Source organism: Allomuricauda sp. ANG21, assembly GCF_040705235.1.
Taxonomy (GTDB): Bacteria; Bacteroidota; Bacteroidia; order Flavobacteriales; family Flavobacteriaceae; genus Flagellimonas; species Flagellimonas marina.
On sequence record NZ_JBFCVT010000018.1, the window covers coordinates 1 to 48,728 of the forward strand.

General features: G+C 42.2%; 41 protein-coding genes, 1 other RNA gene and 1 pseudogene. 21 read left to right on the top strand and 22 right to left on the bottom strand.

Annotated elements, in window-relative coordinates; translation table 11 throughout:
• On the bottom strand, positions 1–326 hold a 326-nt coding region (locus AB1A65_RS16910; RefSeq protein ID WP_366591114.1), incomplete at its 3' end, for an Arm DNA-binding domain-containing protein.
• Between the two features lie 234 nt (positions 327–560).
• Positions 561–960: a transfer-messenger RNA gene (gene ssrA, locus AB1A65_RS16915) on the bottom strand.
• A gap of 332 nt (positions 961–1,292) precedes the next feature.
• On the opposite strand from ssrA, the gene AB1A65_RS16920 reads away from it, so the two are divergent.
• The 5 genes from AB1A65_RS16920 (at position 1,293) to AB1A65_RS16940 (ending at position 4,754) form a co-directional block, all read left to right on the top strand.
• Positions 1,293–2,498 (top strand): NAD(P)-dependent oxidoreductase, encoded by a 1,206-nt coding sequence (locus AB1A65_RS16920; RefSeq protein WP_366591115.1) that lies wholly within the window; start codon positions 1,293–1,295, stop codon positions 2,496–2,498.
• Between the two features lie 79 nt (positions 2,499–2,577).
• The gene (locus AB1A65_RS16925; protein ID WP_366591116.1) at positions 2,578–2,856 is read left to right on the top strand and encodes a hypothetical protein; all 279 of its coding nucleotides are present in this window, start codon (positions 2,578–2,580) and stop codon (positions 2,854–2,856) included.
• 93 nt (positions 2,857–2,949) lie between these two features.
• A complete protein-coding gene (locus AB1A65_RS16930; protein ID WP_366591117.1) occupies positions 2,950–3,405 on the top strand; it encodes a small multi-drug export protein in 456 nt (151 codons plus the stop codon).
• Between the two features lie 94 nt (positions 3,406–3,499).
• Positions 3,500–4,369: a DUF808 family protein gene (locus AB1A65_RS16935; protein ID WP_366591118.1), complete on the top strand. Its 870-nt coding sequence runs from the start codon at positions 3,500–3,502 to the stop codon at positions 4,367–4,369.
• Between the two features lie 16 nt (positions 4,370–4,385).
• On the top strand, positions 4,386–4,754 hold the full coding sequence (locus AB1A65_RS16940) for a DUF1801 domain-containing protein (protein ID WP_366591119.1): 369 nt from the start codon (positions 4,386–4,388) through the stop codon (positions 4,752–4,754).
• Here AB1A65_RS16940 and AB1A65_RS16945 read toward each other — a convergent pair.
• From AB1A65_RS16945 to kdsA, 6 genes are all read right to left on the bottom strand, one after another.
• Positions 4,751–6,319 (bottom strand): PepSY-associated TM helix domain-containing protein, encoded by a 1,569-nt coding sequence (locus tag AB1A65_RS16945; protein WP_366591120.1) that lies wholly within the window; start codon positions 6,317–6,319, stop codon positions 4,751–4,753. The two genes, AB1A65_RS16940 and AB1A65_RS16945, sit on opposite strands and share 4 nt — an antisense overlap.
• Positions 6,320–6,323: 4 nt before the next feature.
• Positions 6,324–6,623: a hypothetical protein gene (locus tag AB1A65_RS16950; RefSeq protein ID WP_366591121.1), complete on the bottom strand. Its 300-nt coding sequence runs from the start codon at positions 6,621–6,623 to the stop codon at positions 6,324–6,326.
• A 4-nt stretch (positions 6,624–6,627) separates the two neighbouring features.
• Positions 6,628–6,960 carry a hypothetical protein gene (locus AB1A65_RS16955; protein ID WP_366591122.1) on the bottom strand — a complete coding sequence of 111 codons (333 nt, stop codon included), beginning with the start codon at positions 6,958–6,960 and terminating at the stop codon, positions 6,628–6,630.
• Positions 6,961–6,971: 11 nt separating this feature from the next.
• Positions 6,972–7,688: a DUF4198 domain-containing protein gene (locus tag AB1A65_RS16960; protein WP_366591123.1), complete on the bottom strand. Its 717-nt coding sequence runs from the start codon at positions 7,686–7,688 to the stop codon at positions 6,972–6,974.
• 53 nt (positions 7,689–7,741) lie between these two features.
• Entirely contained in the window at positions 7,742–10,081 is a 2,340-nt protein-coding gene (locus tag AB1A65_RS16965) for a TonB-dependent receptor (RefSeq protein WP_366591124.1), read from the bottom strand.
• A 163-nt stretch (positions 10,082–10,244) separates the two neighbouring features.
• Entirely contained in the window at positions 10,245–11,063 is an 819-nt protein-coding gene (gene kdsA / locus AB1A65_RS16970; protein ID WP_366591125.1) for a 3-deoxy-8-phosphooctulonate synthase, read from the bottom strand.
• 73 nt (positions 11,064–11,136) lie between these two features.
• Here kdsA and AB1A65_RS16975 point away from each other — a divergent pair, with 73 nt between their 5' ends.
• From AB1A65_RS16975 to typA, 3 genes are all read left to right on the top strand, one after another.
• Entirely contained in the window at positions 11,137–11,718 is a 582-nt protein-coding gene (locus AB1A65_RS16975) for a hypothetical protein (RefSeq protein WP_366591126.1), read from the top strand.
• A 65-nt stretch (positions 11,719–11,783) separates the two neighbouring features.
• Positions 11,784–12,341 (top strand): hypothetical protein, encoded by a 558-nt coding sequence (locus AB1A65_RS16980; protein ID WP_366591127.1) that lies wholly within the window; start codon positions 11,784–11,786, stop codon positions 12,339–12,341.
• Between the two features lie 97 nt (positions 12,342–12,438).
• Positions 12,439–14,238 (top strand): translational GTPase TypA, encoded by a 1,800-nt coding sequence (typA, locus tag AB1A65_RS16985; RefSeq protein ID WP_366591128.1) that lies wholly within the window; start codon positions 12,439–12,441, stop codon positions 14,236–14,238.
• A 364-nt stretch (positions 14,239–14,602) separates the two neighbouring features.
• Here the strand turns inward: typA and ppgK are convergent, their stop codons facing one another.
• Complete coding sequence (gene ppgK, locus AB1A65_RS16990; RefSeq protein WP_366591129.1) at positions 14,603–15,364, bottom strand: polyphosphate--glucose phosphotransferase; 762 nt, start codon at positions 15,362–15,364, stop codon at positions 14,603–14,605.
• 249 nt (positions 15,365–15,613) lie between these two features.
• On the bottom strand, positions 15,614–16,297 hold the full coding sequence (locus AB1A65_RS16995; RefSeq protein WP_366591130.1) for an ATP-binding cassette domain-containing protein: 684 nt from the start codon (positions 16,295–16,297) through the stop codon (positions 15,614–15,616).
• Between the two features lie 146 nt (positions 16,298–16,443).
• Here AB1A65_RS16995 and AB1A65_RS17000 point away from each other — a divergent pair, with 146 nt between their 5' ends.
• The 3 genes from AB1A65_RS17000 to AB1A65_RS17010 all read left to right on the top strand — a co-directional run bounded on the left by AB1A65_RS17000 (position 16,444) and on the right by AB1A65_RS17010 (position 22,432).
• Entirely contained in the window at positions 16,444–19,467 is a 3,024-nt protein-coding gene (locus AB1A65_RS17000) for a tetratricopeptide repeat protein (RefSeq protein ID WP_366591131.1), read from the top strand.
• A gap of 13 nt (positions 19,468–19,480) precedes the next feature.
• Positions 19,481–21,232 (top strand): TonB-dependent receptor, encoded by a 1,752-nt coding sequence (locus tag AB1A65_RS17005; protein ID WP_366591132.1) that lies wholly within the window; start codon positions 19,481–19,483, stop codon positions 21,230–21,232.
• 105 nt (positions 21,233–21,337) lie between these two features.
• A complete protein-coding gene (locus tag AB1A65_RS17010) occupies positions 21,338–22,432 on the top strand; it encodes an OmpA family protein (RefSeq protein WP_366591133.1) in 1,095 nt (364 codons plus the stop codon).
• Positions 22,433–22,451: 19 nt separating this feature from the next.
• Here AB1A65_RS17010 and AB1A65_RS17015 read toward each other — a convergent pair whose 3' ends face one another.
• Positions 22,452–22,775, bottom strand: coding sequence for a carboxypeptidase-like regulatory domain-containing protein (locus AB1A65_RS17015; protein ID WP_366591134.1), 324 nt, complete (start codon positions 22,773–22,775; stop codon positions 22,452–22,454).
• A 165-nt stretch (positions 22,776–22,940) separates the two neighbouring features.
• Between AB1A65_RS17015 and AB1A65_RS17020 the strand changes: the two genes are divergently transcribed.
• Genes AB1A65_RS17020 through AB1A65_RS17030 form a run of 3 tightly spaced genes read left to right on the top strand, consistent with a single transcriptional unit; the run spans position 22,941 to position 26,141 of the window.
• Positions 22,941–24,023 carry an OmpA family protein gene (locus AB1A65_RS17020; RefSeq protein WP_366591135.1) on the top strand — a complete coding sequence of 361 codons (1,083 nt, stop codon included), beginning with the start codon at positions 22,941–22,943 and terminating at the stop codon, positions 24,021–24,023.
• A 47-nt stretch (positions 24,024–24,070) separates the two neighbouring features.
• The gene (locus AB1A65_RS17025) at positions 24,071–25,690 is read left to right on the top strand and encodes an amidohydrolase (RefSeq protein WP_366591136.1); all 1,620 of its coding nucleotides are present in this window, start codon (positions 24,071–24,073) and stop codon (positions 25,688–25,690) included.
• A gap of 22 nt (positions 25,691–25,712) precedes the next feature.
• Positions 25,713–26,141: a hypothetical protein gene (locus tag AB1A65_RS17030; RefSeq protein ID WP_366591137.1), complete on the top strand. Its 429-nt coding sequence runs from the start codon at positions 25,713–25,715 to the stop codon at positions 26,139–26,141.
• A gap of 44 nt (positions 26,142–26,185) precedes the next feature.
• On the opposite strand, the gene AB1A65_RS17035 is transcribed toward AB1A65_RS17030, so the two are convergent.
• On the bottom strand, positions 26,186–26,716 hold the full coding sequence (locus AB1A65_RS17035; RefSeq protein ID WP_366591138.1) for a DUF2911 domain-containing protein: 531 nt from the start codon (positions 26,714–26,716) through the stop codon (positions 26,186–26,188).
• A gap of 243 nt (positions 26,717–26,959) precedes the next feature.
• Here AB1A65_RS17035 and asnB point away from each other — a divergent pair, with 243 nt between their 5' ends.
• From asnB to AB1A65_RS17050, 3 genes are all read left to right on the top strand, one after another.
• The gene (asnB, locus tag AB1A65_RS17040; RefSeq protein WP_366591139.1) at positions 26,960–28,630 is read left to right on the top strand and encodes an asparagine synthase B; all 1,671 of its coding nucleotides are present in this window, start codon (positions 26,960–26,962) and stop codon (positions 28,628–28,630) included.
• A gap of 254 nt (positions 28,631–28,884) precedes the next feature.
• Positions 28,885–30,825, top strand: a complete 1,941-nt coding sequence (gene gyrB / locus AB1A65_RS17045) for a DNA topoisomerase (ATP-hydrolyzing) subunit B (RefSeq protein WP_366591140.1) — start codon at positions 28,885–28,887, stop codon at positions 30,823–30,825.
• A gap of 71 nt (positions 30,826–30,896) precedes the next feature.
• On the top strand, positions 30,897–31,907 hold the full coding sequence (locus AB1A65_RS17050) for a DUF6588 family protein (RefSeq protein WP_366591141.1): 1,011 nt from the start codon (positions 30,897–30,899) through the stop codon (positions 31,905–31,907).
• 83 nt (positions 31,908–31,990) lie between these two features.
• On the opposite strand, the gene AB1A65_RS17055 is transcribed toward AB1A65_RS17050, so the two are convergent.
• On the bottom strand, positions 31,991–32,362 hold the full coding sequence (locus tag AB1A65_RS17055; protein WP_366591142.1) for a hypothetical protein: 372 nt from the start codon (positions 32,360–32,362) through the stop codon (positions 31,991–31,993).
• Positions 32,363–32,603: 241 nt separating this feature from the next.
• Between AB1A65_RS17055 and mdh the strand changes: the two genes are divergently transcribed.
• Together mdh and secDF are read left to right on the top strand one after the other, a co-directional pair.
• On the top strand, positions 32,604–33,530 hold the full coding sequence (gene mdh / locus AB1A65_RS17060) for a malate dehydrogenase (protein ID WP_366591143.1): 927 nt from the start codon (positions 32,604–32,606) through the stop codon (positions 33,528–33,530).
• 515 nt (positions 33,531–34,045) lie between these two features.
• Positions 34,046–37,015 carry a protein translocase subunit SecDF gene (secDF, locus tag AB1A65_RS17065; protein ID WP_366591144.1) on the top strand — a complete coding sequence of 990 codons (2,970 nt, stop codon included), beginning with the start codon at positions 34,046–34,048 and terminating at the stop codon, positions 37,013–37,015.
• A gap of 13 nt (positions 37,016–37,028) precedes the next feature.
• Here secDF and AB1A65_RS17070 read toward each other — a convergent pair whose 3' ends face one another.
• The 7 genes from AB1A65_RS17070 to folE all read right to left on the bottom strand — a co-directional run bounded on the left by AB1A65_RS17070 (position 37,029) and on the right by folE (position 42,916).
• Positions 37,029–38,324 carry an ATP-binding cassette domain-containing protein gene (locus tag AB1A65_RS17070; protein ID WP_366591145.1) on the bottom strand — a complete coding sequence of 432 codons (1,296 nt, stop codon included), beginning with the start codon at positions 38,322–38,324 and terminating at the stop codon, positions 37,029–37,031.
• 28 nt (positions 38,325–38,352) lie between these two features.
• Positions 38,353–38,877, bottom strand: coding sequence for a GNAT family N-acetyltransferase (locus AB1A65_RS17075; protein WP_366591146.1), 525 nt, complete (start codon positions 38,875–38,877; stop codon positions 38,353–38,355).
• Complete coding sequence (locus AB1A65_RS17080) at positions 38,878–39,360, bottom strand: DUF192 domain-containing protein (protein ID WP_366591147.1); 483 nt, start codon at positions 39,358–39,360, stop codon at positions 38,878–38,880.
• Positions 39,361–39,364: 4 nt separating this feature from the next.
• Positions 39,365–40,327: a prolipoprotein diacylglyceryl transferase gene (gene lgt, locus AB1A65_RS17085; RefSeq protein WP_366591148.1), complete on the bottom strand. Its 963-nt coding sequence runs from the start codon at positions 40,325–40,327 to the stop codon at positions 39,365–39,367.
• A gap of 165 nt (positions 40,328–40,492) precedes the next feature.
• A complete protein-coding gene (gene yidD, locus AB1A65_RS17090) occupies positions 40,493–40,720 on the bottom strand; it encodes a membrane protein insertion efficiency factor YidD (RefSeq protein WP_366591149.1) in 228 nt (75 codons plus the stop codon).
• A gap of 19 nt (positions 40,721–40,739) precedes the next feature.
• Positions 40,740–42,221, bottom strand: a complete 1,482-nt coding sequence (gene cysS, locus AB1A65_RS17095; RefSeq protein WP_366591150.1) for a cysteine--tRNA ligase — start codon at positions 42,219–42,221, stop codon at positions 40,740–40,742.
• A 14-nt stretch (positions 42,222–42,235) separates the two neighbouring features.
• Positions 42,236–42,916, bottom strand: coding sequence for a GTP cyclohydrolase I FolE (folE, locus tag AB1A65_RS17100; protein ID WP_366591151.1), 681 nt, complete (start codon positions 42,914–42,916; stop codon positions 42,236–42,238).
• 132 nt (positions 42,917–43,048) lie between these two features.
• On the opposite strand from folE, the gene AB1A65_RS17105 reads away from it, so the two are divergent.
• Complete coding sequence (locus tag AB1A65_RS17105; RefSeq protein ID WP_366591152.1) at positions 43,049–44,860, top strand: T9SS type B sorting domain-containing protein; 1,812 nt, start codon at positions 43,049–43,051, stop codon at positions 44,858–44,860.
• A gap of 116 nt (positions 44,861–44,976) precedes the next feature.
• Positions 44,977–46,416 carry a T9SS type B sorting domain-containing protein gene (locus AB1A65_RS17110; RefSeq protein ID WP_366591153.1) on the top strand — a complete coding sequence of 480 codons (1,440 nt, stop codon included), beginning with the start codon at positions 44,977–44,979 and terminating at the stop codon, positions 46,414–46,416.
• 55 nt (positions 46,417–46,471) lie between these two features.
• Here the strand turns inward: AB1A65_RS17110 and AB1A65_RS17115 are convergent, their stop codons facing one another.
• Both AB1A65_RS17115 and AB1A65_RS17120 read right to left on the bottom strand, forming a co-directional pair.
• Positions 46,472–47,971 carry an aromatic hydrocarbon degradation protein gene (locus AB1A65_RS17115; RefSeq protein ID WP_366591154.1) on the bottom strand — a complete coding sequence of 500 codons (1,500 nt, stop codon included), beginning with the start codon at positions 47,969–47,971 and terminating at the stop codon, positions 46,472–46,474.
• A gap of 38 nt (positions 47,972–48,009) precedes the next feature.
• Positions 48,010–48,728: pseudogene (locus AB1A65_RS17120) on the bottom strand (hypothetical protein); the annotation flags it as partial.

The following is a 48,728-nucleotide window of genomic DNA, read 5'->3' on the forward strand; positions in this document are numbered from 1 at the left end:
TACCTTAACCGCCCTATCCAATTACCCAAGAATTTGTCTTTTATGTCATTGGCCGTAAAGAAGTTCCCTTCTTCAACAAGTTGGTGATGTATTTTATTCACCTTATGTCTAACTGTGGCCATGAATTGATTTAATTCATAAGCTTCAGCACCTTTTCCCTTCATCTTGTTCATTCTAGAATCCCATTTTTCAGGGTCAATTTTGCGGTGCATACTAATAGCTGACCGTTTACCATTTACTGTTATTCTCAAGTATAATGCGGCTTTTCCGTGTTTATCCCTTCGTTCATCTTTAAGATAGAAAAGTGTGGAGAAAAAATTATCCATTTTTGGGTGTCTTTTTGTGCTTTTAAAGGTACAAAAAACAATTTAATGGATTTTTGTAAAATATTAAAAAAGAGATAATTACAAGGATATCGACACCACTTTTGATTTTTTAAAATAGGTGTCGATTTGGTGACTTTTTTATTGCTATTATTTGGGGTTAAATGAAACTAAATAAAATAAAAAAACCTGTAAATCAGTAATTTACAGGTTTTATGTTTTGAATTGGGTGTGTTTCAGTGGAGCCGGAGGGATTCGAACCCTCGTCCAAACAAGCAACAACCATGCTTTCTACATGCTTAGTATCTGCTTAATTTTCGATGCATACCTGACCAGATACGGCCCAATATACACTTAGCTTCTTAAGATTTTAGAGGTACCGCCAAAGCAAGCGGACACCCTTGTGTTGACTTTTTTGGTGCCCCTAAAAAGGTCGCCGTCAACAAGGGCTACCAAGGGACATCTCGCTTCCCTACCTTGTAGGGACGAGGCTAATCTTACTATAATTCAGATTATGCGGCAAGAGCGTAATTATTATCGCCAATTAAAAGTGTGAAACATGAGATTAACGAGCTGTATCCCAGCGCTCGGCATGCTTACATCGCCATTGGTCTTGCTGTCAAAACCGGTCGGCCCCGTAATGAGATAGCAAATTTCTAATTTGCGTAATCGAATTACGTCCCGAACCTGTCTGCCGATAGGCAGGCTTGTTTCGGAACCTCATCCTATTCACTTTTTTATCAAAGAACGCTTTCTAGGGCGTTACCAAAATATTGCTTTGCAACGTTTTGGTCGGGCTATCGGCTGTATCTTTTTCTGTTTCTCGACTCCGGTCGAAATGACAAAAAAGGATGTCGCCTCTATCCCTAACGCGGTCGGCAAAGGTAACCATATCCATCAAAAGATAAAAAGTTTGCGCCATCTGCCCAATACCCGTATTTTGGTCAACAATTATACCAAATCGGTTTTATGAAATTCGGAATCATCAGGGAGCGTAAAAATCCGCCAGACCGTAGAGTGGTCCTGTCCCCAGCAGAATGTCAAAATGTCCTTTCCACATTTCCAAAGGCTGAAATTTTAGTAGAAACTTCACCCATTCGCGTGTTTTCAGATAAAGAATACGCCCAAAAAGACATTCCAGTGTTGGAAAATGTTGAAAATTGTGATGTACTTCTTGGCGTAAAAGAAGTGCCCATCAATGCACTCATTCCCAATAAAAAGTATTTCTTTTTCTCACATACCATCAAAAAACAGCCCTACAACCGCGATTTACTTCGAGCTATTTTGGCCAAGAACATTGAGTTGTACGACCATGAAGTCATTACTGCCCCAAACGGACAGCGCTTGGTGGCCTTCGGCCGTTATGCCGGAATCGTGGGGGCGTACAACGGAATTAGAACCTATGGGCTAAAATATGACCTGTTCCAACTGCCCAAAGCTGAAACACTCAAAGACCAACAAGCCTTAATTACCGAACTCCGAAAGATAAAACTGCCCAACATTCAAATTCTGCTTACCGGAAAGGGCAGGGTGGGCAACGGGGCCAAAGAAATGTTGGATGCCATGGGACTTAAAAAAGTCAATGTGGCGGATTATTTAAAAGAGGAATTCTCCGAACCGGTCTATTGCCAGATTGATGCCTCCGAATACAACAAACGTAAAGATGGGGTACGGGGGAACAAAGCAGATTTTTTTAAGAATCCCCACGAATACAAGTCCAACTTTTTCCGTTTTGCCGAAGTGACGGACTTTTATATTGCCGGGCACTTTTATGGAGATGGTGCACCTTATCTGTACACCCGAGAGGATGCCAAACATCCTAGTTTTAAAATTAAAGTAGTGGCAGATATAAGCTGTGATATTGATGGACCGGTGGCCTCCACCATAAGGCCCTCAACCATAGCAGACCCAATATATGGCTATGACCCAGCTACTGAAAAGGAAATAGACTATAAAAAAGACAACGCTATTGCCGTTATGGCTGTGGATAACCTACCCTGCGAATTGCCCAGGGACGCTAGTGTTGGATTCGGTGAAGCCTTTACAAAATATGTGATTCCTGCCTTTTTTAACAACGATGCCGATGGTATTTTGGAACGGGCCCGAATGACACAAAATGGCAAGTTGACCCAACGTTTTGCCTATTTACAGGCCTATGCAAATGACGATGAATAACATGTTTGATCGATGTGGATAACTTAAATGTTACCAATAGGTTATTTTTAGTATATTGACCATCCTATTCTTGTTGTGCGTGAAATTCAATTGGGTGATTTCTGGAGAAACCGATCAGGCTGTAAAAAAGGCCTGTATTGATATGGAATACAGATTACGACCCAAGATCACGAAGTTTCTTTTAAAAAAATTGGATGGTGATTTTTCAGGTGATTTTTCTATTTTTCATTTTGATGTTGATGTGCAAAACCGTTGGGTCTGGATTTCAAACAAGACTCCACAACGATTCATCGAAAAAATAAAATCTGATTTTGACCGCGAGATCAACGGAGGGTCAACGCTTTTCTCTGTTGCCTAACTTTCTCCTTCATAATTAATAAATATTTAAGGATTTTAAGCGTGTGCATGTACAAATTCCTGACTAGGTTTGTCGGTTCAAAAAAAGGAGTTTTTGCACAAAGATTTAATCATAGCAATGCTTTGGAGCCTTTCACCGTTCGGAGAGGCCAAAGTTGGTATTCCCTACGGTATGTACCAAGGGCTGAACGAGTATATGGTATTCATCGTATGCTTTTTGGCCAACGTACTCGTGTTCCCGATTATGATGCTCTTTTTGGAAAACATCAATAGACATTTGACCAAATGGCGTTTCTATAAAAAATCTGCGGTCTATGTAGGGCAAAGAGCCAAAAAAGGGTCAGGTGAAAAGATTAGGAAATATGGCTTTTTGGGCATTGTGCTATTTGTGATGATACCCTTACCTGGCACTGGGGTGTATGCTGGTAGCATTGCTGCTTATCTTTTTAAAATGAAGAAAAGTCAGGCCTTTGCCGCAAATACCATTGGCATTTTCTTCTCATCACTTATTGTTTGGCTTACCACATGGATGTCCTTGGAAGGGATTTAGTTACAAAATGTCTTTGTTTTTTATTTTTTTGAGCATTGGTATGGCCAGACTTATTTATTTTGTGGCCAACAACGATTCTAAACCTTAAAAAGATATGGCTTCAGGATTTTTTGCAGTATTGGATGATATTTCAGCACTTATGGATGATGTAGCTTCCATGAGCAAGATAGCAACCAAGAAAACCGCCGGTATTTTAGGGGACGACTTGGCCGTAAATGCTGAGAAAGCAACAGGATTTTTGGCCAGTAGGGAAATTCCGGTGCTTTGGGCCATTACCAAGGGTTCTTTCCTGAACAAAGTGATTATTCTGCCCATTGCTTTTTTGCTGAGTGCCTATTTGCCCACTGCCATTACCATAATTCTCATTCTTGGAGGAATATATCTGGCGTATGAAGGTGCAGAAAAAATATACGAGTACTTATTCAATCGAAATCATGAAGAGCACTATGATGACCCTACCGAAGTCCCGGAAGAAGAACTGCCCGAACTGGAAAAGAAAAAAATCAAACAGGCTATCGTCACAGATTTTATCCTCTCCGTGGAAATTGTCATTATTGCTTTGAGTACAGTGGTGAATGAATCCCTAACGATACAAATTGCAACTGTTTCTGTGGTGGCACTTTTGGCCACTGTAGGGGTTTATGGTATTGTGGCATTGATTGTGCGTATGGATGATTATGGGTATAAACTCATCAACCTAAATGAGCAAACGGATAGTTTTTCAGATAAGGTTGGGTTGGTATTGGTGAATGCGCTTCCCAAAATCATCAAGGGATTGTCTGTTGTAGGTACCCTTGCCCTGCTATTGGTTTCCGGAGGGATATTCAATCACAACATAGACTATCTACATCACCTGTTTCCCGCTTTTCCCTCATTGTTGAAGGATTTTCTGGTGGGATTGGTCGTGGGTTTTGTGGCTGTGCTTGTAATGAAAATGATAAAACGTATTTTTAAAAGCAAATAATGGGTACTTTCAAATTATGAACCCGGCCGAAGAGTATATTTTAAATCAAAAAGAACCTTTTAGGAGCATTTTGTTGCATCTAAAAGCGGTGATTGAATCGGTTGTTCCCAATGTGGACATGAAGTTCAAATGGGGAATTCCCTGTTTTTATGAGGGAAAACAACCTCTCTGCTATTTAAATGTATCCCAAAAGAAGAAATATGTGGATATCGCCTTTTGGAGTTCGGCCCATTTGACCCTTCATTTGGACAAAATGACCACAGAGAATAGAAAAGTGGTTAAATCACTACGCTACCGCACTTTGGAAGAAATTGATGATGCTGTTCTTGTTGAGGTTTTGAAGGAAGCCTATTCCCTTCGCGATAAAGGGTTCTATAAGCATTAGTCTTTCGCTGGTGCCAGCTCACTCCTAGATGCATTTAGTTTGAAGAAAGCTATCCAGAGTGAGACAATGCCCAAAATCAACCAGAGTACATCCACCAAGAAAATCTGTTGTTGTCCATTGGCATAAGTTGCCCACATCCAATTTCCGGAGGCAATACCATTGGCAACTGGAACCAAAAGACCTAGAATCCCACCGGAAATAAGTGTCCATTTGTTGGTAAAACCAATATTCTTTTTAATGATGAAAAAGAGCGAGACCACTAACCAAATAGGAAAATAGGTGCGGTACAGAAATGGCCTGTTCACCTCTTCCGCAAATTGAACGATGATAAACGCCGAGGCAGTAACGGGGAGTAAGCTAAGGCAAATGGCCATATACCAATTGGCCACTTGATAATTGAATATGCGCCGTTTTTCTGGAATGTTCTTCTTGTCCCGTGCCACCAGCCAAATCATAATCCCTGATAGTATCACAAAACAAGAGACCAATCCAAGGACAAAGGAAATAACCCGAAGGCCATATCCGGCATAATCGCCAAAATGTAGACGGAACATCATGTTCTTCACCCCATCCAAATAGGAATTGTTGGTCATGGGTACTTTTTCTTCAATAATGGAACCATCCGCTACTTTGTAGATGCGGTGCCCCAATCCGTTCAGTTTGGAGGTATATCCCAAATAACCACTAATGGCCACATGCATATTGGTATCACCATAATTGAAAATATGGGCTTCCTTGAGCCTGAAATCCGGCCAATCTTCCTTGGTTTTGGCAATCAAGTGGTCAATGGCAATGTTCTTGTCCAATTTTTCATGGTGATAGGCATAAACAGGATGATTGTATTCCAAATCCTCGTATAGTTTGTTCTGGTCGCCGTCATACAGTCCCAACACCAAAGGAGCCACCAGAATGCCCTTCAGCAAAAAGAAGGCCCCGGTAACGGCATATACAAATTGGAAGGGAAACCCAATAACGCCCAAAGCCGTGTGGGCATCGGTCCAAAGAGTTTTGATCTTGGCCCAAGGGCGAAAGACATAAAAATTGGATATAATCTTGTTCCAATGCACCAAGATTCCGGTAATGATGGCAAAAAGGAAAAAGAAGGCCACGAATCCAGATAAATAGCGTCCGTAAGGGTAGGGGATTTGGTCCAAAAAATGCAATCGGTACAAGAATTCCCCCAAATGATAGGATTCTACGTAGGTACCTGTTGATTTATCCTCAGTATCCAAATAAAAAAAAGTTCTGGCTTTGTCCTCATCAGCGGCCAAGGAATCCTTAGAAGCCCCAAGGCTCACATTGACCCTCCGTTCATTGAAATAATGACTGATTTCAACATCCCTGCCAAACAAGTTATGGTCTTTAGCGATATCTTTAAGATATTCATCCATGCTTCCCACTATGGCATCTTGTTCTGAGGTTTGGTGACCTCGTTGCCAATTGGCAATTTCATCCCGAAAAAAGGAGAATGAACCAGTAAAGAATATCACATATAGGGCTACGCTGATGACGATGCCACTAACGGTGTGGGTATGGAACAGAATGTTGTAGATACGATTTCCCATAGCACTAGACGATTGGATGGGTTTGGTTACCGAAATAGAAGATTGCCCCAAATACTATTGATGCCAATAGATAAAACCCCCAAATTTTCCATCCGTTTTTGTCCAAATAGGCAAGCACCATCAGAATTGCCCAAAGAATAAAGGCAGAAAATGTACTCGTGATGATTACAGCCACATGGTCGAACCAACTTGCCAAGGCCATATGAAACAATACGGAAACAATCAATCCCCCCAAAATAGCGGCGCTTATTTTGGCAAAACGTTGCCATGGAGACGAGGTCAAATATTTTTTATTGGCTGGCATGGCACTAAAACAGAATAAGTTCACAAAAGAGAAAAAAGACAAGTGTTATCGCAATGGACGTGTAGGATACCAACCGCAAAGGGGTTAGTAAGACTACCAAGCTGGCCAAGGTCATTAGGAGGATACAAAAAGTAAATACCCCAGAACCCAATCCCCAGAACCAAATGCTTAGCCCTAATGTTATGATCAAAAGGGCCAAGCTGAAATATTGAAAGGTGGAGCGATGGTCAACCACCCATTTTTCAACACCCAAGACCCCAACGCCAGCCATCTTTTTTGAAGTGCTGTACAAGAGGTAAAAAGCGATGAAAACCAAAAGTGAGATAAGAGTGACCATAGTTTTTCGTATTATTTAATGCAATAGGTGGCGCAATGCCAGATAAATTCATAGGCCTCCCCGTTGTAAGTACCGGGAACCTCTTCCTTGATGGTAGTCTCCACAATATATTTGGTCTTCCAGGGCAACGCAAAGGAGACCTCACCATTATCATTGGTGTGCAGGGTTTTGGACCAAAGATCGGCCACATACACCTGTAGCTCGTTTTTGGCCAATGGCTTGCCTTTGTAAAGGACTTGGAGTTTTATTTCGTCGCTATTATGGGCTAACTGTTTTACCACAATACCTTCAGGGTTAATGGCTTGGGTATCGGCATCCATGTCGCCTACTTGTATCTTGGCTGTGGAATGGTAATGGGTCTTGAAGATGCCAAAATCATACTGGGTGTAATCAATTACATCAATATCATTGTTGTTTAGGGCGATGGTATACACGCCATTTTGCGAAGGGGTGAAGCTGGCTAGGTAATGGTCTTCCTTGGCAGTGGTTTTTAATTCGGTCTTTGTGCCATCAGGGGAAATGACCCACAGTGTGAATTTGGCCACCGCCGGAAAAGCCTCACCGTCTACCTTTTCAATAACACCGTAGGTGTATTCTCCATAGTGCACACGAACTTCGTGTTCTTGTCCGGATTTACCGGAACCGTTAGTTTCCAACCACAGGTAATGGGCATTGGCGGAAATCATTCCAAAAAAGAAAAGCAATACAGGTAAAAATATGTTTTTCATAGGTCAAAGTTTTAAGGCCCATGGAAAACACGGGCCTTGTTAAATTTTTCAGATTAAAAAGTATATGCTACGGTAAGCCTACCATTGATTCCCGGCTCAGACTGCCAATACAGATACGATCCGTAGTTGGCACCGGAATACAGGTATTCGTCCAGAATGTTGTTGATGTTGAATTGAACCCTAAAGTTGCTATTCCTCCACGATAGGGCACCATCCAATCTAAAATAATCCGGCAGGTCTGATTGATTGTCAGCAGCCCAGGCCCAAGTAGAGCGATCTACCTGATATTGATACCCCAGTGATACGCCAAATCCCTTCAAACTGGAAAATTCGGAAAAGTTGTAGTTGAACCAGCCGTTGGTCACGTGCTTGGCATGACCCGCCACCCGTGTACCCACTCTATCTGGGTTGGGGTCTTCGGTCACTTCCACTTTGGTGTTGGCATAGTTGAGAACCACATTGAATTCGGGTGTGATCTGTCCTTGAAGGTCAAACTCTATACCTTTTGATTGTACTTCGCCCAAATAGATGGAGTAGTTTGGATTTTCTGGATCGGAGGTCAAAATGTTCTCTTTGGTGATTTGGAAAGCGCCCAAAGAAGTCCGAAGACGGCCGTCAAAAAATGTTTTCTTAATTCCACCTTCAATGTCATTGGCATCCACCGGGTCGTTCAATGGCTCAAGATCGGCACTGATGCCCGCTTGTGGTAAAAAGGATTGGTCATAAAGTCCATAAACGGCCAAATCGGGCAATATATCAATGCTAAGACCTATTCTAGGGGTAACTACATCGTCATTTTCTTCTTTGCCTTGGGTATAGAGATTTGTATATCTTCCGGCCAAGGTCAGACGGATTTTGTCTTCCAAGAAGCCAATCTCATCCTGAAAATAATAGCCTCTAAGGGTATTGGCACTATACGGTTGTCCACCTCTTCTATATTGCACTTTTGTGGAACGGTCAAAATTGGGCATGGCCACTTCACCATATACTGGGCTGTAAATGTTGAAAGGTACTTGTGTATCAACAATAAAGGTGTTGTAGAAATCTGCCCAATAGTTTTTTTCGCTGAAGTCCAATCCCGCAAGAATTTTATGGGAGATACCTCCTGTATCAAAAGCTCCGTTAATGTACAATTGGGCATATTTCCCGGCGGAAAGTGCATCCCATTGAGTGATGGTCCTTACGGCGTCACCAGTATCAGAATCCAATTGGCCCAACCAAGCAGAATTTCCCTCTTGATCGTATCGGAGATAGGCCAATTGACCTTCCACACTCCAACGGTCTGAAAACTGATGTTGGGCATTCAGGAAAAAGGTAACCTCTTGGATATCGGTTTTGGGATAGTTGCTGTCCACAAAATTGAAATCGCGGGGCAAACTTGCATATCCATCCGCTACTGGGGCAAAGATATAGGCCGACCCCAAAAAGGATTCTGCGTCCTGAAGGTTCATTTCTGCCGTTACCGATGTTCTATCTGAAAACTTGTAGGTAAGGGCAGGGGCTATACCAAATCGGTCTGTCTGCTCATTGCCACGGTGTGTGTCCGTAGTTTGGTACATGGCGTTGAAGCGATACAGCAATCTTCCATTATTTGAGGCTTTTCCTCCAACATCCACTGTTCCACGATAAAAATCAAAACTACCTGCTGTAAAAGAGGCATTGGCAATGAATTGTTCCGTAGGTTTTTTGGTCACCACATTGTAGAATCCACCGGGTTCTCCGGCAGACATCATAAATCCTGCGGGACCTTTAACGAATTCAACACGTTCCACAGTATTCATGTCCTCGGCCAGAGGGCCCCAGCTATCTTGTACATTCACACCATTCCGGAACGCGGGCAAACGAAAACCACGCATGTTAATACGGGCAAATTGACCCCAGTGCTCCAACATGGTCACACCACTAACGTTACGGGACAATCCATCCATAATAGTGTTTACTTGCTGGTCTTGCAGGAGTTCACTGCTGATGACCTGCACGTTTTGGGGCAATTTCACCAACTCGGTCTTCAAACGTAATGAGGTTGAAGGTTGGTTCTCCACATATTTATTTTGATGTCCTTCCACAACTACTTCCCTCAATTGTTCTTGATGTTCAACAAGAACAACAGTAGTAACTGTTGAGGTCTGGTTGGCCGAAACATTGGCTGAAACCGTTTGGGTCTCGTAGCCGATCATGGAAAATGTGAGGGTATAGGTGCCAGGGGCTAAATCTTGAATTGTAAAATTTCCCGAATCGTTTGTAGATGTACCGAGGCTGGTATTGGAAATGGCAATATTGACATTATTTAACGGGTTGTTCCATTGGTCGATCACTTTTCCCTTTACGTTTCCGGTTTGAGCTTGAGAAGTGAAAAAAGCGGTCAAGCTGAGGATGAGTAGTATGATTTTCATTTGTTATTTGTAATTGGTCTAAATAAATTTTGAATGCAAATGTATATTCCAACACTTGTTCTTCCAAATAATATTTAGACTAATTAAAAATAAAAGTTTGAAATATTTTTTAATCTACTGTAATTGAATTTATTACAGAATTAAGGATTTTGAAAATATGGACTTACAGAGAATTTACGGTCTTTCGGATGGCTGTTAAATCGGTCAACAATTTCTCCAACAAACTTAAATCCAACATGTTGGCACCATCACTTTTGGCATTGGCCGGGTCAAAATGGGTTTCCATAAAAAGCCCGTCAACACCAGCAGCGATTCCGGCCCGTGCCATGGTTCCAATTAATGCAGGTCGGCCACCGGTAACCCCAGAAGATTGATTGGGCTGTTGCAGGGAGTGGGTAACATCCAGAACTACAGGGGCATATTGTTTCATGGTGGGGATACCTCTAAAGTCCACAATCATATCTTGGTAACCAAACATGGTTCCACGATCAGTGATGATGGCTTGCTCGTTTCCGGTTTCGGTCACTTTCGTGACTGCATGTTTCATGCTTTCCGGACTCATGAACTGTCCTTTTTTTAAGTTAACGACCTTGCCTGTTTCGGCGGCTGCTACGACTAAATCGGTTTGTCTTACCAAAAATGCAGGAATTTGAAGCACATCTACATATTCAGCGGCCATATTTGCATCAGAAATCTCATGGATATCCGTAATGGTCGGAACTTTGAAGGTTTCGGAAACCTTTCGCAATATTTTCAGTGCTTTTTCATCACCAATCCCCGTAAAGGAGTCGATACGACTACGGTTTGCTTTTTTAAAACTTCCTTTAAACACATAAGGAATCTGGAGTTTATCCGTAATAGACACCACTTTTTCGGCAATTCGCAGAGCCATTTCCTCGCCTTCAATGGCACAGGGTCCTGCCAGTAGAAAAAAGTTGTCAACTTCGGAATATTTTATCTGAGGAATTTTGGTGATGTCCATTTCTTAAAGTTTGCACAAATATAGGATTAAACCATGGTATACTTTTTAGATTTATCAAGATATACCGATAACCATGATGCATAGATTTATTTTACTCGTTCTTAGTTTATTACCAATAATCTCCAATGCCCAATGGCAAGAAAGAGGTGGGACTTTTGATTTGGCGCATTTGGAGCGTCATCAATTTAAATTGAATTTGTTGAGCCCTGGTTTTACCTATGAGTTAGGGTTATTTAAAAACCAAAGTGTCTCTACAAATCTGGGCTTGGCGACCGCTACTTATCAAGAGGGTTACGTGTTTGGATTGGCGTTGAACAACCGGTACCGATATTACCATAATTTTACTAGGAGGGAAAGGCTGGATAAAAATACATCTGGGAATTCAGGGAACTATATTGCTGCTGCCCAGGCTATTTTCTTTTCGCAGCTCCGCATAGCCACCAATGTTGAGGCACCGAAGAATTTTAACCTTGGATTTTTTGGGATGGTATATGGAGTTCAGCGTACCTATGATAAAGGCTTTAATTTTAACCTAGAGCTAGGTGCGGGATATTATCGAGGAGATGGTGCTCCCAGTGGATATGGACCTTTGATTAGTTTTACATTCGGATGGGTGGCAACGAAACGCAAGAAAAAGGATCCGTATCTGGATTGAATAATACCATTAAAACATACTATTTTGGCCAAGTTTAGGTTATACCTATACCTAATTAGCCTACAATGCATCGTTCACTTTTCATCGGCATGTTGCTGTTTTATCTTGGCAGTTATGCCCAGTACGGCAAAAATTGTGAAATTCGGCAAATGAAGCTCAACCTATTCAACCCAGGATTAGAGTATGAAATGGGGGTGGGTGTGAACAGTACTTTGGATGTTCGGGTAGCATGGCAAGCCGCTCTGGAACCCGCCAGTTCAGAACCCTATGATAATTTAGATTTCTTTCCGGCTATTACCGCCCAATATCGCTATTACCACAATTTTAATGGTCGATACCATCGTAGACGTTCCATATATGGCAATTCGGGGAACTACATTGCTCCAGCTGTAGCCTTATTTTCGCCTGGAGATCGTGTTGTCGACGGAAATTTGGTGGAGGGCGTTCACGGCTATGGCGGTCTGGTCTATGGTATTCAGCGGAGCTATAATTCGGGATTGAGCTTTTCCATTGATGCGGGTGCTGGATACTACGTAGGACCCTTCAAAGGGGCCATACTTCCTGTAGTGAACATCAGTTTGGGCTGGATCATCAGCGAAAAACGATGGTGTGTGGGTCTGTAAGTTTTGAAACCCCTCAAAATCAATAAGATAAAAATAACATTTCCTTGTGTGTGCGAGAAGAAAATAGCAGTATCTTTGCGGGCTTAAAAATCAGGTTATGTCCAAGATTAAAAACATTGCTATCATTGCCCACGTTGACCACGGGAAGACCACCTTGGTTGATAAAATTATGTACCACTGCCAGTTGTTCCGCGATAACGAGAACAAAGGCGATTTAATTTTGGACAACAACGACCTGGAACGGGAGCGCGGAATCACTATTGTTTCCAAGAACGTTTCCGTGGTGTACAAAGACACCAAAATCAACATCATTGACACCCCTGGGCACGCCGATTTCGGTGGGGAGGTAGAGCGCGTGCTAAACATGGCCGATGGCGTTTTGTTGTTGGTGGACGCTTTTGAAGGTCCTATGCCGCAGACCCGTTTTGTATTGCAAAAAGCCATCGATTTAGGATTAAAACCCTGCGTAGTTATCAATAAAGTGGATAAGGAAAACTGTACCCCAGAGGAAGTACACGAAAAAGTATTCGATTTAATGTTTGAGTTGGGTGCGGAAGAATGGCAATTGGATTTCCCAACCGTTTACGGTTCTGCCAAGCAGAATTGGATGAGCGAGGATTGGCAAAAACCTACCAGCAATATTGAGCCTCTTTTGGATATGGTTTTGGAGCATGTTCCGGAATTTAAACCTGAGCAAGGTTCTACCCAAATGTTGATCACCTCCTTGGATTTTTCGTCTTTTACAGGTCGAATTGCCATTGGACGTTTGCAACGCGGAACGTTGAAGGAAGGTCAACAGATTTCTTTGGTAAAAAGAGATGGTAGAGTGGTGAAATCCCGAATTAAGGAGCTGTATACTTTTGAAGGATTGGGCCGTATCAAAGTTCAGGAAGTTAGAACCGGAGATATTTGCGCCATTGTAGGTGTTGAAGGTTTTGAAATTGGAGATACTGTTGCCGATTTCGAAAATCCTGAAAAACTGAAGACCATCGCCATAGATGAGCCAACCATGAGCATGTTGTTTACGATTAACGACAGTCCATTTTTTGGAAAAGATGGAAAATTTGTCACCTCAAGGCACATCAAAGAGCGTTTGGAGAAGGAATTGGAAAAGAACTTGGCACTTCGGGTACAACCCACAGACAGTGCTGATAAATTCATGGTTTTTGGCCGTGGAGTTTTGCACCTTTCTGTATTGATTGAGACCATGCGCCGTGAAGGTTACGAACTCCAGATTGGTCAGCCCCAGGTAATCATTAAAGAGATTGATGGGGTTAAGTGTGAGCCAGTGGAACACCTTACCATAGATTTGCCCGAGGAAGTTTCTGGGAAAGCCGTGGAAATGGTGTCTATCCGAAAAGGGGAGATGACCAGTATGGAGGCCAAAGGCTCTCGCATGATTTGCGAATTCATCATTCCATCCCGGGGAATCATCGGATTGCGAAACCAATTATTGACCGCAACTGCTGGTGAGGCGATTATGTCACACCGATTTAAGGAATACCAACCCTTAAAAGGCGAAATCGCACAACGGCAAAACGGTTCTTTGGTTTCCATGGAAAATGGAACTGCAATTCCCTATTCCATTGATAAATTACAGGAACGTGGCAAGTTTTTTATTGATCCGGGAGAGGATATTTACGAAGGACAGGTGATCGGTGAAAACTCGAGAGGAGATGATATGGCGGTGAATGTGACCAAAACCAAAAAGCTTTCGAACGTTCGCTCTTCTGGTGCTGATGAAAAAGCTAAAATTGTGCCAGCTATCAAGTTTTCGTTGGAAGAAGCCCTGGAATACATCCAAAAGGATGAGTATGTTGAGGTAACACCCAACCACATACGACTTCGTAAAATTTATTTGAAGGAAGTGGATCGTAAGCGAAACAAGATAGATTAGGCTTGTTGTCATTTCGAACGGATGTGAGAAATCCTATTTAAGGAGAGATTTCTCAATCGCTACGCACATGTCGAAATGACTGGTGTTGTTTCTTGTCTCCTGACTCTTGAACTTGCTCTTGATACTTGAAGTTGACATCAATTCAACGAATGTCCCCAAATTTTGATAGAAGCGAATTTTGTACTTCGCCCCTCAAACTTTGAACTTGGATATGAGGTTTGAACTTGAACTTGAAAAAGATTTCTCAATCGCTACGCTCATGTCGAAATGACCGGTCTTGTTTCTTGTCTCCTAACTCCTGATTCCTGACCTTTGAACTTGATACTTGATACTTGAGCTTGGACTTGCCCTTGCTTTTTATGGCCTAAGAACTCAAGTGACCGTGGTGTTGTTCACGAAGACAGGCCACGGCTGCACCGATGATTCCCGCATGATTCATCAATTCTGCTTTGATCACATGGGTTTCAATATCGATGTGATGGCTAAACTCTTCCCAATTCTTGGAAGTACCCCCACCAACGATAATTAAATCTGGGGAAACGATGAGCTCAACAAGAGCTAAAAACTTATTGAAGCGTTTGCCCCACTTTTTAAAGCTAAGATTTTCCCGTTCCTTGGCCGAGGCGGCCGCCCATTTCTCAATTTTTTTATACTTCTTGTAGGGTATTTGACCCAACTCAAAATTAGGAATGAGTTTTCCGTTGAAAAAAGCACCACTTCCCAATCCAGTACCAATAGTGATCATGATTACAAGACCATCCTTACCCTTTCCAGCGCCATAATTCATGGAGGCATAGCCAGCGGCATCCGCATCATTTAGCACAGTGAACTCTTGACCTGTTATTTCGGTAAATAGTTCATCAACATTAACACCAACCCAACTGGGGTGAAGGTTTCCGGGAGAAAGACAAACTCCGTTTTTTACAATGGAAGGAAAACCACAGCCAACAGGGCCTTTGTAATTAAAGTGATCAACAATTTGAGCCACAACTTGGGCCATTTCATCAGGCTTTCTGGATTTTGGGGTAGGGATTCGATAGCGTTCTGTCAACATTTCGCCAGTCTCAGCGTTGACCAAGGCACCTTTAATGCCCGATCCGCCAATGTCAATTCCAAGAATATCCATATAGGAAAGAAAATTTATTTAGGCAAAGAAACAAAAAGTTTTGCGGATCACAGAGTTACGAAGCAAATCATTCAAATTGATGGGTATAGGACAGAGGTTGCATGGGTAATCTGGCCATGGGAGTGCTCTTGGTTCTTGAACTTGAACTTGGGTTTGATTTTGAACTTGCCCTTGGAAAGAGATTTCTCAATCACGCTGCCCATTTCGAAATGACGATTGTATATTGAAATTGCCAGTTACCCTCTGGTATCACATTGCCTTTTGAATGACCTCAAACATTTTACTGTCATCACATTTTAGCGTCTTGTGCGGATATTTTAAAATGAGAGCGTAGTCGTGGGTGGCCATTACAATGGTTCGCCCATTTTGGTTAATGTCTTGAAGTACTTTCATCACCTCCACACTGGTCTGGGGATCTAAGTTTCCTGTGGGCTCATCGGCGAGAATGAGTTCCGGGTCGTTTAAAAGTGCCCTTGCAATGGCAATACGTTGTTGTTCCCCTCCTGAAAGTTCGTGGGGAAATTTAAACCCCTTGGTTTTCATACCTACTTTGGTCAATACTTCCTCAATTTTAGAATCCATTTTGGAATCATCCGTCCATCCGGTGGCTTTGAGTACAAAACGAAGGTTGTTATTTACGTTTCGGTCAGGTAGCAACTTAAAATCCTGAAAGACAATGCCCAGTTTTCGTCGTAAAAAGGGAATGTCTTTTTCTTGGAGTTTCTTTAGGTCGAAATCAACAACACTGGCTTCACCTTGTTTTAATGGGATGTCCGCATAAAGCGTTTTCATAAAACTACTCTTCCCGCTACCGGTCTTTCCAATAACATAGACGAACTCTCCTTTCTTTACTTCCAGATTTACATCCTTTAAAACAAGGTTCTCATTTTGAAATACGGCAACATCCTGTAATTTTACAATGGTCTCGGACATAATATCACTTTGAGTGAATAAAAGTACTAAGTTCTGAAATTATGTATGATTTTGTAAGCATAATTATAAGATCTTAGTTTTAAAATATACTTTGGCCTTAATTTTGACGTTATGGTAAAAGTCAGTCGAGAACAGCGTAGAACACTATGAATCGAAAAAACCTCCTATTGTTTCCCATTGTTTTGGGAACTTTTTTTGTGCTTTCCGCACAGGAAACCAAAATATATACCCACAAAAATAAAGCGTATCAAGATGCATTGGCCCTGTACAACAATGAGCAGTACCAAGCGGCCCAGACCATTTTTGAAAAGGTTAAATCGTCCACTACGGATTATGAGACCGAGGCCAATAGTGCTTATTATGCCGCCAATGCCGCCATTCGGTTGAACCAACGCGGTGCCGACAAAATGATGGAGAATTTTGTAGATCGCTATCCCACCTCCACCAAACGCAATTCCGCTTTTTTGGATGTGGCCGATTACTATTTTGAGACGGGAAAATATCCGTATGCCCTAAAATGGTACAAAAAGGTGGATGAGTCCGCCATGTCGTACTCCGATCAGCAGCGTTTTAATTTTAACAATGGATATGCGCTCTATGCATCCAAACAGCCCAAGGAGGCGGAGCGATACCTGAACAAGGTCAGCACATCCCAAAAATATGGCTCTCAGGCAAAATATTATTTGGGGTACATCGCTTATGAACAGGATGATTACAATCAGGCGAGTGCTCGGTTCGACCAAATTACGGATCCCAACTTGCTCAATGAAAAGCTTTCCTATTATCAAGCAGATTTAAATTTTAAACTGGGCAATTTTGAGGAAGCCATCGCCATGGCGGAAAAACAAATGGCAAAATCGGATCGCAATGAACAATCCGAACTCAACAAAATTATTGGCGAGAGTTATTTCAACCTAGAAGAATATGACAAGGCCATTCCCTATCTAGAAAAATACCGGGGCAAACGTGGCCGGATGAACAACACGGATTACTACCTGTTGGGATACAGCCATTACAAGCAAGGGGATTACCAAGCGGCCATTCAGCAATTCAATAAAATTATTGGGGAAACCAACAGTGTCGCTCAAAACGCTTATTATCATTTGGCGGAGTGCTATTTAAAATTGGATAAAAAATCAGAGGCGCTGAATGCCTTCCGAAATGCTTCGCAGATGGATTTCAGTCCCGAAATCCAAAAAGATGCTTGGTTGAACTATGCCCGACTGAGCTATGAAATTGGAAATGCCTATGAACCCGTTCCTCAGGTATTGACTTCCTATCTTGAAAAATATCCAAAAGATCAGCACCAACTGGAAATCCAGGAACTTTTGGTGGATTCCTACATCACCTCGAAAAATTTTGAGGGCGCCATGAAGCTTTTGGAGGAGAATAAAAACTATGCCAGCAAGGAAACCTATCAAAAAGTGGCATACTACCGAGGCATTGAATTGTTCATTGATGGCGATTACGAAGCTGCGGTGGAGCGTTTTTCCAAATCGTTGAAAAGTGCGGAAAACAAGGCTTTTGAAGCGCGGACGCTCTATTGGAAAGGGGAGGCAGAGTATCGGTTGAACCGATTTGAAGAAGCCTTGGTGGATTTCGTGAAATTTCAACAGCTCCCCGCGGCCCGTGCAATGACTGAATATGAAGAACTGGATTACAATTTGGGCTATTGCTATTTTAAGCTGAAGGATTACAATAGCGCTATCGCCTATTTCAAAAATGTGGTCAATTCCAGTACTTTGGATGATCAACGGAAGAACGATGGTTATTTGCGATTGGGCGACAGCTATTTTGTGACCAGCAAGTACCAATTGGCCATGCGAGCCTATGACGAGTCATCAAAAATGAACGGTCCGGAACGCGATTATGCCGCTTTTCAAAAAACATTGTGTAATGGATTTTTAGGAAACAGTTCTGCTAAAATTGATGGTTTGAACGAATTTTTGACCATGTATCCTACCTCATCACTACGTGATGACGCCCTATTTGAACTGGGAAATTCATACATAACGGCTAACCAAGAAGCTCGCGGACTGCAAACCTATGATCGTTTGATTGAGGAATACTCCACCAGTAAATTTGCTCCGCGGGGGATGTTGCGCCAAGGATTGGTGCATTACAACGCAAGCAGAAATAGCCAAGCATTGGATAAATTAAAGCTGGTAGTACAAAAATATCCCAACACGCCAGAGGCCAAACAAGCAGTGGCAACGGCCAAACTGGTCTATGTGGATGAAGGTAGGGTAAGCGAGTATGCCGCTTGGGCCCGCAATTTGGATTTTGTTGAGGTCACAGATACCGAACTGGACAATGCCAGTTTTGAATCTGCAGACCGGAAATATGTAGAAGGAAAAACGGATGCGGCCATCAAGGGGTATGAGGATTACCTAAAACAATTCCCGAACGGATTGCATGCGCAAAAGGCCAATTTCTCATTGGCGCAGCTTTATTTTTCAAAAGGACAGAAAGACAATGCTTTGCCCAAGTACCAAGCAGTGGCTAATGGCAGTGCTGGAGAATACACCGAACAGGCGTTGACCCGAGTCTGCGAAATCTATGTGGAAAAACAGGATTACCAGAGTGCCATTCCCTATTTGAAGAAATTAGAAAGCACGGCAGATATTTCCGAGAACCGGACGTTTGCGCAATCCAACCTTATGAAAGGTTATTATGGTCAAAAAGAGTATAGCCAAACCATTGCCTATGCTGAAAAAGTCTTGAAGGCTACCAAAATTGATGACCGCATCAAGAGTGACGCACAGATTATGATTGCGCGTTCGGCCATTGCCACGGACAATGAAGCTTTGGCAAAAACCGCCTATCAGGATGTAAAGCAGATTGCTACGGGTGAATTGGCCGCCGAAGCTTGGTATTATGATGCCTACTTTAAAAATCAGGACGGCAATTATGAAGCCTCCAACGAAACTGTTCAAAAATTGGCGAAGGATTATTCAGCCTACAAGAAATGGGGAGGAAAAGGCTTGGTGATAATGGCCAAGAACTTCTACAATTTGGGGGATGCCTTCCAAGCTACCTACATTTTGGAGAGTGTAATTTCCAACTTTTCCGAGTTTGATGAGATTGTTACGGAGGCAAAAGAAGAACTGGCACGGATAAAAGCTAAGGAAGCGGAAAGCAATTCATCGGTCAACCCTGATGGAAACTAAATCAAGACACAGCATGCAAAAGAGAACCTATATATTTTCCACACTATTTTTGAGCCTTTTCGGAGCCCTTGTGGCACAGGAAACCGACAACATTGGTACTGAAACGGTAACGGTGGTGAAACCGTATTCCCCTACCGTTTCGGATGCCTTTAAGATAAAATCCGCCCCCAACCTCAATGATTCCATTGTGCTTCAAAAAAAGGATATCAATTACAGCATATTTTCCGTTCCAGTGGCGTCCACTTTCACCCCAGCCAAAGGAAAAGCTTCTGGAGTGGAAAAGACACCACCGCCTACCTTGTACAATTCCTATGCTTCGGTGGGATTGGGCAACTACAACAATGCGTTGGTTGATTTTTATACCAGTCGCGAATTTAACAGGGGAGAGGATTTGTTGGATTTTGGGTTGACTCATCATTCATCTAGAGGTGATATGGATTCCACACCATTGGATACCGAATTTTATAACACCAAACTCGATGCTTCCTATGCCAAAAAGGATCGTTACATGGATTGGGGAGCAAGTCTTGGGCTGCAACACCAACTCTACAATTGGTATGGGATTGAAAATGGCGAATTTGCCGAAACAACCGTCGCCGATATGGATGAACAGCAGAATTATTTCAACGCTGAAGCGAAGGCCCATTTAAACATGGAGGATTCCTTCTTTAAAAAAGGCAATATTTTGTTACGTCGTTTTTGGGATGCTACGGAATCCGCAGAGAATAGGGTAGTGGTGAACCCTACCATAGAACTGCCCATCACTGAGGAATTAATTACCATCGGTTTAAAACTGGATTATTTGGGTGGAAACTTTAAAAATGCTTCGCTTAACAATACAGTTAATAATGGGGAAATCAATTACAGTCTTTTTCAAGCGGGTGTGAATCCCAGTTTGTTGATTCTTCGGGATGACCTCACCATTAATCTTGGTGCCAATTTTGTTTTTGGCATGGACACTGAAAACAGCGACAACAACTTTTATATCTACCCGGCCGTAACAGCATCTTATCGATTGTTGGATGAAAATGTCATTGCCTACGGCGGAATTGAAGGAGATTTGAAGCAAAATTCCTATCACGATTTTGTGGATGAAAACCCATATGTCTCACCAACCTTAACAATTTTGCCAACTGACCAACAATATATTGGTTATGTGGGGTTGAAGGGACAATTGCTATCCAATGTGGGATATAACATTAAAGGTTCCTATACAGCAGAGAACAGAAAGCCTTTGTTTCTGTTGAATCCTGAAAATCTCTTTCGAGATGATGAAAACAGCTATTATTACGGAAATTCCTTTCAGGTTTTTTATGATGATGTAAAAACATTGGGCATTTTTGGCGAACTCAATGTGGATATCAATCGATATTTTACGTTGGGCGTAAACGCCGAATTCTATGACTATGATACCGAAACCGATAATCCAGCTTGGAATTTGCCTTCTATTAAGGGTTCCGTATTTATGGATTATCAGATAAATGACCAATGGTATATGGGTGCCAACCTGTTTTACGTGGGCGAACGCGATGATTTGTTGGCTGTGGCCGAGGAAAATGCCACACCATCAGAATTTCCTGCCTCCATTGTTACTTTAGACGGATTTTTTGATGCCAATGCCCACGTAGGATATCATTTTAATGAACAACTTTCCATTTTTGTAAAAGCAAGCAACATCGCCAACAGCGATTATCAGCGATGGGCCAATTTTAGAGTGCAAGGCTTTCAGGCGCTGGCCGGGGTTTCTTATAAGTTTGACTTCTAAATCTTGTAGGAGTTTACGCAATAAAATGTTAAAAAGGGCGTTTTAAACCCCCTGCCGTATGTTTCTATTTGATTCATTCTGGCGGTTCCAAATCAATTGGAAATCATGTTGTTGCGATTCTTTTACATACTGCCCAATCTCGTGGTTGCATTGTTGTGTACGGACCTTCAATCCCAAAATATGGTAAAAAATGGAGGGTTCGAAGATTACTTGGATTGTCCCATTAAAATGAGCAATCTAAACAAAGATGCGAAGCACTGGAGTGCCCCAAGTTTAGGAACTACGGACTATTTTAATGAATGTAGCAAAACCAAGTTGGGAATCCCCATGAACTTTAAGGGGAAACAAGAACCATTTGAAGGAGCCGCCTATGCCGGACTGTATCTATTCGCCCCAGATAACTATAGGGAATATATCCAAATACCGTTGACAGAGACTTTGGAAAGGGGACACAGGTATCGATTGGGGTTGTCCATTAGCCTTGCTGAAAAATCGGACGGTGCAGTAATGGATTTGGGAAGTGTTTTTGCAGAAAAACCATTATCAATCCAAACCAAAAGACAATTGTCACACGCCGCATTAACCTCGCAAAGCATACAGACCACCCCTTTGAAACAATTTTCCGCGGAAGGTTTTTATGACGACAAGGAAAAGTGGATGCAGTTGAATTTGGATATTGTGGCCAAGGGCTTTGAAAACTATTTGATTCTCGGCAACTTTATGAGCAACGCCGCAACACATTACATTGATTTTAAAGATTCTTCACCTAGGGCAGAAGGCTATTCCTATTATTATATTGATGACATTTCCCTAACGTATTTAGGGCCAGAGTACAAACCCAATGAGGTGTATGTCTTAGATCATGTGAATTTTAATTTTGACCGATTCGATTTACAGCCCAAGGCCAAACAAAGTCTAAAGGATGTTTTTGATTACCTCAAGAAAAATCCAAATTTAAAAGTATCCATAAGTGGGCATACGGACGATTTGGGTTCAGATGAGTACAATGATGTGCTATCTAGAGAAAGGGCCAGTTCCGTGGCCAAGTATCTCATGGGATTGGGGCTGGATAAAAACCGTATCACTTCAAAAGGATATGGGGACAAAGTGCCTTTAGACAGTGCTCAAACCGACCAAGCCCGAAGAAAAAATCGAAGGGTGGAGTTTGTGATGACCGAGTTTGAAGATGATAATGAGTAAGTAGTGCGCTTAGTCGTAATTACTGTCCTTCCAAAAGCTTTTTTAGTTCCTCATCATACCGCAGTACAATTTCTCCTGCACTGCCACCACTTAAAACAAAGAAAGATTCAGTTTTATAACCTTTGGAGCTGATATTTATCTTCCAGTGAAAATCTTTTTCATTCTCAATGGAAAAGTTGCCATCAAAATCTGTGTAAGCGACTGTATTGGTTTCATTGATTTCCACAGCGGCGAAATAAATGGGGAGGCCCAATTCATCGATAATTTTTCCGGTAACCACATTTTGACCCATTCCAAGACAAGGGAATGAGAATAGTACCAGCATAAAGATTACTATTCGCATTACAGTAAGATTTGGACTATAGTAACGTTTTCTATTCACTTTTAGTATGGAAAAGCTTGTATGAAGTGCCCAAAGAAAGGGTCGTAAAAATCAGAGGAACAGCAATATAAATTATAAATGCACGTTTTTATGCATGAACGGGAACCTATCTAAACAAAGATTAACATGGGGTACCGTACATTATTTTTATTCAGCGTCAGTTTGTTTGTGTCCATGACACTTTCTTCGCAAAACTTGATTTTAAATCCAGGATTTGAAAATTATAGTAGCTGTCCGTACAGCATAACAAGCATGGATGTGCTTCTTGAGGAAATTTCATTACCAACATCCAGCTCTGGGGACTATTTTCATGAATGTGGCTCAGAGGATTTTAGTGTTCCCTCCAATTTTAAGGGCACTCAAAAAGCATCAGAAGGTTCCGGTTACATAGGATTGTATTTCTATGCCCTTAACAACTACCGGGAATACGTTCAGTTGAATACGTCCAAAAAGCTTCGCGAAAAGCATCCGTATAAAATATCGTTGCAGGTGAGTTTGGCCGAGACTTCTACGCTGGCCATGAAAAATATGTCGATTCTATTGATGAACAAAAAAATAAAGGTTCCCAATAGCACGGTTCTCACACATCCTAGATTGGATCTAGAGGAAAATGTTGAATTTCATGAGGTGAAATTGAGGGCAGATAACTCCATCTCAGAAAAGGAAGGTTGGGTTACGCTGTCGGCAGAATTCGATGCCAAGGGGTTTGAAACCCAGATTATATTTGGAAATTTTCAGACCAATGAAGATACACCGCTTTCACAACCAGATAAACGTCCCTTATCCAGTGATTTTTCGTACTACTTTGTCGATAATTTTATGCTGGAGGAATTGCCTAGGGTAAACTATGAAAAGGATAAAATCTACGTTTTAGAACAAAATCCATTTGATCCCAAAGGGTATGAGTTGGATGCCAAGGCAGTGGCCGACATTCAAAAAATCTTTAAGTTCCTTAAGGAAAATGCCGAAGTGCAAATGAAAATTACCGGACATTCCGATAATATCGGCACTACGGAATACAACAAGTTTATATCTTCTCTTAGGGCAAGGGCGGTTGCACTCCATTTAAAAAAGCTGGGTATTGCTGATGACCGAATTGTTTGGGAAGGTGTAGGGGATACAAAGCCCCTTAAAAGCCGCACACCAAGGGCAAATGGCTTTGAAGATGGCAGAATAGAATTTGTGATGACCAAGTTTGAGGATGAGTAGGTTGCCCATTCGGTAGCATTTTCTATTTTTGGAGAAACCAACTCTCCATGAAAAAGTTTTTTCTGTTCTGTTCCGTTGTTCTCTTTTTGGCTTGTAATTCCAAGGAAGAAGTGGACCTTATCGTGTATAATGCCAATGTCTATACCGTTGATAAGGACTTTTCCAAGGCCTGTTGTGTGGCGATAAAAGACGGAAAATTTGTGGCAGTGGCCGAAACCGCGGACATTTTCAAAAAATACACAGCCAAAGAAGAATTGGATGCCGAAGGCAAAACCATTGTACCTGGCTTGATAGATGCCCATTGTCATTTTTATGGTTTAGGCTTAAATCAACAGGTGGTTGACTTGGTCGGAACCAGTAGTTTTGATGAAATTCTGGAGAAAGTAGTTGCTTTTCAAAAGGAGCGCCCTTCCAATTTTATTATGGGCCGAGGTTGGGATCAAAATGATTGGGAAGTCAAGGAATTCCCTACCAAGGCACAGCTCGATGAGCTTTTTCCAGATACCCCGGTCGCCTTGGAACGTATTGATGGCCATGCCCTAGTGGTAAACCAAAAAGCCTTGGATTTGGCAGGAATTACGGAGGAAACAGAGGTTTCAGGCGGAGAGATCGTTAAAAAGGACGGAAAAATCACAGGTGTTTTAGTGGATAATCCCATGGGAATGATTTATGCAGTGATGCCCCAGCCCAGTAAGGAAAGCCAGATTCAAGCGTTAAAAGATGCGGAGGACATTTGTTTGGATTATGGATTGACCACAGTGAATGATGCCGGGTTAGATAGGCACACCATCGAACTGATTGATAGTCTACAACAAGCTGGTGAACTATCCATTCGTGTGTACGCCATGGTAAGCAATTCACCCGATAATTTGGATTATTTCCTCAATAAAGGAATCATAAAAACAGATGAACTCAACGTGCGCTCCGTAAAGGTGTATGGTGATGGTGCACTTGGCTCAAGAGGGGCCGCCTTGCGAGCACCGTATTCGGACCAACACGGGCATTTTGGGGCCATGGTCACTCCAGTGGACAAAATTGGGGCCTTGGCTGAACGGATTGCTGCTTCAGAATACCAAATGAATACCCATGCCATTGGAGATTCTGCCAATATTGTGGTGTTGAGAGCTTATCAAAAAGCCTTGAAAGGAAAACAAGACCGCCGATGGAAAGTGGAGCATGCCCAAGTTATTTCACAACCAGACTTTGAATATTTTGAAAAAGGAATTATCCCATCAGTACAGCCAACCCATGCCACTAGTGATATGTACTGGGCCGAAGACCGATTGGGACCTGACCGGGTGAAAGGGGCATATGCCTATAAGCAGCTATTGGAAAAGGCGGGTCTTGTAGCTTTGGGAACTGACTTTCCGGTAGAACAGGTGAGTCCATTTTTGACCTTTTATGCTGCTGTGGCACGTCAAGATTTGGAAAACTATCCTGAAGGGGGATATCAAATGGAGAATGCACTTTCCAGAGAAGAAACCTTAAAGGGGATGACCATTTGGGCAGCCTATTCCAATTTCGAAGAGAACGAAAAAGGAAGTATAGAGCCCGGTAAGTTTGCGGATTTTGTCATTTTGAGCGATGACATCATGACCATGCCTATCGACAGTGTTCCCAACCTAAAAGCAGAGCAGGTTTTTGTGGGGGGCGAGAAGATGAAATGATGAAATTGTCATTCTGAACGTAGTGAAGAATCTATTCAAGCCTTTATTTTTTAAAATTTTAATTGGAATATTTCTTTTGCTGATGTTTTCTAATTGCAAAAGTGAAGCAGAACCAAATTACGAGGATTACCATCCAGAGGATTTTTTGATGGTGCCAGGAATTGTTACCAAAAGAACCAAAACACCTATTATTGGCCCTTGGTGGAATGATTACCATATTTACTATGCTTATAATCTCGATTCAGATACTGTTTCAGTAGGTAAAGAGATGGATGTGAATATGGCAATAAGTGAAGGAGATGGAGTCTATATTTTAGTTCACAAAACAGAAGAAAATTTGAGTTTTCTTGCAGGATTAAGAATTGCGCCACATGAAGAAGAGATAATCGAACGCTATTTAAAAAAGTCCAGAGAAAATGGGGTTAAATATTTCGGAATTAATGAGAAATAAAAAAGCGGACCCTCGGCCCGCTTTTTATATAATAAAAGTGCTTTTTAGAAACTCATCGGCAAGGTAGCTCTAGTAGTACCCCATCCCATGACCAAATCGCCGTTGTCATCAAAAACAATTGAAAACGCTTCCAATTCCTCGTCATCGGTACTGGCCTCAGCGGTAACACGTGCCACATCAGCAGCACTATCATAGGAATAAGCGCCCCATTGGTGCAAATTGTTGTTCAAGATAACGGTCCATTCATCATCACCAGGAATGGTGAACAAAGAATAGGTACCCGCCTTAACAGCTTGTCCTCCTACGGTGGCATCTTTGTAAAAAGTGATTTCGGTAGCCTCATTAGCGCCAGTTCTCCAAACTTTTCCCTTGGGAGCCAGTTCATCCAAACTACGTCCTTTTAATTGCGGACGGCTATAAATAACTCGGGCAGCTTTGTCCATTTCCCGTGAGCTGGATGGGTAATAGGCAATATCGGCCGGACTTTTGTCCAAACCACTGAATTTCTGTGCTGTGGCCTCAGTGGTGAAAACCAAAGCAAAGGTTAAAAAAGTGAATAAAAATACATTTTTCATGATTGTGATTTTAGTTGTTCTCAAAACTAGGATGTAATTACTTGGTGTTTTTATAAAGAGACGTTAAAATTTAAGAACCTTACAAAACGAATAATTTTGCGTAGAAGTTCTATTGTGCGATTACAATGTAACATGTAAATACGTTTAATTATTTCAATTTGTAATATATATTTATTTTAAACTTTTATTTAAAAAGTATAAGGCTAATATTTGCATCAAAATTGTTATTAAAGTATTATTGATATGTGTGGAATTGTATGCGCGTTTGATGTAAAAGAAAGCACGGAAGTGTTACGCCCCCAATTATTGGAAATGTCTAAAAAGGTAAGGCACAGAGGTCCGGATTGGAGCGGAATTTATGCGGACGATAAGGCCATTTTGGCCCATGAAAGATTAGCGATTGTAGACCCTGCATCGGGAAAACAGCCCTTGCTAAGTGCTGATGGTAAACTGGTATTGGCGGCCAATGGCGAAATATATAACCATCAAGAACTCAGAAAGCAGTTTGAAGGGAAATACGAATTCAAGACACAGTCTGACTGTGAGGTGATATTGGCCCTTTATCAAGAAAAGGGACCTGGGTTTATTGATGAAATGAACGGAATTTTTGGTTTCGCCATCTACGATAGTGAAAAAGATGAATATTTTATCGCTCGCGATCACATGGGAATCATTCCCTTGTATATCGGGTGGGATAAAAACGGAACGTTCTACGTTGCTTCCGAATTGAAAGCATTGGAAGGCACCTGTTCCAAAATAGAACTTTTCCCTCCGGGACATTACTTGCACAGCTCAACGGGTGAGTTTGTAAGATGGTACGAGAGGGATTGGATGGAATACGATGCCGTAAAAGAGAACGAAACCAGTATTGAAGCTATAAAAGATGCTTTAGAAGCCGCAGTGCACCGCCAATTGATGTCCGACGTGCCGTATGGGGTGTTGTTGTCCGGAGGATTGGATTCCTCGGTAACCTCCGCCATTGCAAAAAGATATTCCCAAAAGCGAATTGAGTCTGGTGATACTGTGGATGCATGGTGGCCTCAGTTGCACTCCTTTTCAGTAGGGCTTGAAGGCTCTCCTGATTTGGTCGCAGCCCAAAAAGTAGCGGATCATATTGGTACTGTTCACCATGAGATAAAATTTACCATCCAAGAAGGTCTGGATGCCATCAAAGATGTAATCTACAACTTGGAAACCTATGATATTACAACCGTAAGAGCGTCCACGCCCATGTACTTGATGGCAAGAGTCATTAAATCCATGGGGATTAAAATGGTGTTGTCCGGGGAAGGAGCTGATGAGTTGTTCGGTGGATATCTGTATTTCCACAAAGCTCCAAGTCCGAAGGATTTTCATGAAGAAACTGTACGAAAACTGAGCAAGTTGCATATGTACGACTGTCTTCGTGCCAACAAATCCTTGGCAGCATGGGGTATTGAAGGTAGAGTTCCCTTCTTGGATAAGGAGTTTATGGATGTCGCCATGAGCATCAACCCAAAAGATAAGATGATCAACGGAGAACGTATGGAAAAGTGGGTGGTGCGCAAAGCTTTTGAATCCTATTTACCAGAAAGTGTGGCTTGGAGACAGAAAGAGCAGTTTTCCGATGGAGTGGGATACAGTTGGATAGACACGCTTAAGGAATTGGTCAATGAAGAGGTTAGCGATGAGCAATTGGCCAATGCACACTTTAAGTTTCCCATTCAGACACCGACATCAAAGGAAGAATACTACTACCGTTCCATTTTTGAAAGTCATTTTCCATCAGATGCGGCAGCTTTAAGCGTTCCACAGGAACCTTCCGTAGCATGCAGTACCAAGATTGCTTTGGAGTGGGATGAGGCCTTTAAAAACATGAACGACCCTTCAGGAAGGGCTGTAGCCAAGGTGCATTCTGATGCATACGTAAAATAAATAACCAACCTATCATACGAGAATGTAGCGGGAAGATGCTGTTTTGTTTCATTTTCAATTAGTCGGAAAAGCCCCTTGTGCAAGGGGCTTTTTGTTTTTGGTCAGCGGCTGGGTGCACTAGGCTCAAAACACGTTGTTTTCCACAGGTTTTTGTTGATAACTTAGGGTGTCCGAGAGGCTTCAGCGCCCTAATTTAGAGGGGTATTCTTTATATTTGTAAGATTTGAAAAATTCAAGGCAAATACGAAGAATATATGAGCGAAGAAGCGAATAAGAAAATGTACTCAGCGGACAGTATCCAGGCCCTTGAAGGCATGGAGCACGTGCGCATGAGGCCTTCCATGTACATTGGGGATGTTGGGGTGCGTGGACTTCACCATTTGGTATATGAAGTAGTGGATAACTCCATTGATGAAGCCATGGGAGGGTACTGTGATTCCATCCAGGTTATCATTAATGAGGACAACTCCATTACCACAAAAGATAACGGACGGGGTATTCCCGTTGACCTTCATAAAAAAGAAGGTGTTTCTGCCCTTGAAGTGGTTATGACCAAAATTGGGGCAGGGGGTAAGTTTGACAAAGATTCGTATAAAGTCTCCGGTGGACTTCACGGTGTTGGGGTTTCTTGTGTGAACGCCCTTTCCAGTCATTTAAAAGCCACTGTTTATCGGGATGGAAAAATATGGGAACAGGAATATGAACGGGGAAAGACCCTTTATCCTGTAAAAAGCGTTGGTGAAAGTAAGGAAACCGGTACGGTGGTCACCTTTATGCCAGATGAGACCATATTTACCCAAACCATTGAATATAGCTATGAGACTTTGGCCAATAGGATGCGTGAGCTTTCCTTCTTGAACAAAGGTGTCACCATTACCCTTACCGATAAACGTCATAAGGACGATAAAGGGGAATTTATTTCTGAAACGTTTCATTCTGATGAAGGTCTAAAGGAATTCATCAAATTTTTGGATGGAAACCGGGAGCCGCTTATCCAAAGTGTCATCGCTATGGAGGGCGAGAAAAATGGCATTCCGGTGGAAGTGGCCATGGTCTACAATACCGGATATACTGAAAATCTTCACTCCTATGTGAACAACATCAACACCCATGAAGGGGGTACACACCTTTCCGGCTTTAGAAGAGGATTGACAACTACTTTGAAAAAGTATGCGGACAACTCTGGGATGTTGGACAAGTTGAAATTTGAGATTTCGGGAGACGACTTTAGGGAAGGACTTACGGCCATCGTATCCGTAAAAGTAGCCGAGCCCCAGTTTGAGGGTCAGACCAAAACCAAACTTGGAAACCGAGAGGTGACCAGTGCCGTTAGTCAAGCTGTATCCGAAATGTTGACCGATTATTTGGAAGAGCATCCAGATGATGCCAAACAAATCGTTGAAAAAGTAAAATTGGCAGCCCAAGCCAGACATGCAGCCGCCAAGGCACGTGAAATGGTACAGCGTAAAAACCCAATGAGTGTTGGGGGATTACCTGGAAAATTATCAGATTGCTCCGAACAAGACCCTACCAAATGTGAAGTATTCTTGGTAGAGGGAGATTCCGCAGGAGGTACGGCCAAACAAGGTAGAGATAGAAACTTCCAAGCTATTTTGCCACTTCGTGGTAAGATCTTGAATGTGGAGAAGGCCATGCAGCACAAGGTTTTTGAAAACGAGGAAATCAAAAACATTTATACCGCTTTGGGCGTTACCATTGGAACCGAAGAAGATAGCAAGGCCTTGAATTTGGATAAACTACGATACCATAAAGTGGTGATTATGTGTGATGCCGATGTGGATGGTAGCCACATTGAAACCTTGATTCTTACCTTCTTCTTCCGCTACATGCGTGAATTGATAGAAGGAGGCCATGTTTATATTGCTACACCTCCCCTATATCTTGTTAAAAAAGGAGCCAAGAAAAGATATGCTTGGAACGATAAGGAACGTGATGCAATCATGGCAGAAATGAATGGCGGAGCCAGTATTCAACGCTACAAAGGTCTCGGTGAGATGAATGCGGAACAATTGTGGGACACAACCATGAACCCGGAATTTAGAACGTTGCGCCAAGTAAGTATCGACAATGCTACGGAATCAGACCGAATCTTCTCTATGTTGATGGGCGATGAGGTGCCTCCAAGAAGGGAATTTATTGAGAAAAATGCCGTCTATGCCAACATAGATGTATAGATAACCGTTATTTCACAACAAAAACTCGCTCTTACAGGGCGAGTTTTTTAGTTTTAGGAAAAATTTACAAAATGAAAAAAATCCTTTTGTTGGTTGCCCTCACCATGGTGACCGTTTCCAAAGCGCAAGATTTAAACGACCTCTTCGTTTCCGGTGTCGAAGACGCTGAACGTTTTGCCAATGCTTATTTGGCTCCCGTTTCCGAAGCAACCATCTATAGTATTTCCAATGGATGGTATAATACGGCCGACTCCAAGCCATTGGGTGGCTTTGAAATATCCATCGTTGGAAACCTGACCGGTTTTAAGAACAAGGATGATAAAAAAGCTTTCATTCTAGACCCCAACGACTATGAAAACCTCGACTTTGTGGACAATCCTGGGCAGGCCAGGCCTGTTTCAACCGCACTGGGGGATATTGAAGGCATTACGGTTTTTGTTGAAGATGAAAGTGGATTGTTCCGAGAAGAGTTTGAATTGCCTTCCGGATTGGCTGCCGAAAATTTCAACTTTATCCCTTCTGGATACATTCAGGGAAGCGTAGGGTTGGTAAAAGGCCTTGAGGTAAAAGCCCGTTTTTTGCCAAAAATCAAGTTTGATGACGATGCCAAAATTGGACTTTTTGGTGCGGGTATCCAGTATGATTTCACCAAAATGCTTCCAGCTGATAAATTATTGCCTGTGGCCATTTCCGCGGTAATTGGATATACAGGGCTTACAGGAGAGTACGATTTTACAGATACTGGAGTCATCAATGGTGAAGACCAACGTATTGATGCCTCTGTTAAAACCTGGAACTTTAGTGCTGTGGTATCTACCCGAAAAATACCTGTAATCAATTTTTACGGAGGATTGGGATATATCACCGGAAAATCAGATATAGATTTATTGGGAACTTATGAGGCCAACGGACCTTTCTTTACGGAAACCATAGAAGACCCATTTACAGTATCGAAAAAAACCAGTGGGGTTGCCGCCACGCTGGGTACCAAAATAAAATTGGGCTTCTTTAGGCTCAATGCAGATTACAATATTTCTGAGTTCAGCACCTTCACCTTTGGTGTCAATTTCGGATTTAGATAATGACCAAACCAACTGACCAACCATTAAAAAGGCCCCAACAATTACGTTGGGGCCTTCTATTTTCATATAAGTAGTCTTCCTGTCTATTCCCTGGTGGCGAAGACCGAACCATTCTCCAGGGCTAAAATTTCAGGGTCGTTGCTTTGTTCTAAACTGACCGTGATGTCCTCCACTTGAGGATCACCATAGATAATGGTGTAGACCCCATTTTCTTGGGACCATTTAAAATCAGTGTAAAAAACCAGTTTGGAGTTTGAATAACTTTGGTATCTGCCCAGATAAACATCGTTGAAAATCCACTCTTCCCGAGTTGACTCGGTACTTTTGCCATTTAATGTTGAAGATTCAGTTTTGGCCCATATGCCCAAAATGGGATCGTTGTTCTCTGGGATGCGGCTGCAGTTGCTTATGGCTATAATGCCAATAATGGACAACAATGAAAAGAGCTTTTTCATAGGTCAAATAGGTTAAATTTGGGACTAATAGAACGTAGGTTTGTAAGAAATTATTGCAAAAACATCGCAAAAGATTTCATGGAAATTAAATTCTTCGATGAACGACACATTTTGTTAACAGGTCCAAGGATTTTACTGAATTATGTTAAGGGTAAAAATCCTTCCTTAAAACTAGCGGAAGTCAGCACTTTTCTAAGCTAAATGCCTTATTTTTGAACGATTAAAATTTAAACCCTTAAAAATGAAAGTTACCGTAGTTGGAGCAGGCGCAGTGGGAGCAAGCTGTGCAGAATATATTGCCATAAAGGATTTTGCGGCAGAAGTTGTGTTATTGGATATTAAGGAAGGATACGCGGAAGGAAAAGCCATGGATTTAATGCAAACTGCTTCCTTGAATGGTTTTGATACCAAAATCACTGGAAGCACCAGCGATTATTCCAAAACAGCCAATAGCGATATTGCGGTAATCACTTCAGGGATTCCACGTAAACCGGGGATGACTCGTGAAGAACTTATAGGGATTAATGCGGGAATTGTAAAGGATGTTTCCGGTAACCTGCTGAAGCATTCTCCCAATGCCATCATTATTGTAGTTAGCAACCCTATGGACACCATGACCTATTTGGTACACAAGGCCACAGGTTTGCCCAAAAATAAAATTATAGGAATGGGTGGTGCATTAGATAGCGCCCGTTTTAAATACAGATTAGCCGAAGCCTTGGGTGCACCCATCTCTGATGTGGACGGAATGGTGATTGGTGGGCACAGTGATACCGGTATGGTTCCCTTGATTGCGCACGCTACGCGAAACAGTATAAAAGTCTCTGAATTCCTTTCCGAAGAAAAAATGCAATGGGTAGTTGAAGAGACCAAAGTTGGTGGCGCTACATTGACCAAATTGCTGGGAACAAGTGCTTGGTATGCTCCCGGAGCTGCCGTTTCTGGATTGGTTCAGGCCATTGCGTGCGACCAAAAGAAGATGTTCCCTTGTTCCACATTCTTGGAAGGAGAATACGACCTTAATGATATTTGTATAGGTGTGCCCGTGATTTTAGGTAAAAACGGTATTGAAGAAATCGTTGAAATTGAATTGACCGATGCCGAAAAGGCAAAAATGCAGGAAAGTGCAGAAGGCGTTAAGAAGACCAACGGCCTACTGGACGTTTAATTTCAATTGATCCAAATTTAGAATTGTCATTTCGAGCTGTCATCCTGAGCGCAGTCGAAGGAAAAGCGAGAAATCCCATACTACAATTGGTTTTTTTGCCCCTTAGTTCGAAATGACAATTTTTTTTTCAGGCACTCAGTTATTGGGTAATTCAGTTATTTGGTTATTCAGTTACTTTCTCTTGTCTTTGGTCTTGTTTCTTGAACTTGATACTTGAATTTCAGCCATTGGATTTGTCAATCAATGCTTTGCATCTCATGTCGAAATGACCGTTTAGCCGTTAATGTCATTTCGAGCACAGTCGAGAAATCTATTTTTGTTTTTTGTTTGGTGTTTGTTGATTTGGTTATTGTCTTGTTTGTTTCGTCTTGTCTCTATTTTATAACCTCCCGACTCTAGATTCAACACCCATCCGTTAGCTGTAAATACAATTCCATCAATTTCTATTGGCAAATCTTATGGGAAATGATATATTTGCACGCTGTTTAAGAAAACTTCTAAAAATTTAACAATCAATGCAAAATAAAGGACTAATAAGGCTTTTCGCTATCCTTTTTGGCTTGGTGAGTATCTATCAGCTATCCTTTACTTTCATAACAAGTAAGTTGGAAAAAGATGCTGAAGCTTACGCCGTTAGCCAAATTTCAGAGGCAGAGGAGGATTATGTGGCTAAGCGTGAAGCTTTAGAGGCATCGTATTTAGATTCCATCAGCGATAACTCCGTTCTAGGATTTACCAGCTATGAAGATGCCAAGACAAAAGAGTTGAACAAAGGTCTTGACCTTAAGGGGGGTATTAACGTTACCCTTCAGATTTCTGTAAAAGATATCTTGAAAGGTTTGGCCAACAATACCAAAAACCCCGTTTTCAACAAAGCATTGGCCGATGCCGATGAGGCATCCAAAAGTAGCGATAATACGTATTTGGAACTGTTCTTTGAAGCGTTTGATAATAGTAAAGGAGATACCAAATTGGCCTCTCCCGATATTTTTGCCAACAAGGGGTTAAGTGATGACATTAATTTTCAGATGACGGATGATCAGGTAAAACCTGTTATTCGAAGAAAAATTGATGAGTCCATTGTTTCTGCATTTGAAGTACTCCGTGAGCGTATTGATGGTTTTGGGGTGACCCAACCCAACATTCAACGCGAAGGAAATTCAGGACGAATCTTAGTGGAACTTCCCGGAGCGCGCGATATTGCCCGTGCCCAGGAACTGTTGTCCAGTACCGCCCAGTTGGAGTTTTGGGAAACCTATCCGCAGAGCAATCAAAGCTTAGGCGCATTCTTTGTAAGTGCCAACCAAAGACTTCAAGAGATTTTGGAGCCTACTGAATCTGGAGAGGATGAGCTTTCCAAGCCAGAATCAGAAATTGACTCTCTATTGTCTGATGTCTCCCAAGATTCTTTGGATATGGCCCCTCAGACCAATCCATTGTTGGGAAAATTAATTCCTGCTGATCCAGGCAGCCATGCCATTGCCCGTGCTTTGGTGACTGACACGGCGGAAATAGGAGGGTATCTAAGAATGCCTGAAATCAAAAGATTGCTGCCCAATGATGTGCAGTTCACCAAATTTTTATGGGAGAGACCCTCACAAGATGCTGAGGTGGTTGAATTATACGCCCTAAAATCCAATAGGGATGGTACTCCAAGAATCAGTGGGGATGTGGTGTCCGATGCACAAGATACCTTTGACCAGTTCAATAAACCCGCCGTGAGTATGACCATGAACACTCGCGGTGCCAAGGAGTGGGAAGAATTGACCGGTGATGCGTATAACAATCAAACGGGTATTGCCATTGTATTGGATAATAAGGTATATACGGCCCCTGGTGTTTCTTCTGGCCCAATTTCTGGTGGACGTTCTGAGATTACAGGAACTTTCACGGTAAATGAAACCAAAGATATTGCCAACGTATTGCGTGCTGGTAAGCTACCTGCATCCGCAGAGATCATTCAATCTGAAGTAGTAGGTCCATCTTTGGGACAAGAGGCCATTGACAGTGGATTTATGTCCTTTGTCATAGCCATGCTCTTTGTATTGATATGGATGATTTTCTACTACGGTAAGGCCGGTATTTTCGCCGATATTGCTTTAGTATTCAACATTTTGTTGATTTTTGGAGTGTTGACCAGCTTGGGAGCGGTATTGACACTGCCCGGTATTGCCGGTATCGTTTTGACTATAGGTATGTCGGTAGATGCCAACGTACTTATTTTTGAAAGGGTAAAAGAGGAATTGGCCCGTGGTAAAGGTAAGGCGCAAGCCATTGCAGATGGTTTTGGTAACGCGTTGTCCTCTATTCTGGATGCCAACATTACCACTGGTTTAACGGCAATTATCCTATTCATATTTGGGTCAGGGCCCATTAAAGGATTTGCAACCACACTTTTGATCGGTATTGTTACCTCATTGTTTACGGCCATTTTTGTAACCCGTTTAATGATTGAAGCATACACAGCTAAAAAAGGCAGACGATTGGATTTCTCTACGAGTATTACCAAGAATTTGTTCAGCAAAATGAACATTGACTTCTTGGTGAAACGTAAGATTGCTTATGTGGTTTCTGGGATTTTGGTGGCAGTAAGTATTTTTTCTTTGTTTACCAACGGCCTTAACCAAGGCGTTGATTTCATCGGTGGTCGTTCGTACCAAATTCGTTTTGAGAAAGCCGTGAGCCCTTCTGAGATTGCATCAGAATTGAATGAAGTATTTGGTAGCGGAACCAATGTAAAGACCTTTGGTGATGCCAATCAGATAAAAGTCACCACTCCGTATAAAGTGGATGAAGAAGGTATTGAAGTCGATACCGAAATTCAAAATAAACTGTACACATCGCTACAAAAATATTTGCCAGATGGTACCTCCTTCGATGATTTCACTGTGGGTGCTTCTGAAAAATCAATAGGAATATTACAATCCGTAAAAGTGGGACCAACCATTGCGGATGATATAAAAAAGAATGCCTTTTTGGCCATTTTGGGCTCTTTGGCTGTTGTGTTCCTCTATATCTTATTGCGATTTAGAAAATGGCAGTTCTCTTTGGGAGCTGTTGTCGCTGTTTTTCATGATGTGATGGTTGTGTTGGGAATCTTCTCTCTTACCGGAAGCATTATGCCCTTTAACATGGAGATTGACCAAGCCTTTATTGCGGCCATTCTAACGGTAATTGGTTATTCCTTGAACGATACCGTGGTAGTATTTGACCGTATTCGTGAGATTGTGGGGCTGAAGGGTTGGAAGGCTGGAGAAAATATCAACGAAGCTCTAAATAGTACCTTGAGTAGAACCTTGAATACATCATTGACTACTTTGATTGTATTGTTGGCCATATTCGTTTTTGGAGGAGAAAGCCTTAGAGGATTTATGTTCGCCATGATTGTTGGTGTTATTGTAGGTACCTATTCTTCGGTATTCATTGCAACACCGGTCATGTTCGATTCTTTAAAAGAGAAAATTGTTCCTGCTGATAAAGCATAACAATAGTTTTAGATTACACCTTAAAAGGCCGTTTCATTTTCTCTTGGAGCGGCCTTTTATTTTTCATTGTGTAAATACCTGTTGAGCCGTTTTCTGAAGGAATTAATTCAAAAATAAATTGGGGATCAAGCTTAGGTTCATCCCTATGCGAAACAAAAAGGATGGCCGAATCACTTTCTTTTGCGATTTTGTTCACCAAAGCCACAAACAAAGCCGCACTTTTATCATCCAGACCAGCGGTAGGTTCGTCCAATATAAGGAGAGGAGGGTGCTTCACCATGGCCCGTGCTGTCATTACCAATCGCTTTTCGCCGGAAGTAAGTTCACGGAAATGGGTGTCTTTTTTATCATGCATCCCTAGTAATTTTAACCATTGTCCAGCAAGGCGTCTTTCAGCCTGGGTTGGTAATACATATAAACCAATGGAATCGTGCAGGCCAGAGATAATCATATTTTCCAAACTGTGGTAACCTCTAAACTTATCGGTTACCGAGGGCGTAAAATAGCCTATCCTTTGCTTGAGATCCCATACACTTTCACCGCTGCCTTTCTTTTGCCCGAATAAGGTAAGGTCCTGTCCATATCCTTTATGGCTGTCTCCCGTGATTATGGACAACATGGTGGTTTTTCCACTGCCGTTAGGGCCTATCAATTGCCAAAACTCGCCTTGTTTTACAGACCAATTAATATCCTTTAAAACTTGCCGACCATTAAAACTTACCGATATATTGGTGAAATTGACCAATTCGGTACTTTCGTCTTTTATGGGATTGATGGGGGCGGGGATGGTGCCTTTAAATTGTGGGTCATCATAACGGTTGGCTTCCCAAAATGCTTCCGGGGATGCATATTTTTCCAATTCATTTCCGTTCAGTTTGAAGAAATCGGTGGTCACAGGGAGTATATCACCCAATCGACTTGTAAAATGTACCAAAGACCTCGACTTTGAAATTTCAGTTAATCGCTCTTTCAAACTTTCTTGGGTGGCCACATCCAAATTGTCAAACGGATTGATGAGCACCAAAAAATCAGGCTCTTGGTTTAACAAATAATTGAGCAGCGCTTTCTTTTGCTCACCGCTGCTCATCGTTTTTAAGGATTGTTCAGTATCCTTTGTCAGAATTTTTAGATCATGGCGGTCTTCTTCATCCATAAACCGCTCAATCTCTGACCTTGAAAACAGAAGTCCTCTCTTGTTTTGTAGAAACTTTAGTTCATCTATACTGATGTTGCCCAAAAGTTTGGCAACAAATTCTTGGGTCTGCGATGTGTTGTTGGTAAGAATCGCGTAGTTTTTGGGCTGGTCCATGCGAAGAAAATATCCCCTAAAATTACAATTATCCTTTGGTAACTCTAAAAATATGGACAGGATTATCCTTGTAATCGGTGGTTTTGTCCAAATACATCCCATTTTTTAGTGCAACTTTTTGGGAAGGAATATTATCCACATGGATAATGGAAATCAAAGAATTTGAAAAGTTGTTGGCAAAAGCAAATTCCTTGCATTTTTGAGCTGCCTCAAACGCAAAGCCTTGCAACCAAAATTTAGGTAAAATCGAGTATCCGATTTCCAGCTCTTCTACACCATCAACCTCTTGTACCAAAAGGCCACAAATACCAACCAACTCACCAGTTTCTTTTAAGATCAAGGCATTCATGCCGCCCAAGTCATTTTCATAGCGCTCAAATATTCGGTTGAATTGGGTTTGGCACGCTTCGATAGGGTCGGAGGAGAGTCCATCCCAAAACTGGGTGGATTTAGGGTTGTGGTAAAAGGGGAGCCAATCCTCAAAATCGGATGGTTCAATCTTTCGGAACAGCAAACGCTCCGAACTTTGGTTTTCCAGCAGATATTTTGACATCTAATTTCGGGTAAAGGAAATACTATCGCCCACCTGTAATCCCATTTGGTCAGACAGTCCGGCATTGATTTCCAACACATATTTTACCGGGGCATTTGAAGGTAGACTGTTTTCATTAAAGGGTTCCGCATTTTTTTGGAAGCTTGCGATTTTCTGATTGGCATCAATGTAAATGATATCCAAAGGAAACTCCGTGTTTTTCATATAAAAGGAATGCATGGCTTCCTCAGGAAAAATGAACAACATCCCCTGATTTTTTTCCATGGAAGACCGGTACATAAGGCCTGTTTGGGTTTCATACTCGGTATCCGCAATTTCAATATCAAAGTTTGAAACAATGGAATCCGTATCCTGTTTAAATATGGACAGGTCACCTTCTTTTTTAAATGCAATGGTTTCCGTCTTGATTTCACGTTTGGATTCCGTTTTGCATGCCAAAAACATAAAAAATGAAATGCAAACAAGGATGAAAATGTTTCGCATGATGTTATGCTTTTGACTTTATTGGCCGGAACATAAAGTAGAGCCCAATGATGACCATGGGGATACTCAACCACTGTCCAGTGGAGAGAAGGCCCAAAGATTCTTCGAACCCACCTTGACTTTTCTTGAAGAATTCCACCACAAAGCGGACTGCAAAAAGAAGTACCATGAACAACCCAAAAAGATAACCTGTTTTATCCTTTTTATCGGTTTTCCAGTACAAAAGATATAGAGTGATAAAGACAAAAACATAACAAATGGCCTCGTACAATTGTGCTGGATGGCGAAACGGAATCGACTCCAAAATAGAGGTGAAATCAGGATTATGTTCTATGGCCTTGTACGCCGCGTTTTCAGTTTGTTGCTTGGTCAAAGCCATGGCTTTGTAGGCCGGCATGTCGTCAGAATCCCGAATAAATCGAGTGGCCATAAAAAAGGACTCGTCAACGGTTTTTCCATTGATTTCGGAGTTGAAAAAATTCCCCAAACGCACAAAACAGGCTCCAATAGCGGATGGAATCACCAATCTGTCCAACAACCAAAGCATGTTGATGTCTTCCCATTTTCTACAGTATAACCACACGCCAATTATGGCAGCGATGGTAGCTCCGTGACTGGCCAACCCGGTAAAACCGGTGAATTCATACCCATTGATGATTCCAAAAAGGGATTCGTTTGCATTTTCTCGGATGGGCAACAGAATTTCCACCAAATGGTTTTGATAATACGCCCAATCATAGAAGAAAACATGACCTAAACGTGCACCGAGCATAATGGAGACCACGGTGTAAATGAATAGGGAGTCCAATTTTTCCATGGACTTTTTTTCATTTTGGAAGATTTTCTTCATGATGAACCAACCGACCACAAAGGCGGCAATCCAAAGAAGATTGTAATATTTTATCTGAATAAAACCCAATTTAAAAAGGGTGCCTTCGGGGTTCCAGTTAAAGCCTAGGAAATACATCTATGTGAATTTTTGGACTAATATAACTACTTTGAATGGTTGGGCCGTTGGATTGTTGCATTTTTGGTTACTCTTAACCTTTCTGAAACCATTTTGCGCTTGCACTTGAAACGTGTGTTTGAACTTGTTTTTTGAACTTGCACTTGTTTTTTGCACTTGCATTTGTCAAGGCACAGGATCATAACCACTTCCGCCCCAGGGATTGCAACTGGCAATTCTTTTTATAGAAAGCCAACCTCCTTTAAAAAGACCGTGTTTTCTAAGTGCTTCCAAGGTGTAGGTAGAACAGGTTGGAGAGTATCTGCAGGTAGCCGGGAGATAGGGTGAAATAAGGAGCTGGTAGCCACGGACCATAAAAACAAAAGGGGCGATAAGAATCTTTTTTAGTGACATTGTTCCCCCATTATTCTGTTTAATTTATACTGAAAGTAGTTCCGTCCTTACCATCCTTTAATTGTATTCCAAGAGCGGTCAATTCATCCCGAATCTTATCTGAAGTGGCAAAATCCTTGTTGGCACGTGCTTCGTTTCGCAACTGAATCAATAATTCCATTACTCCGTTCAATGCGTTGGAATCATCTTTTGCCAAAGATTGGTTTTCAATTCCCAAAACCTCATACACAAAAGCGGTCATGGTACTGCTCAATTCTGCTTTATCAGCCTCAGTAATGCTTTCCTTTTCTTCTTTAATCAAGTTGATGTGTTTTACCGCATCAAAAAGATGAGCAATAAGGATGGGTGTGTTGAAATCATCGTTCATGGCATCGTAGCATTTCTGCTTCCAAGCCAGTACATCGAAATCAGATTTTGAACCGGTTTTAAGGGCATCCAAACTGCCCATGGCCTCCATCAAACGGTTATACCCTTTTTCTGAAGCTTGTAGTGCCTCATCACTTAAATCCAAAATGCTGGTATAGTGGGCCTGCATCATAAAAAAGCGAACCACGGCTGGCGAGTAGGCCTTGCTCAGAATAGTATTGTCACCACTAATAATTTCAGAAGGATAGATATTGTTTCCTGTGGATTTGGACATCTTTTTTCCGTTCAAGGTCAACATATTGGCATGCAGCCAATATTTTACGGGTGATTTCCCCGTACTGGCCTCAGCTTGTGCAATTTCACACTCGTGGTGCGGGAATTTAAGGTCCATTCCACCCCCGTGGATGTCAAAGGTTTCACCCAAGTATTTGGTGCTCATGGCAGTACATTCCAAATGCCACCCTGGGAAACCATCGCCCCAAGGCGAAGGCCAACGCATGATATGTTGGGGTTCTGCTTTTTTCCAAAGCGCAAAATCCTGTGGATTTCGTTTTTCATCCTGTGCGGTAAGCTCTCGGGTATTGGCGATCATATCCTCCAACTTTCTTCCGCTAAGTTTACCGTATTCATGGTCCTTGTTGAATTTGATCACATCAAAATACACCGAACCGTTCGCTTCGTAAGCATAGCCTTTTTCAAGAATCTCCTTGATAATCTCTATTTGCTCAATAATATGTCCGGTGGCGGTAGGTTCAATACTTGGAGGCAATAAGTTGAACTGCTGTAGCGTATTGTGAAAATCCACGGTGTAGCGCTGTACCACTTCCATGGGCTCAATCTGTTCCAATTTTGCTTTTTTGGCGATTTTGTCCTCACCATCATCTGCATCATTTTCCAAATGCCCGGCATCAGTAATGTTGCGAACATAACGCACTTTGTAACCCAAATGCTTAAAGTACCTGAAAATCATGTCGAATGACATAAATGTGCGGCAATTGCCCAAATGTACATTGCTGTACACTGTTGGCCCACAGACATACATGCCTACATGGCCTTCATTTATGGGTTGAAAAACCTCTTTTTTTCCGGTAAGTGAATTGTGTACTCTAAGGTTTTGGTCCTTGTAAAGTTGCATTGAAAAATGTGGCGTTAAAAGTCGGTATCCAGATTGATGTAGTCCAAAAACTCCCTCCGTATGGCTTCGTCCTTGAATTTGCCCCCGTATTCTGCGGTAACGGTACTGCTTTCAATATCACGGATACCGCGGGAATTTACACATAAATGTTTTGCGTCAATGACACAGGCCACATCCTCGGTTCCCAGGACCTGCTGGAGTTCTTTTACAATTTGTATGTTCAACCGTTCTTGTACCTGAGGACGTTTGGCGTAATAGTCAACCACACGGTTCATTTTGGAAAGACCAACCACAGTACCATTGGAGATATAGGCAATATGGGCTCTTCCAATGATAGGCAACAGGTGATGTTCGCAAGTGGAGTAGAGTACAATGTTCTTTTCCACCAGCATTTCACCGTACTTGTATTTGTTTTCAAAGGTGGATGATTCTGGTTTGCGCTTGGGGTGCAATCCGCCAAAAACCTCTTTCACATACATTTTGGCGACCCTTTTTGGGGTTCCTGCAAGACTGTCATCGTCCAAATCAAGACCGAGGGTCAACATAATTTCACGGACATTTTTCTGTATCCGTTCAATTTTTTCCTCGTCGCTCAATACAAAAGCATCTTCCCTTATAGGGGTCTCTGTTGAAGAGCCAACATGATCGTTGCCCCTTTCCTCATACTGTTCTTCCAAAGCCTGCTCTAATTTCATAGCTGTTTCATCAAGACAGCAAAGATAACATTAATGAACGATTTAACATCTGGTATGGTGAGTTTGACAACATAAATTATTGTTAAGGCAAGGGCCTCACTATTTTTATAATGCCCAAACCTACAGTCTTTTATGGTAAAATTGGTGACTAGAACTTTAATCTTATGCCTTTTTTGGCAATTTTCACATGCCCAGGTTTCCCAAGAATGTGGCAATGCTATACCTATTTGTAGCAACACGCCGATCAATGGGGGTACCAATGGTTTTGGGGTTGATGATTTTAATGGTGCTAGTTCCAGTGGGTGTTTGGAGCAGACGTTATCTGGATCCATAGAATCCAATTCTGCTTGGTACCGATTCAGGACCGCAGCTTCGGGGCAGTTGGGCTTTAACATTGGGCACAATAGTAACGAAGATTGGGATTTTGCGCTTTATCGTGCTTCTGACTGCAACATGTTGGGTGAGCCCATTCGTTGTAACTTTTTCGATAACAGTGAAAACAAAAGCTTTATTGGAGTGGGGGTTGATCCCACCGGTGATGAAGATTCCGTACATTATGAAGATTGGCTTCAGGTAAATGCTGGTGAGGATTATTATCTCCTTATCAACAATTTTAGTAATGTGAACTCCGGTTTTTCCATTCAATTTACCGGAAACATATGGATTACCAACCCTAACGATGCCTTGGATTGCTCCATTATCAATAACCTGTTGGGGCCACCCATAGCCGCTTGTGAAAATGATCCTGTAGTGTTGGATGTCGCCACCTCTGGAGCTATGAGCTATGAATGGTATAGTGATACAGGAAGCGGGTTCCAACTTATATCTGGAGCCACTTCTTCAACATATTCTGTTCCATATTCGGCACAATATCGTGTTGTGGTCACAACGGGGATGGAAACAATCATCAGTGATGTTCAAGTTGGATTTACGCCCACGCCCACTACAGCTACTATGGCCGATACGGTTTATTGCCATGTTCCCAATATAGTTTTTGACCTTGGCACTAAGGATGCAGAGGCATTGGGTTCCCAAGATTCAAATGATTTTATGGTCAGCTACCATAGTTCTCAAGCGGATGCCAATTTGGGAATCAATCCACTGCAAAAACAATATGAAAAAAGTCCTGGACCGGAAACTATTTATGTACGGACCACTTCTTTGGCGAATCCAGATTGTTACGATGCTTCACAAAATTTTGTTTTGGATGCCATTGAAACCCCTGAAATTACCTTTGATGAGGAAGCGGTTATATGTGAAAGCTTGGGATTTGTTGAAATTGGTGAGACCATGCCCAATCCTGCATTTACCTATTTGTGGAGCACCGGGGAACAATCGCCCAGCATTATGGTTTCTGAGGAAGGTGAATATACCCTTACCATAACCAATACATCAAGCAACTCATCTTGCGAGGTCACCAGTACGATTGCAGTAAGCATGTCCACCCTACCCAGCATTGCTGATGTGGCCATAGACATACAAGATTTACGAACCAATAATATGGTTACCATCATTACAGAAGGGAATTCTGCAAACTTGGAATACCGAATGGATGATGGAGCCTATCAGTCCAACAATGTGTTTGAAGGCGTTACCCCGGGAAACCACAGGGTATACTTGCGCGATATTTATGGTTGCGGAGAGGTAGAGGATAACATAGTGGTGGTTGGTTTTTTGACCTCTTTTTCACCCAACGGCGATGTCCTTAATGAAAGCTGGCAAATTGAAGGGCTTTCTGAACTCAATTCTCCCATTGTTACCATTTATGACCGCTATGGAAAATTGATCAAGCAGATGACCGAATTTGATTCAGGGTGGGATGGTAGCTTCAACGGAAAACCGCTTCCGTCTACAGACTATTGGTTTAAACTGTCCTATATAGATGACGATGGTGTTCGCGTAAATGCCAAATACCTACAGAGCCATTTCTCCTTAGTTCGATAAGATGGCATGCAGTTTATCGATTAACTGCATATTTTTTCGTCCAACGTATACTAAAACCATGGCGTAGGGAGTTATACAGGTTAGAATATAGAATAACCTTATAGCCCCAAAATTCTATGAGAGCTCTATTAAGTGCTATCTGTTTACTTCTGTTTACCATTGTAGCGAGCGCTCAAAACTCCCCAGATTGTAGAACTGCCATTCCTGTTTGTGCCGATGCTCCTATCTTGGGAACCACTGATGGAGGGGGTGATATCGACGATTTTGACCCTGAGGTGATTACCCAGACCGGTTGTTTGGAAAAAGGGAGCAATAGTTCTGCCAATATAGAGAACAATACAGCATGGTATGTCTTTAGGGCTGGGACCGATGGACAGATAGGATTTGATATTGAAGCGCTTCCCGGACCAACGGGAGTGGTAACCGCAGAATGGGATTTTGCATTATATGGACCCTTTGATGAAACCTCTGGGCAGACGTTTTGCACCCTAATTGGAGATGGAAGTGCACAACCGATTCGATGTAACTACGAAACCAATGACACCAACTTTACTGGAATGGGCGTAAATCCGGTGGATGGAAGAGTGGGGGCTCCTTTTGTGAAGCAGAGCCAGAACACTTATGATGAATGGTTGGACGTTACCGCCGGTGAAATATATTACCTCTACATCAATAATTACAATACCAATTTTGATGACGACCCAGAATCTTTTGAGTTGACCTTTACCGGAAGTTCAGTGGATGCCGATCAGGACAATGCCTTGGATTGTACATTGCGAGATCAATTTTTAGGATTGGATATTGTAGCCTGCGAGGGTGATCCTGATATTGTCCTCAGTGCCCTAAATTCTCCAGCCGGCCCTAATATTGCTGATATCACTTGGGAATTGGATGCAGATGATGACGGAACCTACGAAACGGTTCTTGCTACAGGGGCGGGGCAGACCGAATGGACGGTTTCCAGTCCAAACTCCGGAAGGTATAGAGTGACTATTGAATCCACCTTTGGAAACACCATTCAAGATGATATCCTCATTACTTTTTATGGAACTCCTGAACTGGATGAGGTACGGGTCTTGGATGATTTGGTCAATAGTGATCAGACGGACCCCTATAATATTGAAATTGTTCCTGTGGGTGATGGCGACTATGAATATGCCATCAATCGTGGGGAGTTTCAAGATGATCCTATTTTCATGGATGTGCCTCCTGGGCTCAATACAGTTATCATTAATGATAAAAATGGTTGCGGTACCAGTGAACCCTTCGAGTTTTTAGTAGTGGGCTATCCTAAGTTTTTTACGCCCAATGGTGATTCATTTTACGATACTTGGAATGTTTTTGGCATTGAGGAATTGAACAATCCTGTGGTGTATATTTTTGACCGCTATGGAAAATTATTGAAAGAATTAGATCCCAGTCTTGGGTGGGACGGTACCTATAATGGCAGGGACCTACCTTCTTCTGATTATTGGTTTCGCTTGGACTACGACCGGGATAATAGCGGGGTAATTGTGGCACGTTCGGTACGTAGGCATTTTTCTTTGGTGCGATAGTAAACAAAAAAGGCCGGAATTCCTTCCGACCTTATTTTTAGTATTCTTTTTTCGATTAAAATTTAATGGTGTACCCCAATGAGATGTTGGTATTGATTCTGTTGACCATAGCGGCACTGTTGATGCCTGAGTCAAAAAAGAAAGCATTTACATCCTGCTCTGTTCTACTGAAAGCCAAATCCAATCGGCTTCCGCCAAAACTATATCCTATACCTCCAGAGAACCCGTTAAGGTCACCTACCAAGTCGCTATCTTCATAAGGGCTGCTCTCAAAGCGATATCCTCCTCGTAAGCTAATTTCATCAAATCGAATTTCCCCTCCCAAACGATACGTGTTCACCACACCCAATGTGCTGGCGATAAAATCATTTTCAGCAGAAAAATTAGGGTCCGAAGCAGGCCTAAGCTCTGCTTGCGACATATCTTGATAGCCATAATCAAAGCTTAAAAGGCCATCTTCACCAAAAACCACGGCAACACTTCCGGTCAGTTTTCCCGGAGTTTTGATTCGGTATTCCTCATAAAGGTTTACAATGCCAAAATCTATGAAGTTGATGTCAGAAACCGCAAGGGTAGAGTTGATACGTTGTGAAAAATCGTCGGTAAGTTCATACCAAGTGGGCGACTGATAGCTACCCCCCACACGGACACTTTCATTCAATTTTGCTATGGCTCCTAAACTAAATGAGAACCCATATCCTTCAGTGTACAATAGATTGTCAAAAGAAGTAAATTGAACAGGTGAATCTTGGTTATATCCGCTTTCATCCAAAAAGCTGATACGCTCATAGACAACACTATGGAAATTCAAAGAAGCCCCTAAATAGAGATTTTCTTCGTATTGACTGGCAAAGTTCAGGGTAAACTTGCTGTTGTAACCCGAGGTCCTCTGTAAGTACTCTTGATTGACACTATTGTAATCAGCATTGGAAAAATAAGAGGTATTGGCATCATCGTCCTCTGTAGGTTCAATAATACCTGCCTGAAAACCAAGAAACGCCTGCTGTGCTCCAAAGCCAAGGCTTGATCCGATATCCAAATAAGCTTCTTCTATAAACTCACCTTGCTGCACGCGTAGTGGACCCAAGGGTTCTCCTTGGGCAAAGTTCAAAAAGTAATTGTCGATACCCAGTGCTGTATTCCCTGCAGCGAAAAACTCGTTGTCAAAGTTTTGTACCATGTCATAGTTAAAGGCAAGTGCGATTTTCTTCCAAGGGCTATTGTTGGATTTAAAAACAAGAACTCCTCCCACCTGATTCAGCTCTAATGAGTTGAGCGTTGTGTTGCTGACGCTGTTTCCAAAAAGGGCATCATTGTTCCTATGGTAATTAGACCCTGTGACACTTAGTTCACTATAATTGAAAACCGCAGAACCCGCAGGGTTGATGTTAAGGGAGGATAAATCGCCCCCCAATGCTCCAAATGCACCGCCCATGGCTTGGAACCGTGCGGTTCCTATTGTATTATCCGTGCTATATCTTAGTACGTCATCAATGTTCTGGGCGCTTGCATATACGCATACCAGTGTCATGATGAGAGTTGAAATTCGTTTCATTTCCCGAGATTTAGTTTAACGTTAAAATTAGAGGAATCTTAGTTTCTTCCGTTGCCTCTTCCACCTCTTGAGGAGCCTCCAGATCTACTGGCACCAGAACTTCTGGAGCCACCACCAGAGCTTCTGTAACTTCCGCCTGAACTTCTGGAACTTGACCCACTGCTTCTGTAGCTTCTAGAGCTTGAACCACTTGAAGAGCGACTATAGTTGCTTCTACTGGGCGTTGACCTAGGTGAAGACTGATAGCTTCGTGTGCTTCTGCCCGAACTTCTGTATGTGGGTGAAGAAGAACTTCTGTTCACACTGCCACTCCTACTTCTGCTATAAGAGCTATTACTTCTGGACGAAGGCGATGTACCGTACGAACGATATGACCTGGAATTGCTGTTATAGTTAGGTGAGGTACGTGTACTTCTACTTGATCTATAATTTTGATTTCTGGCAACAGCGTCGGCACTAACGGCTCTTCTTGCTGTAGTTCCATTGCTATATGACCTTGATGTTCTTGATGAAGACCTAGCCACCGATCTATTGGAACGTCCGCTATCCGCCCTATATCTGGAGGTATAACCGCTATTTCTAGAGGCTAAGTTAGACCTTCCTCTAAGTGAAGTGCCAGGAATTCTGGAATCGCTGTATCCTCTGCGACCACGTGTAACGGCGTAGTTTCTTCCGTAATAGTTGTTGTAATAATAGGGATTCCAACCCCAATTGTTCCAGCCCCAACCGAGACCTCCCCAGCCCCAATTGCCAGCTT

Bases quoted from the DNA above. Each gene is read 5' to 3' on its own strand.
- AB1A65_RS16945 (WP_366591120.1), bottom strand. From the start codon at position 6,319: ATGGGAAATCGTATCTACAACATTCTGTTCCATACCCACACCGTTAGT.
- AB1A65_RS17020 (WP_366591135.1), top strand. From the start codon at position 22,941: ATGGGGTACCGTACATTATTTTTATTCAGCGTCAGTTTGTTTGTGTCC.
- AB1A65_RS16950 (WP_366591121.1), bottom strand. From the start codon at position 6,623: ATGCCAGCCAATAAAAAATATTTGACCTCGTCTCCATGGCAACGTTTT.
- AB1A65_RS17015 (WP_366591134.1), bottom strand. From the start codon at position 22,775: ATGCGAATAGTAATCTTTATGCTGGTACTATTCTCATTCCCTTGTCTT.
- AB1A65_RS16980 (WP_366591127.1), top strand. From the start codon at position 11,784: ATGCATCGTTCACTTTTCATCGGCATGTTGCTGTTTTATCTTGGCAGT.
- AB1A65_RS17070 (WP_366591145.1), bottom strand. From the start codon at position 38,324: ATGGACCAGCCCAAAAACTACGCGATTCTTACCAACAACACATCGCAG.
- mdh (WP_366591143.1), top strand. From the start codon at position 32,604: ATGAAAGTTACCGTAGTTGGAGCAGGCGCAGTGGGAGCAAGCTGTGCA.
- secDF (WP_366591144.1), top strand. From the start codon at position 34,046: ATGCAAAATAAAGGACTAATAAGGCTTTTCGCTATCCTTTTTGGCTTG.
- AB1A65_RS17035 (WP_366591138.1), bottom strand. From the start codon at position 26,716: ATGAAAAATGTATTTTTATTCACTTTTTTAACCTTTGCTTTGGTTTTC.
- AB1A65_RS16935 (WP_366591118.1), top strand. From the start codon at position 3,500: ATGGCTTCAGGATTTTTTGCAGTATTGGATGATATTTCAGCACTTATG.
- AB1A65_RS17005 (WP_366591132.1), top strand. From the start codon at position 19,481: ATGCAAAAGAGAACCTATATATTTTCCACACTATTTTTGAGCCTTTTC.
- AB1A65_RS17025 (WP_366591136.1), top strand. From the start codon at position 24,071: ATGAAAAAGTTTTTTCTGTTCTGTTCCGTTGTTCTCTTTTTGGCTTGT.
- AB1A65_RS17075 (WP_366591146.1), bottom strand. From the start codon at position 38,877: ATGTCAAAATATCTGCTGGAAAACCAAAGTTCGGAGCGTTTGCTGTTC.
- gyrB (WP_366591140.1), top strand. From the start codon at position 28,885: ATGAGCGAAGAAGCGAATAAGAAAATGTACTCAGCGGACAGTATCCAG.
- AB1A65_RS17115 (WP_366591154.1), bottom strand. From the start codon at position 47,971: ATGAAACGAATTTCAACTCTCATCATGACACTGGTATGCGTATATGCA.
- AB1A65_RS16995 (WP_366591130.1), bottom strand. From the start codon at position 16,297: ATGTCCGAGACCATTGTAAAATTACAGGATGTTGCCGTATTTCAAAAT.
- AB1A65_RS16975 (WP_366591126.1), top strand. From the start codon at position 11,137: ATGATGCATAGATTTATTTTACTCGTTCTTAGTTTATTACCAATAATC.
- AB1A65_RS16955 (WP_366591122.1), bottom strand. From the start codon at position 6,960: ATGGTCACTCTTATCTCACTTTTGGTTTTCATCGCTTTTTACCTCTTG.
- asnB (WP_366591139.1), top strand. From the start codon at position 26,960: ATGTGTGGAATTGTATGCGCGTTTGATGTAAAAGAAAGCACGGAAGTG.
- AB1A65_RS17055 (WP_366591142.1), bottom strand. From the start codon at position 32,362: ATGAAAAAGCTCTTTTCATTGTTGTCCATTATTGGCATTATAGCCATA.
- ppgK (WP_366591129.1), bottom strand. From the start codon at position 15,364: ATGGATATTCTTGGAATTGACATTGGCGGATCGGGCATTAAAGGTGCC.
- AB1A65_RS17110 (WP_366591153.1), top strand. From the start codon at position 44,977: ATGAGAGCTCTATTAAGTGCTATCTGTTTACTTCTGTTTACCATTGTA.
- AB1A65_RS17050 (WP_366591141.1), top strand. From the start codon at position 30,897: ATGAAAAAAATCCTTTTGTTGGTTGCCCTCACCATGGTGACCGTTTCC.
- lgt (WP_366591148.1), bottom strand. From the start codon at position 40,327: ATGTATTTCCTAGGCTTTAACTGGAACCCCGAAGGCACCCTTTTTAAA.
- AB1A65_RS16940 (WP_366591119.1), top strand. From the start codon at position 4,386: ATGAACCCGGCCGAAGAGTATATTTTAAATCAAAAAGAACCTTTTAGG.
- AB1A65_RS17000 (WP_366591131.1), top strand. From the start codon at position 16,444: ATGAATCGAAAAAACCTCCTATTGTTTCCCATTGTTTTGGGAACTTTT.
- typA (WP_366591128.1), top strand. From the start codon at position 12,439: ATGTCCAAGATTAAAAACATTGCTATCATTGCCCACGTTGACCACGGG.
- folE (WP_366591151.1), bottom strand. From the start codon at position 42,916: ATGAAATTAGAGCAGGCTTTGGAAGAACAGTATGAGGAAAGGGGCAAC.
- AB1A65_RS17105 (WP_366591152.1), top strand. From the start codon at position 43,049: ATGGTAAAATTGGTGACTAGAACTTTAATCTTATGCCTTTTTTGGCAA.
- AB1A65_RS17080 (WP_366591147.1), bottom strand. From the start codon at position 39,360: ATGCGAAACATTTTCATCCTTGTTTGCATTTCATTTTTTATGTTTTTG.
- AB1A65_RS16960 (WP_366591123.1), bottom strand. From the start codon at position 7,688: ATGAAAAACATATTTTTACCTGTATTGCTTTTCTTTTTTGGAATGATT.
- AB1A65_RS16920 (WP_366591115.1), top strand. From the start codon at position 1,293: ATGAAATTCGGAATCATCAGGGAGCGTAAAAATCCGCCAGACCGTAGA.
- yidD (WP_366591149.1), bottom strand. From the start codon at position 40,720: ATGTCACTAAAAAAGATTCTTATCGCCCCTTTTGTTTTTATGGTCCGT.
- kdsA (WP_366591125.1), bottom strand. From the start codon at position 11,063: ATGGACATCACCAAAATTCCTCAGATAAAATATTCCGAAGTTGACAAC.
- cysS (WP_366591150.1), bottom strand. From the start codon at position 42,221: ATGCAACTTTACAAGGACCAAAACCTTAGAGTACACAATTCACTTACC.
- AB1A65_RS17010 (WP_366591133.1), top strand. From the start codon at position 21,338: ATGTTGTTGCGATTCTTTTACATACTGCCCAATCTCGTGGTTGCATTG.
- AB1A65_RS16965 (WP_366591124.1), bottom strand. From the start codon at position 10,081: ATGAAAATCATACTACTCATCCTCAGCTTGACCGCTTTTTTCACTTCT.